Source organism: Providencia sp. NPDC089933, assembly GCF_049545585.1.
Taxonomy (GTDB): domain Bacteria; phylum Pseudomonadota; class Gammaproteobacteria; order Enterobacterales; family Enterobacteriaceae; genus Providencia; species Providencia huashanensis.
Genome location: NZ_JBMWDT010000006.1, coordinates 218,088 through 263,514, shown reverse-complemented (window position 1 = coordinate 263,514; position 45,427 = coordinate 218,088). Strand labels below are relative to the sequence as shown.

Here is a 45,427-nt window from a genome sequence, read left to right as displayed (position 1 = left end):
TAGCCCTTATTACGACAGTACGTGCATCAGAATATCAATTAACAAATATGTTGATATTAAATTCGAGGTAAAGCAATGAATAAATACACCGAACTATCTGACTTCGAGATTAACAGGCTAATAGCAGAAATGGATGCTAAGAATAGGTATGTTTATTTCGAAAAAGAACAAACTATTTTTAGAAAGTTTAATAATGGACAAACGCAAAAGTTTAATCCGTGTAATTATCCAGCCGATGCAATGCCGATTATTATTGAGAATAATATTTCAATAACTTTGAGCGATGACAAAGGCGAAGGGAGGTGGATGGCGTTTGATGGTGATTGGTATGATGAATACTCCCTATCTCGAACATCAGTATCATATGGTGATAATTATTATCGAATTGCCATGATTTGTTTTCTATTAATGAAGGATGCGGAGAATAATCAATGAAACAAGTTCAAGCAATGACGACGTTAGTATTAATTGATGGTGTTACTTATCAAATAGCATTACCAAAACAATATGTTTTACTGCAAACAAAGCAAGCATTGATGTTTGCTCAAGAGTTCGGTGGTTTAATTATTCCATGTGAATTTACTAGTATAAAGCCAATGGAAGCGGATGGATTACCTTTTAATATAAGTGATAGCAAGGATGAAAGCTGACTACGGAGGTAGCCACACACCAAAGGAATTGCGTGATAGATGGCAAACTCCCCTACCTTTATTTACAGCATTGGACGCTGAATTCGGTTTCTATTTAGATGCCGCAGCCGATAAAAATAACCATCTTTGTGCTCATTACCTCACTGAAAATGACGACTCGCTAAATTGCGATTGGGAAAGTTACGGAGCCATATTCTGCAATCCCCCGTACAGTGAAATTCAGCCATGGATTAATAAAGCCGCCGAACAATGTAAAAAGCAATTACAGCCTGTCGTGATGTTAATTCCGTCTGATACTTCTGTCGGTTGGTTTAATTCTGCACTGGAAACAGTTGATGAGGTTAGATTAATTACAGGAGGAAGAATTTCATTTATTAACGCTGGAACAAATAAGCCAGTTAACGGAAATAATAAAGGCTCAATGCTTTTAATATGGCGTCCGTATGTCAAACCACGAAAGATAATTAGCACTGTCGATAGAGATGAATTAATGAATATCGGCAATCAAATATTAAATGAATGGAAAATAGCATAGGTGGTATATGACACCGCAGGAAATGGAGAATGGACGCAGAAAGATCGCTAAGGATTGCTTAAAAGAGCTACATGACTTGAGCGAGAAAACAGACCCAAACATAACTACCGTACTAGATAAATACACGCCACAGTTCAGTCCGCTTAATGATAAAAAACACTTCCCACCAAAGATGGTATTAGGTCATTTAGTTCGTCAAATAGAAAAGGAAATGAATTATGGTTAGACACTTTACTGTAAGAGAGTTCGCCAGCAAACATCGAAGAAGTGACGAAACAGTTAGGCGTTGGATAAGCGCAGGGAAAATATATCCAGCACCAACATTTGACGGGTATCAATATTTAATACACCCATCCGCACAAAAGATAACAAATTACGAAAAATTAAATTCAACCACTTCATTAAATAATAACTGCAAACTGTTAAAAAGGATTGAAACAGATGGCAAGAAACAGAAATCCCAAAAACGCACATTTACCACCTAATCTATATTGCCGTAAAGGTTACTATAGTTACAGAAATCCTGAGACTGGCATTGAATATGGCGTAGGCAGAAATAAAACCGAAGCAATAAACGAAGCCATCTCTGCTAATTTATTCATATATGGTAAAAAGGAAACATTAAAAGATAAAATATCTAGCGATATCGCAGTTAAATTTCATGATTGGATTGATAGGTTTAATAAAATAATTATTAATCGAGACTTAAAAAAGCGAACAATTGATGATTATCAAGGAAGATTGAAAAGAATAAAAAGCAGTTTTAACAATATTCCACTACATGAAATAAAAACAAAAGATATTGCCGATTACATAAATAATATTGTATCAGATGGAAATATAACCACAGCAAGATTAATGCGAAGCATTTTAAAGGATATGTTTAATGAGGCTATGTCTGATGGCGTTGTTGATTTTAATCCCGTAATAGCAACCAGAGTTCCACGGAATAAAATAGCCAGAACAAGATTATCAGAAAGTGATTACCTGCAAATATATCAATCAGCAATAGAACATTGCCAGCCTTGGGTTAGTATGAGTATGGACTTAGCCATTTTAACAGGTCAACGCTCAGGAGATATTAGGAAATTAAAATGGAATGATGTTCATGATGGTTTTTTATGGGTCGAGCAAGAGAAAACAGGAACCAAAATAGCCATACCACTTATCATTTCAAATAATATCGCCAATAAAACTTTGCAATCAGTGCTAGATAGATGCAAGCATGAATTGAACGGAAAGGAATCCGTGCTGGTTTCACAGAAGGGTGATATGCTGGCAGATAAAACTATTGGTAAGGCTTTTTCCTTAGCTAGGAGTAAAAGCGGTTTATCATGGGAAGGTTCTCCACCAACGTTCCACGAAATAAGAAGCCTTGCATCAAGAGTGTACGGCAACGAGAAATCAAATGAATTAGCAAACCAGCTTTTAGGTCATAAATCTATGGATATGACCCTAATGTATCAAGATGATAGAGGACTTGGTTGGAAAAAAATTGAAATTTGATATTGAATTTATTTCGAGTTATTTTGGAGGGCTAGTTGTAATATGCTGATTTATAAGGATAGAAAATGATTACTCATATCAGTCCATTAGGATCTATGGATCTACTATCTCAACTTGAAGTTGATATGCTAAAACGTACGGCCAGTAGCGATTTGTACCAATTATTTAGAAATTGCTCTTTAGCCGTTCTACACTCAGGCAGCCTTACTGATAGCAGTAAAGAGCTATTAGAAAAAAGCAAAGATTTTGATATCAATGTATTACGTCGTGAGCGCGGTGTTAAACTAGAACTTATAGACCCGCCAGAAAAAGCCTTTGTTGACGGTAAAATCATCCGTACATTGCAAGCAAACCTATTCTCAGTATTACGTGATATCCTGTTCGTTCATGCACAAATTACCTACGCAAAAGAACAATTCCATTTAGACCTTGAAAATGGAGCTCATATTACTAATATGATTTTCTCCATTTTGCGTAATGCCCGCGCATTACATATTGATGAAGACCCAAGCATGATTGTGTGCTGGGGCGGTCACTCCATTAATGAAATCGAATACCAGTATGGTCGTAAAGTTGGTAACGAACTTGGCTTACGTGAGCTCAATATTTGTACTGGCTGTGGGCCAGGAGCAATGGAAGCACCAATGAAAGGTGCTGCTGTAGGGCATGCTCAACAACAGTATAAAAATAGCCGTTTTATTGGTTTAACAGAGCCATCAATTATTGCCGCAGAGCCACCTAACCCACTGGTAAATGAGCTGATTATTATGCCTGACATTGAAAAACGCTTAGAAGCGTTTGTTCGATTAGGCCACGGCATTATTATTTTCCCTGGGGGAGTAGGAACTGCTGAAGAGCTACTTTACTTACTGGGTATCTTAATGGACCCAGCCAACAGCGAACAAGTTCTGCCGCTTATATTAACGGGTCCAAAAGAAAGTGCTGAATATTTTACCGTTTTAGATGATTTTATCCGTCATACCTTAGGTGAAGATGCCAGTAAGCATTACCAAATCATTATTGACGATGCCCAAGAAGTCGCCCGAGTAATGAAGCAAAGCATGCCAAAAGTTAAAGAGAACCGCCGTAGCACCGGTGATGCCTATAGCTTCAACTGGTCAATTAAAATTGCTCAAGATTTACAACACCCATTCGAACCAACGCATGAAAATATGGCTTCATTGAACCTTCATCCTGGTCAAGAACCTGAAAAACTGGCCTCTGATTTACGCCGCGCTTTCTCTGGGATTGTTGCTGGTAACGTAAAAGAGTTTGGTATGAAGGCAATAGAAAAGCACGGGCCATTTAAAATCCACGGTGATACCGAACTCATGAAACGAATGGATATTTTACTGCAAGGCTTCGTAGAACAGCACCGCATGAAGCTACCAGGTGGTACAGCTTATGAGCCTTGCTACGAAATTGTAAAATAAGTATGGTCTACAAGTAAGGATAAACATTTTAGGTATGGCGTATTTATGATCCATTTATTAATTATTGATGCACTAAACTTAATACGCCGCATCCATGCGGTGCAAGGAAGCCCGTGTGGTGAAACCTGCTTATCTGCCATATCCCAATTATTAAATCATACCGCTGCAACTCATATTGTGGCGGTATTTGATGAGGAAGGGCGGCATCAAAGTTGGCGTCATGAAAAACTACCCGATTACAAAGCGGGTCGACAGCCTATGCCTGAGGATTTACAAGCTGAACTACCAACTCTCATTGCTCTTTTCCAAGAAAAGGGGATACATTGCTGGCAATCTGAAGGAGATGAAGCAGATGATTTAGCGGCGACCTTAGCAACACGCATTGCTGGGTCGGGGCATACAGTTACCATCGTATCCACAGACAAAGGTTATTGCCAATTATTATCTCCGAATATTCGAATTCGTGATTATTTTCAAAAACGCTGGCTCGATGTTCCGTTTATTGAAAAGGAATTTGGTGTTACACCTGAGCAACTCCCTGATTACTGGGGGCTTGCCGGTATTAGCAGTAGTAAAGTGCCTGGGGTTGCAGGGATTGGCCCTAAAAGTGCAACGCAGCTTTTACAACAATATCATTCAATTGAAAATTTATTTGCTCATTTATCGGAACTAGAAGAAAAATGGCAAAAAAAGTTAGTCGATCAGCAGCAAATTGCATTGATTTGCCGTGATATTGCAACATTAAAAACAGATATAGCTTTGCAAGGTAATTTAAATCAACTACGTTACTACACTAAATAAACACACAAAAAAGGCCACACTTGGCGGCCTTTAGAATGGCAGTACACTAACTAGTAATATTCACGCGCCATTGGGTTGGCAGACCAAATTCTCATCACATGTACAGTGACTTCTTCTCGGTCATGATAAAGTTGCTTAGCTTGAATTAACACATTCACACCTTGCTCTTTTAGCTGTGTTTTCATCTTTTCCAGAATATGTGAAACTTCTTCATAACGCTTTTTCATTGGCAACTTGAGATTGAAAATAGCTTCCCGACACCAACCTTGTGCTAGCCAATCAGTCATCAGTGCAGCCACCTTCGCCGGTTTTTCAACCATATCACATACTAACCAAGTAATGTTTTGTGAACTTGGCTGAAACTTAAAACCATCAGCTCGGTGGTGTTTAACTTGCCCAGTATCCATTAAGCTTTCTGCCATTGGGCCATTATCTACGGCATGAACCATCATACTGCGCTTCACTAATTGGTATGTCCAACCTCCCGGACATGCCCCTAAATCAACTGCGTTCATACCGCTTGCTAACCGCTCTTCCCACTCTTCATACGGAATAAATACATGAAAAGCTTCTTCGAGTTTTAATGTTGAGCGACTTGGCGCATCTGATGGAAATTTTAATCGCGGGATACCCATATAAAAATTCGAACTGTTATTGGTATAGGAATACCCTGTATAACAGCAACCCGGAGCAATAAAAAATACATGGATCACTGGGCGCTTAAAATTTTCAAGAGGAAGTAAAATTTTCTCTTTACGTAATGCATTACGTAAAGGCACCGTAAACTTACGGCAGAACTTCATTAACTCTTTAGATTCATTCGTGTCTGCCACTTCAACACGAATATCACCCGCTCGAGCAACTTGCTGGCTCAGCGCGTTTATAATCGGGGTAATACGATCCTCTGGCGGCAGATCTTTTAGTAAATCCCCCACCACAATCATTTGGCGAGCAAAAATTAACTCTCGAAAAGGCAACGTCCGCGCGAGTGTATCTGCATCTTCTGCTTGGTAACACTCAAAAATAACATAACCACTATTTTCTTTTACCCGAGCAAAACCATAAATTTCTTTTTGCCCGGCTTTGTCTGTAATCTCTGCTGCACACTCTTTCTCAAAGCCTGGACGGCAATATAGTGCAATTTTATTACTCATTACGTGACGCCGATTTCCTTAGACGCATAGCGCCAATTACTACTAACAGCCAGCCAATCAGGAAACATACTCCCCCTATTGGCGTAAAATAAGAAAAGTATTTTACCTGCAATAGGGCCATACAATAAAGACTACCGCTAAAAAGAAGTATGCCAACTGAAAAAAATACCCCTGACCAGTAAAACCATAGAACCACTTTACGCAATAAAACTGCACCTAACACCATAAGCGCAACAGTATGTAACATCTGATAACGTAAGCCTGTTTCAATCCAGTCCATTTGGTGGACACTCATGATTGACGACAACGCATGAGAGCCTATAGCCCCAAAAGCAACAGTAAAGAAGCCACTAATCCCAGCAAAAATTAACATCAAACGACTATTCACAGTAACACCTTTTTATTTAACTACTTGATTACTGAATAAGCGCCACATCTTGGTCACCCGTAATAAAGCCTAATTTTTCTTGTTCACTCGCTGCTTGCCCTAAGATCCACTGGCGAAATGCCGCTATTTTGCCCAAATCTGCTTGGCTTTCTTGGCAGACTAAATAAAATGCATTTTTACTCACCAATACTTCACTGAAGGGGCAAACTAAACGCCCTGCATCAATTTCATTTTTGGCCATCACATTATTTGTTAATGCAATACCTTGCCCATGTACAGCAGCTTGGATAACCATAGCACTATGACTAAAAATAGGCCCTTGCTGTACATTGACCACATTCTGTAACTCTAGTTGTTTAACATACGCTTGCCAGTCTCTTCGAGAAGAATCGTGAAGTAACGTATGTTTTGCTAAATCTTCGGGATTTTTAAGTTGGTTATCACCTGTTAATAACGATGGTGAACATACTGGCATTAGATATTCAGCATACAGCCGATCCGTTCTTAACCCTGACCAATTTCCTCTACCGTAGAAAATAGCGACATCAACATCATCTGCCAATTTATCTTCTTCTCTATCCACAGCCTGTATTCTTACATCAATACCAGGATAAGCTTGGTTAAAGCCTGAAAGCCTTGGTACAAGCCATTGGATAGCAAAGCTTGGTGACAAACTTACTGTTAGAGCCCCTTTCGCGCTTCGCGCTTGAAGCTTGCGTGTCGCCTCATTTAAAGAAGAGAAAATTTCTTTAATATCAAGATAATAGCTCTGACCTTCTTCCGTTAATAATAATGAACGATTACGTCGGCGAAACAGCTTGAGCCCAAGAAAATCCTCCAAACTTTTCATTTGGTGACTAACAGCAGCTTGCGTTACAAATAATTCTTCTGCAGCCTTAGTAAAACTTAAATGACGAGCTGCTGCATCAAAGACTCTCAGTGCATTCAGGGGCGGTAATCTTTTAGACATAATCACTTCTACTTGGCATATTGTTATTCATTAGTTTTTTTCATCCGAAGCATTATAATTTGTCCCTTGAGGATACGCCAGTAAATACCTATAGTATGCACACTTCCTAAGCCGGAACGAAAAGTTACAGAGTTTAGTTACTTTGGAACTTTTGGCTTTGTGGTTGTGATGTTGTGTTTGCAAGTTGTCTGGTTCAGCCAGACTTTGTAGCTTTGCTACTGTTTTTTCACTTCCTGTACATTTACCCTGTCTGTCCATAGTGATTTTTATAGTGCACCGCCAACGCGCGGTGCTTTTTTTTGCTATTTATTTAAACCACTAACAATAAATACCTAAGCAATTTAACGTAATAAATACAATAATCTATAGATAACTACTAGTGTACCGAAAAAACTTTCAGTTAGATATTTAAGATAATTCTTGAAATATGTTCGTAAAGGATATCAATAAAATAATTTCTGAATAAAAAGGATTGCATTGTAATGCAAAACGCTAAATCATTTTAAAAAACACATTCTAGATAATTGATAACAATTAATACCAAACGTAACAAAATATTTCAATGCTTAGGTTGAAAATGATATGTTTAAATTAATCAAAAAAATAACTATAAATGTACTAATAAATGTACAATCAAATTACACCACACTCAGCAATAGCCAATAACAGATAAATTTTGACTAAAAGAAAGAACTCATGGACCATTTTAGCGCCGCTTCATTTCGTCTCGCATTTCCTGCTTTAGACTCATCGACTCTATTTTTTGATAGCGCAGCTACCGCATTAAAACCCATAGCCATGATCGATGCTTCAAATAATTATTACCGTTTATCAGGTAGTTCTGTTTATCGGGGCCAATCCCCTGACGCCTTAAAATTAACTCGTGACTATGAACAAGGCCGTGTCCGCACTGCCAAATTGATTAATGCCCCCAGCGAAAAAAATATTATCTGGACGCGTGGAACTACTGAATCAATCAATTTAATTGCTCAGTGTTATTTTCGCTCAAGATTACAACCCGGTGATGAAATTATTGTAAGTGAAATCGAACATCACTCAAATTTATTACCTTGGATTATGCTAGCTCAACAAACTGGCGCTAAAATAATTAAATGGCCTGTTGAAAAAGACTTAACATTAAGCCTTGATGTGCTCAAATCAAAGCTCTCCACAAAAAGCAAACTTGTTGCTATCACACAAATGTCCAATGTAACGGGATATCAAACTGATTTACATGCTATAACTCAGTTGGCTCACCAAGTTGGGGCACTTGTTCTGGTTGATGGAGCACAAGGTGTAGTACATAGCCCAATAAATGTAAAAAAGCTGAATATTGATTTTTACGCATTTTCAGCCCACAAATTGTATGGCCCTACAGGGCTTGGGGTTTGTTATGCGAAAACTGAGCTATTAGAACAAATGAGCCCTTGGCACGGAGGAGGTAAAATGCTGACTGATGTCACATTTGACCATTTTACCCCTGCGCCTATCCCACAGCGTTTTGAGGCTGGAACACCAAATATTGCTGGCGTCATTGCCTTTTCTGCTGTCCTTAAGTGGCTAGAAGGTGTCGATTTAACTTCTGCTGAAGCTTATGCATGTTCCTTGGTGGAATACGCCTACGAGAAGCTGTCATTACTCCCCAACTTTATGAGTTATCACCCTTCTCACTCCCCTTTATTATCATTTAATTTTAAAGATATTCATCATAGCGATTTAGGTACCCTCTTGACCGAGCAAAATATTGCATTACGCTATGGTCAGCATTGTGCCCAACCCTTAATGGATGCATTGAATATTAGTGGGTGTTTGCGCATTTCAGTAATGCCTTATAACAACCAGCAAGACATCAATAAGTTTATCGATGCAGTCACACTCTCACTTTCTATACTAAATGATTAAATGAAGACTAAAGATACAGAAGGAAGCCTAATGACTTCGACTAAACATGATTTTGCTCCGCACCCTTTTGGTACAGAGATTGGAATTCAAGAAATAGTTGAACAATTTTCAACGTACAAAGCATGGGAAGATAAGTATCGTTTGCTCATCCAGCTTGCTAAAAAGTTACCACCATTAACTGACGATGAAAAGCAACAAACTCAAGAGGTTAAAGGCTGTGAAAACCGCGTCTGGATAGGTGCACTGCTCAATGATAATAATACGTTCCACTTTTATGGTGATAGTGAGGGGCGTGTAGTAAAAGGTTTATTTACCATTTTACTCGCGGCGGTAGAACAAAAAACAGCGCAGGAAATCATAGATATTAATTTTAATGATTTACTCACCCAAACTGGCTTACCGGCACAGCTAAGTGAATCCCGCCAAAATGGCATTCAATCACTCATTAGTGCAATTCAAAATATTGCCAGTGAAATGACGCCAGCATAATCAATGCTAGAAAGAGGCTATTTTATGGCCTCTTCCTATTCTTACTCACTTTGACTTGCCTGCCTTTGCGCTTTTGCAACCATTTTTTTGAGTGCATGAGAAACTGCGATAAAGCCAAAGCTCGCAGTTACCATGGTTACTGCGCCAAAACCTGCTGCGCAATCCATACGCTTAGAACCCTCGGCGGTGCTTTTAGCGGCACACACCGTCCCATCACTTTGCGGGTAAACTAATTGCTCAGTTGAGAAAACGCAATCAATACCAAGCTTGCCTTTGCCATTTTTCACGACATTAAAATCAGATTTCAAACGTTCACGTAGTTTGGCAGCTAATGGGTCCTGTATAGTTTTTGCGAGATCTGAAACTTGGATTTGCGTGGGGTCAATCTGCCCCCCGGCTCCCCCGGTCGTTACCACAGGGACTTTAAAGCGCCTGCAATACGCTAGCAGTGCAGCTTTTGGCCTAACACTATCAATCGCATCAATAACATAGTCGAACCCCGTACTAAGGTATTGAGCAGCATTATCAACAGTGATGAAATCATCAATCACATTCACTACACATTCAGGGTTTATTTCCAAAATGCGATTTTTCATGACTTCAACTTTGGGTAAGCCCACTGTCGATTTTATTGCATGTAATTGGCGGTTTGTATTGGTTACACAAATATCATCCATATCAATCAAAGTAATATAACCAATACCTGAACGAGCTAGCGCCTCAGCTGCCCATACACCAACCCCACCGACACCAATAACACAAATGTGAGATCGTGCAAAAAGATGAAGGGCTTGTTGCCCATATAAACGCCCGATCCCAGCAAAACGCTGCATCCAAGCATCTGAAAGCTTAGCTTGCATAATAACAAACAACCTTAGTTAAAACGTTAACTACATTGTACCAAAAAGCGGTTGGCTTTTTTTCAACACCCAAACTCGCCCATAATGATTATAAAAACCTGCCATTTTCCCAGCTTCATGGCCCGTTCCATGGTAAATATCAAAATGATGTCCTTTAATTGCCCCTCCGACATCTAAGGCAACCATCATACGCATTTCATACTGCCCCGTAAATTTACCATTACCGTCTAATACGGGGATTTCTGCAAGTAATGCGGTCCCAGGCGGAATTAATGTTTTATCTGATGCCACTGAAGCTTTAGCAATTAAAGGTACTGCACTCGCCCCCCTAACAGGGACAAATGATTGAGGCTTAAAGAAAACAAACGATGGGTTTTCTTCTAATAATTGGCGAACTTCTTGCTCACTGTGGTTATTTGTCCAATCATGGATAGCTTGCAAAGACATTTGGTTTAATGGTACTTCTCCACGATCAACAAGCACTTTACCGATACTTTTGTATGCATGACCGTTTTTACCTGCGTAACCAAAGAAATTCAGTGGGCTGCCATCACCAAAGTCAACATAACCACTTCCTTGTACCTCCATCATAAAATTATCAACGACAGAGTTACTATAAGCTAAAATTAAATTATCACTCAATGCACCATTGTAAATAGCTGCTCGGCTAGGTAAGCGGGATTTTCTTTTCGGTGGCATACCATATAGAGGGTAACGAAATTCACCTTGTGGGACGCGTCTAGCCTCGATAACAGGCGTGTAATAACCAGTAAATTGCACATTCCCATAATTATCAGCTCCTTCCATTTGAAAAGCTGTTAAATTGAAATTAGCTAATTTCGCAGGTTCTCCCCCCGCCATTAACCAATTCTCGATAGCATGGTAGGTATCGCTGTTATTTTGAAATAAACGGGGTGATGCATTTTTGATCTCAACAACTTGTTGATTAAAATCAGGTGCATTAATAGGCCGACCTTGAACATTCACTTGGTTAACTTTTTGCAGGTCTTGTACTAAACGCCCATCTTTATATTGTTGGCCTTTATCCGTTGGATGAGTTTGGCATCCTGCCAATAAAGAAAAAAACACACTGATTACCAACCCATTTTTTACTGCTCGCTTATTTACAATTTTTGTCAGTCCTAAATTCATTCTCCACCACCCAAGCGCATCCAACAATCCAATATGAAACGCACAATAGCAAACCCAAATTGGGAATGAAACGAGTAAACATATTTAGTTCAGTTATTTTTCTCAACACTCCCACTAAAGATTAAAAAATAGACATTCAGTGCGGATTTTGTTCTGTAGATGCTGAAATTTGAAAAAAAAACACGAAAAAACTTGCATCAGATCTCATCCCGAGTATAGTGCCCGAATCGGACGCGGGGTGGAGCAGCTTGGTAGCTCGTCGGGCTCATAACCCGAAGGTCGTTGGTTCAAATCCAGCCCCCGCAACCAATTACTGATTTTATCAGTAAAGTATTAAAAGTAGTCAGCAGTATAAAGATGTAAAAATTCAGTCGCGGGATGGAGCAGCATGGTAGCTCGTCGGGCTCATAACCCGAAGGTCGTTGGTTCAAATCCAGCTCCCGCAACCAATTTTTTACTTCTTCAGTCGCGGGGTGGAGCAGCATGGTAGCTCGTCGGGCTCATAACCCGAAGGTCGTTGGTTCAAATCCAGCCCCCGCAACCAATTCTTTCTTAATTTCCTTCCTTGAATAGCAAATCACCTTTAGTCTTTATCCTGTATAAACCCTTATTTTTTTATTTATGCAAATAAAAAAGGCGACTCACAAATTAGTTCATCACCTTTATATCAACATATACCTAATAGCTCACTCGATTAGTTACGAATAGCTAGCTCTCCACCATTGCGGAAATAGGCTTTAACCCCTTCAAAAATAGATTCAGCCATTTGTTGCTGGAACTTAGCTGTTTTAAGCTTTCGCTCTTCTTCTAAATTACTAATGAATGCGGTTTCAACTAGAATTGATGGTATTTCAGGCGCTTTAAGTACCGCAAACCCAGCTTGGTCAACTTTGTTCTTATGCAATTTATTGACTTTACCCATGAGTTTTAATACTTCATCACCAAACTTCAAACTATCATTGATCGTTGCCGTTTGGACCAAGTCAAGCATTGTATGGTCAAGATATACATCTCCACTCTTACTTACCCCACCAATTAAGTCAGCTTCATTCTGAGTTTGCGCAAGATAACGAGCCGTATTACTGGTAGCCCCTTTCGTTGATAAAGCAAAGACAGAGGAACCGCGTGCTGAACGATTAGTAAATGCATCAGCATGAATAGAAACAAATAAATCTGCTTGCATCTTTCTTGCTTTCGCAACACGAACCTTCAACGGAATAAAAACGTCTTCATTTCGTGTCATATAAGCCCGCATTTTAGGGTCTTTATCAATTAATGCTTTTAAACGACGTGCGATTTGCAGGACGACATCTTTTTCTCGCGTTTTATATTTCCCTATCGCACCTGGGTCTTCACCACCGTGTCCCGGGTCTATCATAATAATAATCGGGCGATCCCTTCCCGCCTTCCCTGGTTTTTTAGCTTGAGCTGGCATGTTTTCTTCGAGATCACCTTTATTGTAATCCTCAAGTAGCGCCAACAGTGGGTCATCATTGGTATCGACACCTTTGCCCGGATAAAAATCAAGCACTAAACGATGTTTAAATTCACCAACAGGCGTTATCGTAAAGAACTGAGGGCTAACTCTATTTTTTACTTCAAAAACTAAACGAACCGTTTGAGGATCAAACTGCCCTACCCGAACCAACTTCAAATACGGGTCACGAGTTTGGATCTGAGTCCCCATCTGTTTAAGCACATTATTTAACTGCACCCCTTCAAGATCGACAACAATGCGCTCAGGGTTATTAAGCACAAACTGGCGATACTTTAACGGGACGCTGGATTCTAGCGTAACTCGGGTATAGCTTGATGCAGGCCAAATACGCACAGCGATGACGCTGCTATTTGCAGAAAAACCGAATGGGCTGACGCTCAGTAACATAACTGCAGCTGCGCCCTGTATAAAACGGCGCTTCGATGGGCTGTGATCTTGATGACTCATCAATAATTCCGAACCTAGAACTGAGAAATAAAGTGATTTAAGAATAACTGCCAATAGCTTGACCAGAAATAAGCACTCTAACTAATCATTTGTGCTCTGTCATTAAGAATATACAAGACATCTATAGACTTACCACTATAAGCATAACTTAATCATACCTAGATAAAATGTTTTTGAGTGACTTTCTGTGTCAATTTTAAGCAATTTAATTTCCGTAGAGTATATATAGTTAAATTTAGAGATATGTAAACGTCAAAAATAAAATTGTTACTTTTTTTATACCATCTTTTACTTGATATTCTGCGCCAAAAAGAATAAAAATACATTATTAGCGAATAAAAATTCATTTAAGAGGGTCGTTATGAAAGAGCGCAGTACCGAATTGGTTGATGAGTTTCGCCATTCGGTCCCTTATATAAACGCCCACCGCGGCAAAACTTTTATTATTATGCTTGGTGGTGAAGCAATTGCCCATGAAAATTTCCCTAGTATTGTCAATGATATAGGGTTATTACATAGTTTAGGCATAAGGATTATCGTCGTTTATGGCGCTCGGCCTCAAATCGAAGATATCCTAGCAGAGCATAACTATGACGCTGTTTATCACAAACATACTCGCGTAACTGATGCCAATACACTTGAATATGTCAAACAAGCCTCAGGTGCTTTACAATTAGATATTACAGCTCGGTTATCCATGAGCTTAGGTAACACTCCGTTACAAGGCGCGCATATTAATGTAGTTAGTGGTAATTTTGTTATTGCTCAACCATTAGGTGTCGATGACGGTATTGATTATTGCCATAGTGGTAGGATACGCCGTATTAATGAAGAAGCGATTAATAACCAACTCGATAACGGTTCCATTGTACTCATTGGCCCTGTTGCCGTTTCTGTTACTGGGGAAAGCTTTAATCTCACCTCTGAAGAGATAGCCACCCAACTCGCTGTAAAAATGAAGGCTGAGAAACTTATCGGTTTTTGCTCTTCGCAAGGGGTTGCTGATAAGAACGGTAATATCCTGTCTGAGTTATTCCCAAATGAAGCGGAAAACCTCATTCAACAGCTAGAATCTGAAGGGGATTATTACTCAGGAACTGTACGCTTTTTACGCGGTGCAGCAAAAGCTTGCCGTCGTGGTGTTCGCCGTAGCCACTTATTGAGCTACCAAGAAAATGGGTCTTTAATCCAAGAGCTGTTCTCCCGCGATGGTATTGGTACCCAAATAGTAATGGAAAGTGCAGAGCAAATCCGCCGCGCAAATATTAACGATATTGGGGGCATTTTAGAACTTATTCGCCCACTCGAGCAGCAAGGCATTTTAGTACGGCGTTCACGTGAGCAGCTTGAAATGGAAATCGACAAATTTACCATTATTGAACGTGATAGCTTGGTCATTGCTTGTGCGGCTCTCTATCCATACCCAGAAGAAAAACTTGGAGAAATGGCATGTGTTGCAGTTCACCCTGACTACCGCAGCTCTGCCAGAGGGGAAGAACTACTTAATCGAGTGGCAGCTCAAGCAAAACAATTTGGCTTAGACAGATTGTTTGTATTAACAACACGCAGCATTCATTGGTTCCAAGAACGTGGCTTTACCCCTGCTGAAATTGAAATGCTACCATTGAAGAAACAAGCATTATATAACTACCAGCGGCGTTCTAAGATTTTAATATTAGATTTAAAAACCCAATCAGATAAATAACTATTTCGACACTATTTGAAACCATAGCTGGTTAATTATCCTCGCCCACCCAAATCATATGGATGTATAATTTGGGTGGGCACTTTTACAACTTTAACTCTAGCTAGGAATAAATTACACAGTTAAGCTATTTGTACAACCCTTGCCTTTTGGCATAATGGGATTGTATCTAAATGGGGTTTTAATGCAGCTTCCATTTCAGCAAAAGAAGTGCCGTAAAAGTAAAATGCTGTTTCTGTTGGCCCATCCCAAACACCATGGATACTACCAATATCTTCAACTGCTTCATCAAGTATGTCAAAGACCTCATTGATATCTCCGTTTTCATAAACCTCATCGGCTAATTCTGTTCCATTAAAATAAATTGCCAGCCCTTCATCTGTACCAAAATCAATCCGGACATCTTCACCATGAATAAATAAACGAGAGCCCTTCGGCGCTAACATTGAAGTAAATAGCTGGATAATTAAGCTGATATTTTCGTCACTAGCATCCGCAATAGCGATTTCTATATCGCATTCTTGTGCCTCACCATTATCATCAAGTGACGTACCACCACCAGTAACATGGATATCTTTCCCCATGCTTTTCATGACTTCATCAAATGCATCTTCTAAATCTGCACGCCTAATCGGCTCAAGCCTTGCATTTAATGTTAGGGTTATTGCGGTCATTTCTTGCTGGTTATCCATCTTATTACCTTTAATCTATGGTTATAAATTATTTAAATATAACTGTCACTTAAGTATATCTTAGTCACATTAATTGTATCGCCAAACCACTGCGCCGTTTTGTCGGCGTTTCAATTGCTCGACGTAATACTTTTGGGCTCCCATAAAGGGACAATTCTTTTTTTGCTCGGGTTATTGCGGTATAGACGAGTTCACGTGTAATAACAGGTGAATATACCTGCGGTAACACTAATGCGGTATGAGCAAACTCCGAACCTTGTGATTTATGAACCGTCATCACATAAGCGGTTTCATGCTGTGGTAGGCGGTTCGGTTGTATTCCACGAATAGTGCCATCTGGAAATTGAAAGTAAGCTCTCAGGCTATTATTTTCATCAGGTAATATGACCCCAATATCCCCATTGAATAACCCTAGTGGACTATCGTTGCGGCTAATCATGATTGGCCGGCCAGCATAGTGTTTATTTAATAAATTATAGGGACGGTTTATTAACCCTTGCCGATGTAATAATTTTTCTAATTTATCATTCAGGCCTACTACCCCAAAAGGGCCTTCCCGTAAAGCGGTTAATAAACGATATTGATTAAACTTTTTTAAAACCTGAGCCGGCGTTTCCTTTGATTTTACAGCCAATAAATAATCTTTATAATTTTCAGAGGCATTTAATAAAATTTGTGCATAATCATCTGCCGTTTCTTGCACATAATTATGCACATCAAAACAGCCTTGCTTTAATAACTTTTGAACACCAAGTACATTTCCCGCATTTACAGCAAAAGCAAGTTTCCCAATTCCTGAATCAGCAGAAAAACGGTAGCTTTTGCGCAATAAACACAAACTATCGCGAATTATCGGACCTGTTGTCGAAGAGTATTGTTCGATAGAATAACCCGATATTTCAGAAAGCTGAGCCGCTCGTTCAAGGCTGTAGCCATTATCTGCAAACTGGCAAATATCCCCAAGTACAGCCCCTGCTTCAACAGATGCAAGTTGGTCCTTATCACCAAGAAAAATAAGTTTTGCATTTTCAGGCAGCGACTCAAGTAATTTACCCATCATCGGTAAATCGACCATTGATGCCTCATCAACAATTAAAATATCTAGCGATAATCGGTTATCTCGGTTATAGCGAAATTTTTGGCTTTCAGGCTGAGCACCAAGTAAACGATGAAGTGTTTTCGCTTGATGTGGTAATAACGCCCTCTCATCATCGGTTAAAGGCATATGTTTCATTGCCTCTCCTAAAGATTCGGTTAGCCTTGCAGCCGCTTTACCTGTAGGCGCCGCAAGCTCAATTCTGACCCTATACTCATGCTTAGTTTCCAGTTTAATTAATGCAGCGAGGATACGCGCGACCGTTGTTGTTTTCCCTGTTCCCGGCCCCCCAGAAATTATGGAGACTTTACTCGTCACGGCAACAGCAGCTGCAATTTTCTGCCAATCAATCTCATCTGAGATCGGAAATAAATTATCTAAAACCACCTTGATTTGTTGGTTATTTTTATCATCTATTGGGGTGTTAGAAAAATAATGCGCAACATACTGCTCATATTGCCACATTCGTTGAAAATATAAGTAATCTCCCGACAGAACCAACGGGGACGTTTTATTTTCATTTCCTAACGAAACTGCATTTGCTTGCAGCAAAGTTTGATAAACCGTTTGCTCATCTGGCTGCCCCATTTTGTGCCAAAACTCCGCGGCCAGTTCAGGATGCCGACCTGCAAATAACTTTTCAGGCATGATGTCAGATAACGCTAAGCAAACATGCCCTGCCATCGTTTCCGCACTAAGAATAGCAGTAACCATCAGTAGTATTGGGTTTTCATCCTCTGATAGGCTATAGGCAAATTGCACATCAAGTGGAGTAAAAATACGTTCTTCAATTCCCCGATTAAATAGTGCTTTCATTCAGCACCTCCCCTTGTTGCCTACCTTGAAAAAGGAGATCCAATTCCCCAATAAAAGCTTCTAAAGGCCGATAAAAAAAGACCCCATTATGCGAATTTACCTTATCAATCCCTCTTAAGAATAAGTAATACACACCACCAAAATGCGTTTCGTAATCATAATCAGGTAACCTTTGTTTTAAATAGCGGTGTAGTGCCAAGGAATATAATTGATATTGTAAATCATATCGGTGATCGATCATGGCTTCGGCCATTGCTTCTTGAGTATAAAAGCTAGCATCCTCACCCAGGTAATTTGATTTATAATCAAGAAGATAAAATTTGCCACCCCAAAAAAAAGTCAAATCAATAAACCCTTTTAAAATCCCTTGTACCTTTTCAAAATTCAACGGAGGGCAACGCTGAGATAGCGGGTCATATTGATGGGCAATTTTATCTAAATGATTAGCCGTGAGTTCCGATTCTATAGGGATATAAAATTGCATTTCATCTAACTGATCTTGTGGCTGTAATGCAGATAAACATAAGCCATCATCTGCTAACGGAGCCTGAACAATCGCATTTAACCACTCTTGCAACATAGGTGCCCATTGAATACCAAACCCTGCCGCTTCTAATTTTTCAGTTAACCATTCAACCGAAATTGCTTCAGAGAAATCAATCTCTTCCATCAGAGTATGTAAAAAGGTCCCCGGCAATGCCCCTCTAGGGAATTGATGGGGCGTTAAAAATTCAGCCGAATTTTCACCTTCTTGTTGCTCAACATCAACGCTGACTTCAGTATCCATATTTGGTGCTAGTGAATTTGCAAATTGTAGAGCAGATACGGCTTGCCCGTCTTCTGAATGGTTAGAACCATAACTTAGCCCCGAATAGCTGGTAACACGCCAGTGGTCATCAAAATAGCGAGTGACTTCCCTTGCCGCTAAGTTTTCATCATGATTTGACTCAAGAGTTAAACGTTCAAATTCAGGTACATCAATGACAGTAACATTAATTACATCGTTACTGAGTTCATCGAGCATCTCATTTAACAGTTGGCTATCTCCTGCCTGCCCTTTTTGTATGACGTATCCAAGCGCAGATAAATGTAAGTCCGTTTCACCACTTTTCTTTCTATTCCCTTTGATCAGCGGCGCAACCCCCACACTACAGTGATAGATAGCCCGAGTTAAGGCTACGTATAATAAACGCAAATCTTCAGCTAATCGCTCTTCATCAGCCAAGGCCACGGTATCTTCACCATCAGACAAGTCTAGCCTTGTACCGAAATCTGTTCTGTCGTGATATAACCCTTTGGACTGAGGTAAAAAATTACTGGCAAAAGGTAACCAAACAATTTTGTATTCAAGACCTTTAGATTTATGAATTGTACTAATTTGAACCAGATGTTTATCACTTTCAAGGCGCATTTGTTGCGCATCTGATTGATGGTCTGGGTGTGCAATCTGCTGCGCTAACCATCGAGTAAGTGTGTGCTCACCTTCAAGTTGTAGTGACATTTCTTGCAACAGTTCACCAATATGCATTACATCCATCAATCGGCGTTCGCCATCAATTCCAGATAATAATGTTTCAGCGATATGCCTCTGAGCCATCACCATGCGAAGCATTGGGAGTACACCACGTTTTTGCCACACTTGTGCATAACGAGCGAATTCATCTACTAATTGTTCCCACGCTTTCTCATCGTGATTAAGGTCATCTATTTGCTTTGCTGATAAACCTAATATCCCTGTGGCTAATGCACTACGCAAAACACGTTCTTTTTCAGGGGATAATACCGCCTGCAATAACCACAACAGATCCCTAGCTTCGGGGGTGGAAAATACGCTTTCCCTATTGGATTGAAAAACAGAAGCTATATTCAGTTGATTTAAAGCATCGCGAATTAATACGGCCTCTCGCCGGCTACGTACCAAGACGGTAATATCTGAAGCTGCAACAGGAGTACACTTACCTTTATTATCAAAATAAGTATCCCCTCGCAGCCCACCTAGTAAATACTGAGCTATTTGTGCCGCACATTGTGACGCTATTGCTTGCTCATATTCCGCGACAGAAACCCCCTCTGCACCCAATTGCCAAAAAGTGAGAGCGTTAACTTCATCACCATTATGGACCAATTTTTTCCCACTATTTTGTGGGGCAAAGTTAACTGGTTGAAAAGGTATTTGATCAAATATGAACGGAGACTCGCAATGACTAAAGATATGGTTAACGGCCTCAACCATACTTTGAGATGAACGGTAATTAGTCTCTAATGTGTAGTGAGCACTAACTTCTTTTTTGGCTTCAATATAAGTAAAAATATCTGCACCACGAAAGGCATAAATAGCCTGTTTAGGGTCACCGATAAAAAGTAAGGCGCTGTTTTCAACACCTTGGTAAATCCGTTGAAAAATACGGTATTGTTGTGCATCTGTATCTTGAAACTCATCAATCATTGCCACAGGAAAACGCTGGCTAATAGCATGAGCTAAAAATTTCCCACTCTCTTGGCTAAGAGCACTATCTAAACGAGTTAATAGGTCATCAAACCCCATTTCTCCCCGATTGTGTTTTTCTCGAGTAATAGTTTGCCTAACTTCAGAAATCGCGAGTGGAATAATAAGGTCTTTAAGTGTTAATGATTGAGAAAGTAGGTTGTCTATATGTTGAAAAACAATATGTTCTGGCCCAGAACCGCTTTTAGATTTTTCATGCAATGTAGTTTGTGAAAAACGAACGAGATCCTTTGGTAACTGATAATCCTCAGTAGGCTCTTGCGCCCACTGAGCTATTTTTGTCAACCAAGAAGGTAAGAAACGGGAACTATAACTTCGTTTATCAACATCAGAATCTGTAATCAGCTTTTCGAAATCAGCGGAATGTTCTAGCCAAGATGCTTTAACTGAATCAATTAATGAGATTAACCGCTGGTGTCGTTCCTCTAGTGTTTCTATTTGTTGAGGCTGATTAATAATAACTGGAATATCACCTTGCAAAAAAGGTTTTATCTCTGTTAACAATGACTCAGGGCTGTTCCACAATGACTGAATGACTTTCGTCATCGAATAATTTAACGGATAAAAATGACGACGCCAGAAATCTGCACAAGCTTGCTTTTGAATTGGAAATTCGTCTTGAACCATTGTTTGCTCAAATAACACACCTGATTCAAATGCATTATGAACCAACATTCTTTGGCAAAAACCATGAATAGTGTAGATAGCAGCTTCATCCATTTGCCTTTCTGCCGCCAATAGCCATTCTTGGGCAAATTCCCTTTGTAAACCCTCGGGAAGTTCGCTTAATAGTTCAAGATATTCTGGCTGTGATTCAAAACCAACGCCATTTCTTAAACACACTAAGCGCATTTCATGTATCCGCTGACGAATACGACCGCGTAGCTCATTCGTTGCTGCTTCAGTAAAGGTTACAACTAAAATTTCCTCAACACTCAAAGGCCTAGAGAAAGCATTCGCCCCCCCTAAACCTAATAAAAGACGCAGATAAAGTATACCTATTGTGTATGTTTTACCGGTTCCTGCCGATGCTTCAATTAAACGCTGCCCTTGCAACGGTAATGAAAAAACATTCAGTAATTGGGACCCTATCTGCGCGTTATTCACTCAGCATCTTCCTTTATTGGTAAACTCTTTTGTAATTCTGAAGCTGTTGGGTACAGCCGCCAATTTTTCAATTTAGCGTACCCTGCTTTTCCATCAACACCATGCCCTATAACCTGAGAGCTAAGTGCTAACCCTTTGTGTTTGATAACTGCATCTTCATAGTATTTGATTACCTGTTGTTTAGTCGCAGAACCAAGCGTAGCTATTACTTTTTCTCGAGTATCAAAGCTGAAAATATTACGTGAGAAATCGGAAGAATAGCGTCCAACCTCCTCATAGAACGTTTGTGGTGGTTGTTTCATTTCAGTAATCATCGATTGTTTATACTGATTAAACTCATCTGTTGGTAATTTTTTCAACCTTTCCAAGGCATTGGTATAAAATTCCTGATAACGAGTATTCAGGTAGTTCGGCGTTTTAGCATTACTTTGCAATAAAAAGCCAATTCCCCACTGATCGCCCAGGCCCGCTTTAAAAGCAAACACGGCATAACCAAGCTGTTCGTTTGTCCTCAGTTGGTCATAAAACCAAGGTTGGATCACCTTCGCGAGAATGCCACCAAAAACAGCGCCATCAATGCGATTATAACCATCTGGAATAAAGATCTCCGCTAATGCATTATCGGAGCTATTCCCTTGTTTATGAAAATCAGCTAAATAGCTTTTATCAATAACAATGATATCCCCACGCCACCAGTTTGTTCCTTCGCTTTTGAGTAGCTGTTGAGCATCTTTAATGGTCTCAATACTTTTTTCTTCCGTGATATTACCGAAAACAAGTGCTTGTAATGCAGCACTCTTAACCAGCATCTCACGATAATCAGTAATTTCTTTAAGCGTAATTTTATCTAATTCAGCAAGACGCTGTTCTTGCTCAAAATATGGTACGCTATTGATGCGCTGCAGGGGCTGCATTGCCAGTTCATAAGCTTTAGCATTGTTAGCAACCGCAATTTGCTCTTTGTACCAAGATTTTGCTTGAGCTAATTCCTGCTCAGTCGGTTCAAAGCTAAGATACAGCTTAGTCATCGACAAAAAGAGCTCAGGTAAGTGTTGCGTATAGCCACTCGCATTTAACTGCAATCCAACGCCCTGAGAAACAGAGACAGACATACCTGCAACAGACGCCTGATATTGCAGTTCATCCATTTTTAATGATGAAATATATTGCAACAAGGCCCCTGTAACTTGTTCTTTAGCATCCTTGTCACCTTGGTTTGAGCGTAATGATAAGGTAATGCTCGCTTTGGGTTCATCTGCAAAATATTGACTTGGCATATATAAAACACGCGTATTCCCATCCTGATAAATAAACTCAGGGTGTTTATAGACTTTATCTGTTTTTATTAGCGTCAATTTATCCGCAATATATGGGTTTAAAACCGGTAATTTAAAACCCATTTTAGATTCTAAATTAGACCAATGATTAAATTGTTTTTGTGTGATTTTATCAACTTGATAAGGCGCATCAACAAAGTAAGCCTTTTTGTTACTAGGCTCATCCGGGCCAATAAACCAAACTCGTGCATTTTGTGCAGTTAACTCCGATAAGCGTTGTTTAATCGCTTCTGGATCATATTTGTCTGCAATATAGTCTGAATCAAGAACATGTTTAACTGGAACATCAATCATCTGGTCAGAGAGCCATTCAATATAATTCATATCCCTTACAATCGACCCATACTTAAATGACAAATTGAGCACGTTTGCTATTTCGTCAAAGTAATTTTTATTGACCCCCTCTTTCTTGATCAGATCAAGATAGGCAAAAATAGCGGCAATAATTTCGTCTCTGTTCTCTAAGCCTTTATCAGTCAATGTGACATATATGGAAAAAGAACCATAATTTCTATCTGCATTTGGTGAGGCTGATGCACTAATACCCTCAGCAAAGCCTTGTGATATCAACCAGTCCGCTAATGTCCCAGGGCTTCTATTCCCGATCAAGTAACTAATATAGCTATCACTTTTGCTACGAAAGTCTGCCATATTATTTTTGATGCTAAATTCAATTTGTAGCGCTTTTTGTGGTTGTGCGGGGACATAATGAATAATGATGCCCTTTTCTTTATCTGTTACTGCTGGAATATCAAGAACCGGTACGCTCGCATTAAAATTAGGGATACGACCAAATGTGTCTTGGGCAATTTTAGCTAATGATTCAATAGATTGATCACCGTAAAGAACACCATTCATTAAATTTGCAGAATAATAGTGCTTATAAAAGCCCACTAATTCGTCTTGTAATTTACTATTCGCTTTATCTTTTAATGTATCAAGATTCCCCCCAGAAAAGCGTGAATTTGGGTGTTGGGGATTTAATGTTTCCGAGCGCACTTGCCATAGACGCATGCCATCACGAGAACGCGCCATTGTAAGCTCTGCATTGACCGCATTACGTTCTCTATCGGCATTTATAGGGTCTAAAAGTGGTTCTGCTAAAGCATCAGCTAGTCTATCTGTCGCTTCCTGCAATGCCCCATTTTCAACTTCAAAATAATACGCAGTACGGTGAGGTGCGGTACTCGCATTGTGGCTGCCACCATGCTTTTGTAAAAATTCCGAGAAACTACTTGGCTCTGGGTATTTTTTAGACCCCATTAAGACCATGTGCTCTAAATAATGAGCTAGCCCTAACTGGCTATCTGGGTTTTCAATACTACCAACAGGTATCGATACAGCAGCTAGCGATTTCGTTGCTTTGGCATCTGAAACCAACAAGACAGTCATGTCATTGCTTAGTTTTATTGCTTTATATTCCCTAGGATCACTTTCACTCTTATTAATCGTTTCTGGTAGTAATTCCCAGAGTGGTTGCGCTGCTAATGCACTACCACACACCAAGATGGTGAATAATAAGAACAAATGAGCGATTTTTTTGGATAAATGTTGCATCCTATGGTGCTCTCCCGTTATTTCAAGTATTTTGTCATCGGCAATAAGAACCGCTGAGTGTTTAATAAAAGCGATTGGATCATAGCGCTATCAATATTTCTGCATGCTCGCAACACATAATCATCTTCCATCTCACCTTTTTTCATTTGGCTTCCTTGCAAACTTTGAAGCAAAGCCGACAGTGCTTTTTGTTGTGTTTCTTCATTTGAAAAATCATACTGCTTTGTCTTTTTATCAAAACAAGCCGTTATCCAATTCCAACCACTTTGATTTAGAAGGATGAGGGGCGAATCAAAACCCTCACAGTACCCTGTTATTAAGTCTTGTAGATACCCCAAAGCATCTTCTTTGCTAATAGATGAAAATTGCCAAATACTATTATCCCTACCTAGTGATAGGCTGTCCCCTTCACCAATTTGCGAGTTAAATAATAAATGCTCAATCCATAACTGGACGCCATCATTAGCGGTTAAGTAAGCTGGTCGATAGCGTAATAAACCTGCCTCGTGAACATTTTTAAGTACCCCAGTAATTTTTACCCTATTTATTTCAAAATCAATAGGGTAGTCAAAAAGTTGCCTGTCATATTCTTTAACCTTTTCAGCTAATGGTAAAATCTCAGTTAACTGCTGCTCCCAAAAAAGCTGGCCAAATTGCTTAGCCGGTAACTGACCTGAAGCTTTCAAAGCGAAATAAAATGGATCTGGGCTTTCATCTTTGACAAGCAAATCTAAAATTTGATCATTAATTTTATAACGTTGTAACCGACCAAGGGTAAATGGCTCTTCTTCTGGCAACTCTGTTTCTTCAATTGAAAAATGCACTTTTAACCGTTGTTGGAAAAACGCCCGAATTGGGTGACGATAAAATCGTAATAATTGTTCGAGAGAAATATCCGTAATAGGTTCTCGAGTTTCAAGTACAGAGCAAAATGGTTCATCAACTCTATTGGCTGTTTTTGCTGCGAGTAACCACTCACTAGCAAAGCTTTGGTAAGGTGTTTTAGGGAGGAAATTTTCTTTTGCGAATGGTACTCTATTATGTTGAATAACTAACCTTTGATTTAAACGCTTAGCACTTTCATCGATGGTAAGCGACTCATCGCCTACCAAACAAAAACTTTGGCAAATATAATCAAGCAATTCCGTCACTAATACTGATGGATTACAAGGTTGATTATCACGAATAGATAGCCCTATATAACTAATATAGAGTTGTTTAGCTGCTGAGTTCAATGCCTCTAAAAATAGATAACGGTCATCGTCCCTCCGTTTTCTATCCCCTCGGACTGATTTTTCAGCCATTAAATCAAAGCCTAGCGGTGGAATATTTCTAGGATAAGCACCATCATTCATGCCTAATAAGCAAACAACTTTAAATGGGACTGAGCGCATTGGCATCAAAGTACAAAAGTTAACCGAACCTGCTAAAAAACGCTGGCTTATCTTCTCGTCATCAAAACGCACTGAGAGTTCATCACGGATTAAACGAAGTGGAATGAGCTTGTCGTATCCTGATGTTATCGCATTATCAATAATTTGATGCCATTGTTCTGTTAATAACGTTAATACCAACTCAGTTTCGCTATCAACCATAAAACAGCTATCCAGTAATGGCTGACAAAGCTCCTTCCATTCACTCAGTGAACGTTCTTGCTCTAATAAGGTTCGCCATTCCCTTAATGTATTTATTAATAATGCGAGTTTGCCAGCAAGTTGCGCGGCTAACCCACTACATTCATCATATGGTAAAATACCATTCCAAGGACCATTTCGGCTATCCATTGCATAACCAAGCAACATCCTGCTTAAGCCAAATTCCCAAGTATTCTGGCCAATAACAGGGAGAGCAAAAGAGCGTACATTATCATCATCAAGCCCCCAGCGGATCCCCGATTCATTAACCCATCGACGCAATAAACTTAACTCGCTTTCATCGATCCCAAATCGGCGGGAAAAAGAGGAGACTTCAAGCAAAGAAAGCACCTGTTCCGTCGAAAAACGGCTTTGAGGTAAATCGAGTAGCGTAATAAATGCTTGTAAGATTGGGTGAGCTTGTAGTGCTTTTCTATCTGAAATTGAAAATGGAATATAGCGAGAAGATGCCGTATTACCAAAAACAGCCTGAATATAAGGTGCGTAGCTATCGATATCCGCAACCATCACAATAATATCACGCGGAGTTAATGTCGGGTCTTGCTCAAAAAGTGCTAATAACCGGTCTTGTAATACTTCAACTTCCCGCTGCGCACTATGGCACGAATGAAATGTTATAGATTCATCCAGCTCACTTATTGGACGTTTGCCTGAACTCGTTTCATAACTTTCTAATGTCGTTCCTAGCTGTGCATGATTTTCCAGATCTAAGATATCTTGCTGTATATTTTCTAATAAATTTGCACGCTTTGTATCTACATACGCAGAAATTTCATTGGCGTTATCAAGTTGGGCAATAAAATATAAATTGTCTCTACCAAGTTTCCCCCACGATGCTAACAATGGGTTAGCAATATTTTGCTCACCATTTTCATTAAATAAGGTCGGGCTATGTTCTTCGGCCTTAAACCGAGAAATTTCATGTTTATCAAGATAATGACGTAGCTTACGCTGTTGTAACTTAGCTAAAAATGATGCACTTTGAATATCCCCCCAATAATAGCGGCAGGGGTTATTAAACATTAAATGAACGTCCGTATGTTCTGCAATAGCATTAAGAGCCTGCAAATACGTAGGTGGAAGTGATGAAATGCCACAAATAAAAATACGTTTTGGTAGCATTTTTCCTAAATCAGGCACTTCTAACAGCTTATTAATGAAGCTTTGGTATAAATTTGCCCTGTGCCAAGGCGGTTGTTTTAATTCGTTTGAATAATCAACAAGGCATTGCCACAAGCGCTTTTGCCATAATTGATTCGAGCTTAACCCTTCAATCTCTTCATTTTGCTGCCATTTTTCAATCCATTGAGGACGATAAACTAAATACTGGTCAAATAAATCAGCAATTCTCCCTGCAAGCTGATGCAGCTTGCGTTTGTCTGTATCTTGCTGAAGATAATGCCTTAAAGGTTCAAACTCTTCTTCATCAATCACGGTTGGCAATATTGTCATCAATTTCCATGTCATTGCTTGTTTCGTATATGCACTTTCTTTAGGAATATCAGGGAGTACCCGCCTAAACATGTCCCAAATAAATGTTGCTGGCAATGGATAATTAATATTTGCAGCAATGCCAAATTGCTTTGCTAACTCGATTTGTAGCCACTGAGACATACCAGGGCTTTGCACCAAAATAATTTCTTGCTCAAAAGGGTGAGGAAGTGGTTCATTTTTCATTAAATGAGCAATTAACTCTTTTAATAAATCTAATTGATTAGAATGATAAACCTGAAACATGATGCTCTCCTATTGAGCAGTACCAGCGGCTTAACGAAAATCGCTGCCTTGAAATTAGTAGTGAAGCCATCGACTCTGTACAATATTTAACAGGGTGCGTAAGAGTTTGCTCTATTTTCCATTCAGGGTAACGTAAAACCGCCCCAATGGAAGAGATTTCCTCAGAATAGGTTTCATCACCGACTGCCCCCTGCTTTTCTAATCGACTATGCAAGACCCTTACCGCCGTTGAATCTTTATACAATTGATTAAAATTCAATACGATATATTGCGTATAGTTTAGCAAAGCTATTAATAAGATAGCAAAAACTGCGGTTGCAATGATTGATTGTATTAATGCAAAGCCTTGCTGTTCTATTTTCACTGGCAAAACCCTTTTTTTGTCACAGGGCAATAGTCTAACCAGCCCTTCGAACGCGGTATAACTTGCTGCTTATTAACATCCAATATAACCCAACGATAAACTTTTATTTCTAAACCAAACTGATAATCACTTTGCCCCGATAAAATAAAATTTGAACCTTTGTAATGTTTTAGGCAACTTTTCCATTTCCGGTTTGTATTTTGCTGGCAAAACCAAGTTTTATAGTTACGTGAATGGATATCCCACAATAGTGTAGCCCCCCAAGCAAGTGCCGATTCTGCTCGATTAAACCCGCTAAAATACCGAACTTCTTTGCGCCATTCTTCGAAAGCTCGCTCTTGGTAAAAATGCAGTGATTTAATGAGTATCAACCCCATGGTCATTAGCACAACCACCATCACTAAAGCGACACTCCCATTTTGCTGCTTTATTAGCCCCATTATAGATTCCTAAGAAATACAGCAAACTGGTAATTAAATACTTGATTAGGTAACAACCGAGTTTCTACTGCTAAAAACACTTCTAATATTCGCTTGTTTTTCAACAAATTGAACGATAGCCGTTTGACCTTAACAACATTAGGGTCGAACAATGATTGCCAACGAGTTCCATCACAGTTTCTAACGTTTCGGTTAGATTCTAATTTCTCACCATTAAAACGATAGCTAAAATAATCAGTCTCTGTCTTTTTTGATTTAATATTTTCCCACTGCCCAGACAGGTCTTGGTCATAAGCAAAAATTATGCACGAGTTATTAATTTTACTCAGGAACTTAGCACTAATTTTTATTGGCTCACCAGTACAATGAGCACTGCTACAGTAACCAATACGCCTGAAGTCTTTTTCCATATTCAGCAAGACCTGCCTAACTTCTCTATCAAGTTGATATTGGAAATAAGCGCGATAGGTTTGCTTAAAAATGGCGGGGATACTATTCATAGCAGCAACACATACAAAGCTACTTATTACTATTGCTATTAACATTTCAATTAATGTAAAACCACCTTGGTTTTTATCTGGTGTTTTATTTCCATCAATGCTAGCCCTGTTTAACATTTGGGTAACCCAACAATATTTTTCTTACTGCAAGCCCTAATCCGCCCTAAGGCCGAAATATAAATAGAAATATCAGTATCTTTATTTCTTAATTCGAAGCTAAACGCGCGGCTTGTACCTTGCTTGCCATATAAATCGACTGAGTGACGACTAGCCCTAATAAGTTCAATTCCTTGATACTTATCCGCTGTTATTTTCCCTATTTCTTGGCGGGTATTCGCATCCTTTACAGATATCCCCCAGCCCTCCTTACCAATCTTGATTGATAACAACTGATGCCTATTTAAGTAAACACCTTCCATCATATGACTATAAATAAACTCAGATAGTTGCCTTGCAGCATCAATTAACCGTTGCTTTTCTAGATGCTGTTTCCACTGATGCATACCAGATAAAGTTGTTAAAGAACAAATAAATAACACTGAGAGGATTTCAATTAAAGTGAACCCATGTTGGGTATGACTTTGCTTCTGTTTCATCGCCTTTTCTTCCATGTTTTATACACAAAGTGGATATTGGCGAAAAAAAACTATATAGCGAGTTAGGTTGATCCATCTTGCGTAGAGCTTCGCAACCTCATATGGAATTCACACAATGTTTAGCCATGTTTGCGAAGCTTTTCGCAAAAAAGTAGTCATGTAGAAATAAACACAAGAAAAAATTTTGATAGCCAGACAAGATTGGATTCAACGAAAGGATAGAAACAACCAAAGGAGGGAAATGTGGTATGCACGAATAAAAACACTAAGGTGACTTTTACTTTCAGGCCACCTTAGCTATCAAACAATTTATTTATTACACAGTGAAAGGGTATTTAATTGCTTCATGGCATTGGTACCCTTCCAAAGTAAAATCATTTGTGGTTACCCAAGTTTCAATATCATCCAATGACTTAATTTGAGGGTTAATAACCAATGAAGGAGACGCAAAAGGTTCACGTTTTAGCTGAACATCTCGCATTAAAGGCAACTGATTTTCGTAAATATGTGCGTTTACAATTTTATGGTAAGCCTTACCTGCTTTATGACCAGTAATACGAGCCATTAATGCAAGTAAAACAAAGCATTGAACTTGATTAAAATTAAGACCAAGCGGAACATCACAACTACGTTGATAGGATGTCAAATAAAGGGTGTCACCTAACAGTGAAAACGTATGAGTGTGCATACAAGGACGCAGGCAACCCATTTCAAATTCGCCGGGGTTATAAAAAGTGATGATTTCCGCGCGGTCATCAATGCCATTTTTTAAATTATTAACGACTTTTTTCAGTTGGTCTAAATACGTACCATCGGGACGTTGCCATGAGCGACCTTGAACACCATATACTCGCCCCATGTCATCTTCCCCTTTACGATGGGGGTTATTTAACCATGCTTGGTTTTCATTGGCATTAGCATTCCAAGTATTGCAACCAATTTCGCGGAATTGAGCTGCATTATCATAACCGCGTAGATACCCAAGGAGCTCAGCAATTGCAGCCTTATAAAAGCTTTTACGAGTCGTAATCAAAGGAAACTGGTTATTGCCAACATCGTATTCAAGGTCAGCATTGATAACCGTTAAGCAGCGAACACCTGTCCGCTCGTTTTCAACCCACTGTCCTTTATCAATAATACGTTGGCATAACTCAAGATACGGCTTCATAGTCACTCTCTTATTCAAAATAACTTAAGTGGCTAGCTAGCACCCTACCCTTTTCCTTTAATAAAAGAGTCGTTTTAAGGTGTACAGCTAGCCCTTACAATCGGGTTAATTAACTATTTTTAGGCTCTTTTAATGGCTTGTGTGCTGGGATGTTTTTACCATATTTATAAGCCCATACAATCATCAAAATACCAACAATAATCATTGGGACTGATAGAATTTGCCCCATACTGATCCCACTAAATAACCCTAATTGGGCATCTGGTTGCCTAAAGAACTCAACTATGATCCTAAATGCACCATAACCAATTAAAAATAGCCCGGAAACACTCCCCATTGGGCGAGGTTTACGAACAAATAAATTAAGAATAAGGAATAGGACAATACCTTCTAAGAACATCTCATAGAGCTGAGACGGGTGCCTTGGTAGCACACCATACTGTTCAAGAATAGGTAATAATGACGGGTCTTGGGCTGCAAGTTGAATATCTTCACTGCGCGAATGAGGGAATAAAAATGCCCATGGCGTATCCAGTGTCACTCGTCCCCATAGCTCCCCATTAATAAAGTTACCTATACGGCCCATACCTAAACCAAATGGGATCAATGGAGCAACAAAGTCTGAAACTTGTAAAAAACGGCGGCGTGTACGGTGGGCAAACCACATCATGGCGCATATTACACCAATTAAACCGCCATGGAATGACATCCCGCCATCCCAAACTTTAAACAGATAAAGGGGATCATCAAGAAAAACAGGAAGATTATAAAAGAAAACGTAACCAAGTCGGCCACCGACGAATACACCTACGAACCCAACATAGAGTAAATTTTCAACCTCATTTTTTGTCCATCCACTATTAGGCTTTGCGGCACGTCGCCCAGCCAACCATAGTGCAAAAACAAAACCCACAAGGTACATAAAACCATACCAGTGCAGCGATACTGGCCCAATTGAGAACATAACAGGATCAATTTCCGGAAATGCTAAGTAGCTGTTACTCATCGTTCCCCACTTTTAATAATTAAGCCAATCAGTCATCGGCTATAAAATATTCAATAGACTTCAATTTATTCGAAGCACACGAAAGCATACAATAAAAAGTATAGTAATTTATACTCAAAATTATTTGCTCCCACCTAATTTAAACACTTAATTAAAATAGCGCTCCCTTGGCTTCATAAGCGCCAATAGCAGAGAGACACTCATCATTGACGTTAGTCCAGACATGATGACTGAATTAAATTCCACCACGTACAAAGCCACCTAAACGATGTTTCTCCATAAACTCACTTGCCTCCTGTCTGATGCTATCACAGGTTTCTGCGGCCAATAGTTTTGGCACTAGCTCAGACATCAAGGCTGGGTCTAGCTGACGGATTAAGTATTTCATACGAGGAACGCTACGCCCGCTCATACTTAAAGAACGATACCCCAACGCAATCAATATCATGGCACTAAGTGGCTGCCCCGCCATTTCACCGCAAACACTTACAGGCAGCTGAATACGTTGACATTCTTCACTCACTTTCGCTAAAAAACGCACAACCGCGGGATGAAGATTATCATATAGTGCCGCCACATGTGTGTTGTTGCGGTCAACAGCAAGTAAATATTGTGTAAAGTCATTGGTACCAATCGAAATAAAATCAACCCGCTTTTTTATTTCTGGTAGTAAAAATAATAGGGAGGGAACTTCCAGCATTACCCCTATTTGCGGCATATTGATAGGTGTTCCTAGCAACAGGCTCACTTCTTCTTTTGCTCTTTTGATCAAGACAATAGCTTCATCAATTTCATTTATACTGGTTACCATCGGCAATAAAATACGCAAATTGCCTGAAAGCGCGTTAGCTCGCAGCATCGCCCTTAATTGGATCAAAAATATTTCTGGCTGGTCTAGCATGATCCGGATCCCTCGCCAACCTAAGCTCGGGTTCTCTTCACTAATTGGCATATAAGGTAACTGTTTATCTGCACCAATATCCAAAGTTCTTAATACCACAGGCTTTGAGGGAAACAGTTGTAGTACTTCCTTATACAGCTGTTTTTGTTCATCTTCTGAAGGAAACCCATTATGTAGCATAAAAGGAAGTTCAGTACGATATAAGCCAATACCATCAACACCAGTATTAATTTGTTGCTCATAACGGGGGCTTAAACCTGCATTGAGATAAATACAGACCTGTTCACCATCTTTCAGTGTTGCATCTTGCTCAAGGGTGCCTTCCGCCAATCGGCTAATAACATTTTCTTCCTCAATGATTTGCTGATATTCCTGAATAATCAGGTTTTCCGGCTCAATGAAGACTTCACCACGATAACCATCTAAAATTAAATGGCGATTGTGCAATAACGAAGGCTCAATATCTGCCCCCATAATCGCAGGTATCCCCATTGCGCGGATCAAAATAGCAGAGTGTGAGTGTGTTGCCCCATCACGCACTATTACACCCATTAGTTGCTCAATCGGTAATTCAGCAAGTACGCTAGCACTGAGTTCATCCGCAACTAAAATAAAACGTTCTGGCCACTGTTCGTTCAGTGTTAATGAGTCATCAAGGTGGAATAATAAACGCTGGCCTAACGCTTTCAGGTCTGCGCCTCGCTCTCTTAAGTACAGATCACGTAAGCGAGAAAATTGCTCGACATAATTTTCAATGACTGTTTTTACGGCCCATTCTGCGGTTGCTTTATCTTCAATAGCTGCAAAGAGATGTTTTTTAAGTTGAGGATCACTTAACAAGTGATTATAAAGATCAAATATTGCAGCGCTTTCTTTTGCAGAGCTAGCCATAAAACGTTTACTAATACGACGGCATTCCGCAGTTGCACTTTCTAAGGCAGTAATAAGGCGCTGTTTTTCCCCTTCAATATCAATAGCACTAGCTTGACTGATACTTTCAAAAGATGGCTGAGAGTTATCTTGCCAACCATAAGCCATTGAAATCCCCTGTGAGACGGGTATGGCTTTAATTCTATTTTGTCGATATTGCCCAAAAACACCTTTTGTTTGAGCTTGCGATAGGATCACCGCGAGTTGCATCGACAACGTCACCATGAAAGATTCTTCAGTTTCGTTAAATAGCCTTTTCTCTCTCTGTTGCACGACAAGAACGCCTAATAGCTGACGCCGATAGACCACAGGTACACCTAAAAAAGCTTTGAGCTGTTCTTCTTTGAGTTGAGGAAGGAATTTATATTGGGGGTGCTCGCGGATATCAGCCAAATTGAGCATTTCAGATTGACGCCCGACAGCGCCAACCACGCCTTCATCAAAACCAAGGCGTATAGCAATCCCGCTAGGTTTTTTTAACCCGCGGGTTGCCATTAAGTAATAACATTGGCGAGGGTGATCAGCTAAGTAAATTGAACAAACATCCGTCCGCATCGCTTTGCAAGTTTCATTCACCAATATTTCTAGTGCATCTGCCAAACTAGTTGCCATAGCAACTTTTTCGACAATGTCACGTAAACGCATCAACATCGGCTACTTTGCCCCACGCCTACGATTATTAAAAACAGGCCGTTGCGGTAATTTTTGTTCCTGTAGAGGCATAACAACTGGCGCAAACTCTTTCATCACACGGCGATAAACTTCCCGCTTGAAAGAAACTACCTGCCTGACAGGATACCAATAACTGACCCATCGCCAGCCATCAAATTCTGGCGATTTACTGCGCTGCACGTTTATATCTGCATCATTGCATTGAAGTTGAAGTAAAAACCAACGCTGTTTCTGCCCGATACAAACAGGTTTTGTATCCCAACGCACCAAACGCTTGGGTAATTTGTAACGTAACCAATTACGGGTAGATGCCAATAACCTGACATCTTTACGCTGTAGCCCGACTTCTTCGTATAACTCACGATACATCGCCTGTTCTGGCGATTCCCCTGGATTGATGCCTCCTTGAGGAAACTGCCAGGAATGCTGACCATAGCGGCGGGCCCATAGAACTTGCCCTTGCCGATTACAAATTACAATTCCTACATTCGGGCGGTAGCCATCATCATCAATCACAGACTACCTCAATAACCAAATTTGAAAGATGCCTAATTGTTTCACACATACCCAAACTGGTAAACCTATATCAATACAGTTTGCAGATATGTCTGAAGTCTCTACAATAGTGAACGTCTCAACGGGGTGCCAAATATGTTTAGGCTGAGAAATAACCCGTAGAACCTGATCCGGTTAATACCGGCGTAGGGATTTGAGCTACCGATATGCATCGGTTTCCCCTCAAATCCTGTGTCACTATTTTTTTAGCGCAGGAAAAAGCATGTTAAAAAACAAAATTATAGCATCAGTTTTTACGCTTAGTGCACTTAGTTTTAGCCAACTCGCTTGGGCCGAAAAACCCATACTCACTGTCTATACCTATGATTCCTTTGCTGCGCAGTGGGGGCCGGGCCCACAGATTAAGAAGAATTTTGAAGCACAGTGTGACTGTGATTTAAAAATAGTCGCATTGGGTGATGGTGTTGCTTTACTCAATCGCCTAAGAATGGAAGGCAAAAAAAGTAAAGCTGACGTCATTTTAGGCTTAGATAACAACTTGTTAGATTCTGCGGAAAAAACAGGTTTATTCGCACCCGCTGACATCAATACCAACGCCTTAAAACTGCCTATTGAATGGGATAGCTCAACCTTTATTCCTTATGATTATGGCTATTTCGCATTCATATACGACACAAATAAAATAAAACAACCACCAACCAGTATGGATGATCTGCTAACTAGCGATAATAATTGGAAAATTATTTACCAAGACCCACGCACCAGTACGCCAGGGCTTGGGTTAATGCTATGGATAGAAAAATTATATGGTGATAAATCTGCCGATGCATGGCAAAAAATGGCGGCTAAAACGTTAACGGTCACTAAAGGCTGGAGTGAAGCTTACGGTTTGTTTTTAAAAGGGGAAGGTGACTTTGTCCTAAGTTATACTTCATCTCCCGGTTATCAAATGCTAAATGATAAAAAAGACAATTATGCAGCGGCATTATTTAGCGAAGGCCACTATATGCAAGTTGAGGTGGCAGCAAGGCTTAAAAACAGCCCTCAACCTGAACTAGCTAAGCAATTCTTACAGTTTATTTTAACACCTGAATTCCAAGATACATTACCAACCACAAACTGGATGTATCCGGTTATTGATACCCCATTACCTGAAGTGTATAACCAATTACCACTCCCTAATAAGGCGCTGCAATTTAGTTCACAAGAAGTTGCCAAACAACGTCAGACATGGACTCGTTTATGGCAAGCCGCCGTCAGTCGTTAATGAATCGGTCCTTACTGCCGGGGGCACTCGCCTCCGGCTTATTAATCACTGTTGCACTTCTTAGTCTTGGTGCACTTTGGTTTTTCGCGCCTGAAGTATCGATTAATGAAATTATTAGCGATAGCTATTTATGGCATGTGATTGGCTTCACCTTCTGGCAGGCTTTTTTATCTGCCGTTCTTTCGGTGACCCCTGCTATTTTTTTGGCTAGAGCCCTTTATCGCCGCCGCTTTGTAGGAAGAACTTTATTCCTACGTTTGTGTGCGATGACTTTAGTATTACCAGTTTTAGTTGCAGTATTTGGTATTTTATCGGTCTATGGGCAAACTGGTTGGTTAGGAAAATTAGCCCAATTATTTGGTATCAACTACCAATTCTCCCCTTATGGCTTAAAAGGCATCCTGTTGGCTCACATATTCTTTAATATGCCCCTAGCTACTCGTATGCTATTACAATCATTAGAAAATATAGCTATTGAGCAGCGGCAAATTGCTGCACAACTTAGGTTTAATGAATGGCAGCAATTTACGATTTTAGAATGGCCTTATTTGCGTCGGCAAATTCTGCCTACTGCAGCCTTAATTTTTATGTTGTGCTTTGCCAGTTTTGCTACAGTTCTTGCCCTCGGCGGTGGCCCCGCTGCCACAACCATTGAACTCGCGATTTACCAAGCACTCAACTACGATTTTGACTTAGGAAGAGCTGCTATTTTAGCGCTTATCCAGCTTTTTTTCTGTGTCGGCCTGATGTTTATTTGCCAAAAAATTAATGGTTTATTTTCAGTTGGTTTTAGTCAACAAGCTCAATGGGTTGACCCAACAGATAATTGGTTTCGCCGTATTCGTGATGCATTGTTTATCATTGCGGCCATGTTATTGCTACTCCCCCCGCTTTTAGCCGTTATTTTAGATGGCTTAAATGGGCAACTTTGGTCTGTTTTACAACAATCAGCGCTTTGGCAAGCCACCAGCACTTCCTTATTCATCGCACTATGTGCCGGCTTTGTTTGCGTTATATTGACCTTAATGCTGCTATGGAGCAGCCGTGAATTGCGTTTACGTCAAGCCTTACGCCTTGGTCAAGCTATCGAACTGAGTGGGCTAATTATTCTGGCTATGCCAGGGATCGTATTAGCAACAGGCTTCTTCATTTTTTTCAATGAAACGATTGGGTTACCAGAAACACCCTACCCTTTAGTTATTATGACAAATGCCTTACTCGCTATTCCTTACGCATTAAAGGTTCTCGAAAACCCTATGCGGGATATGGCAGAACGTTATAATCCTTTATGCCAGTCATTGGGTATTTCAGGCATCAACCGCTTTAAAATCATTGAATTAAAAGCATTACGCAAACCTATTGCACAAGCTCTCGCATTCGCTTGTGTTATTTCCATCGGTGATTTCGGTGTTGTCGCCTTATTTGGTAATGAAAACTTCCTTACCCTGCCTTATTACCTGTATCAACAAATTGGTGCTTATCGAACAAATGATGGTGCAGTCACTGCGATGTTACTATTATTGCTCTGTTTTTGCTTATTTAGCTTGCTAGAACGCATTTCAGGAAAACATTATGATTAAACTGACCCAACTGAACTACCAATACGATAACCTAACTATGCTATTTGATTTTTCAGTAAAATCAGGGGAATGCGTCGCTATTATGGGGCCCAGTGGTGCAGGGAAAAGTACGTTATTAAGTTTAATCAGTGGGTTTCAATTTGCAAAAACTGGGGCTATTGAATTAAATGGCGAAAACCATACCTTTACCCCCCCTGCAAAACGCCCTGTTTCCATGTTATTTCAAGAAAATAATTTATTTGCACATTTAACCGTTAGGCAAAATATTGGTTTGGGGCTACACCCTAGCTTGCGGCTTACTCAAGCACAAATGCAACAAGTAGAGCTGATGGCGGATCATGTTAGCCTGCGCGATTGTTTAGATAGATTACCAGCACAGCTTTCCGGAGGGCAGCGTCAGCGTGCTGCCCTTGCCCGTTGCCTTATCCGCAATCAACCAATCTTACTGCTTGATGAGCCCTTTTCTGCTTTAGACCCTGCCCTACGCAGTGAAATGCTCTTGTTGCTTAAATCAGTTTGTGAAGAAAAATCAATCACCTTATTAATGGTTTCACATAATATTGATGATGCGCTACAAATAGCACCACGCTCATTGGTCATTGCTGATGGTGTGATTGCCTACGATGGTACGACTCAACAGTTATTGCAGGGTAAAAGTCCTGCCTCAACCTTACTTAACATCTCGACACGAACTCACAATTAATACTGTATAAATTCACACTATTCGCGTATATTTATAGGATATTTTGTCACGCGAGTAGCTAAATGTCTCAACTTATGACCTCCGCAGAAAAAGGCTTTATTCTTAGCCGCCACTGGCGAGACACCCGTCAAGGTGTCGAGGTCACTTATTGGTTGCTTACCGACACACGCCCTCAAAAAATTACTATTCCTTATCAAAAAGCGATTGGTTTTTTACCCGAATCTAAACTTTCTATTGTAAAGCCTTTGCTAGATAGCCAACCTAATGTCACCTATCGGCGGGTTGAATTGGCCGATTTTCAACGGGAAAAAGTGTATGCCATTTATTGTCATCAATACCGCCAATTACAAAATCTCAGCAAAAATTGCAGTAAATTAGGAGTCGAATTATTAGAAACAGACATTCGCCCTTGTGAACGCTACTTAATGGAGCGCTTTATTACTGCGCCAGTCTGGTTTTCTCAGACTCAACAAGGTGAGTATCAACTTAAACCCTGTGAAGGTTATCGTCCCGCTATCAAAGCAGTATCTCTTGATATAGAAACGAGCCAACATGGTGAGCTATATTCAATCGGCTTATCAGGGTGCAATGACAACGTCGTGTTTATGTTAGGCCCAGTTCAAGGGCCAGCGCGAGGGGGGGATCACCGCCTAGTCTATGTGAATAGCCGGCCTCAATTAATTGAGAAACTTAATGAATGGCTGAAACAATACGACCCTGATGCCATCATCGGTTGGAACTTAATCCAATTCGACCTACAAGTTTTACAAAAACATGCTGAGCGTTATGGCATTCCACTATTACTTGGCCGGCAAGGTAAAAAACTCGAATGGCGGGAACATGGTTTTAAACAAGGGGTATTTTTCGCTTCCGCTGAAGGCCGGTTAATTATTGATGGCATTGATGCCTTAAAAGCAGCCACTTGGAGCTTTTCGTCATTTAGCTTAGAATTTGTTGCCCAAGAATTGCTTGGTGAAGGTAAAGCGATTGATACTCCATACGACAGAATGGATGAAATTAACCGCCGCTTCGCCCATGATAAACCCGCTTTGGCTCACTACAATATTCAAGACTGCATTTTAGTGCATCGCATCTTTGCAAAAACAGATTTAATGGCATTCTTGCAAGAACGCTCAACTGTAACAGGCCTTGCCGTGGATAAAATGGGCGGTTCAGTGGCTGCATTCTCTCACCTGTATATTCCACGTTTACACCGCCTTGGTTTTGTTGCTCCAAATTTGATGGAACAAAAATCCCAGCTAAACCCTGGGGGCTTTGTCATGGATTCTCAACCTGGGTTATATGACTCCGTATTAGTTTTGGATTTTAAAAGCCTATACCCTTCAATTATTAGGACTTTTTTAATTGACCCCGCAGGGATGATCGAAGGGTTAGCACACCCAGACCCACAACATTCGGTTCCGGGTTTCCGCCAAGCATGGTTTTCCCGTAAAACACATTGTTTGCCTGATATTGTTAGCCATATTTGGCAAGAACGCGATAAAGCCAAACAAGAACATAACGCTCCGTTATCTCAAGCGCTTAAAATTATTATGAATGCCTTTGCTGGGGTATTGGGCGCAGAAGGTTGCCGTTTCTTCGACCCAAGGCTAACAGCGTCGATTACCATGCGTGGGCATGAAATTATGCGTACCACAAAACGCCTGATTGAGTCCCAAGGTTATCAAGTTATTTATGGTGATACCGACTCCACATTTGTCTGGCTACGTGAGGCTCACAATGAAGAACAAGCGCAAAAAATAGGGTTTGCCTTACGTGATTACGTGAATAACTGGTGGAAAAACCATTTAAGGGATGAGTTGCAATTAAATGGTGTTTTAGAACTGGAATATGAAACCCACTATCGCCGATTCTTAATGCCAACTGTACGTGGTGCGGAAATGGGCAGTAAAAAACGCTATGCGGGGTTGAGTAAAGACACTATGGTATTTAGGGGGCTGGAAACTATCCGCTCTGACTGGACGCCATTAGCCCAGATATTCCAAAAAGAGCTGTACACCCTCATTTTCCATCGTCAGCCATACCATGAGTATATTCGCGAATATATAAAAAACATTCGAACAGGGAAGTATGACGAGCGGTTAATTTACCGTAAACGCCTACGGCGCAAACTAACCGATTACCAAAAAAATGTGCCCCCCCATGTTCGAGCAGCCCGCGCTGCGGATGACTATAATTTAAAATTGCAACGCCCTTTACAGTACCAAAATGGTGGCTGGATCAGCTATATCATTACCCAAGCAGGGCCAGAACCCCTCGAAAAAATCACTGCAAAGCCAGATTACGAACACTATATTTTGAAACAAATTAAGCCAATAGCTGATGCCATTCTCCCCTTCTTACAAGATGACTTTGATGCCTTACTCACTGGGCAAATTACACTTTTGTTTTAAAATTTAATATCGCTTTGGTGTTTTTTTAACAGGTGACGATAAGCTCTGGTTGAATTAATATATCGCCCCTTTGATGTATCGCACATCTGACTGCACAAATAATGCGCGATAATCAACGATACTCGTTATAATTCAAATGGTATGCCTTGTGATAAACCCACAACAGCCTTTCCACTTAACGATATGGGTCTATTCACTCACATTGCTGCAATTTGAATTATTAAATGTGTATAATTAATCATCAGGTACTGACTTTTTTTAAAAATAACTCGAACTCTTCCTTGTGTGACTCATAACGGGTTATACCAATAATGAGCGAAGATACCGATAAAAATTGTCTTAAAAAATCTAAAAATAAACTCTCAATTTTATGGAATTAAATTAAATCTATGCCATTTACTCTTGGTCAACGCTGGATCAGCGATACAGAAAGCGAACTTGGATTAGGTGCCGTTGTGGCGATTGATGCCCGTATGGTCACGTTACTTTTCCCTGCAAGTGGAGAAAACCGCCTCTACTCACGCAGCGATGCCCCTATTACCCGAGTAATGTTTAATGAAGGTGATACCATAACTAGCCATGAAGGCTGGCAGCTTCAAGTTGAAAGCATTGAAGAAGACAAGGGATTATTAACTTACATCGGCACTCGCTTAGATACACAAGAAAAAGATGTAAGTCTTAGGGAAGTGTTTCTTGACAGTAAGCTCACGTTTAATAAACCGCAAGACCGCTTATTCGCTGGCCAAATTGACCGTATGGATCGCTTTGCCTTGCGTTATCGTGCGCGTAAATTCCAAAGTGAGCAAGTTAAGCACCAAGCGACAGGGTTACGTGGCATTCGAGCCAGTTTGATCCCACACCAATTACATATCGCAAATGAAGTGGGTAAACGCCACCACCCTCGTGTGTTATTAGCCGATGAAGTTGGCTTAGGAAAAACCATCGAAGCAGGGATGATTATCCACCAGCAATTAATCGCTGGGCGTGCTGAGCGTGTATTAATTATTGTACCAGATAGCTTACAGCACCAATGGTTAGTCGAAATGCTACGCCGCTTTAACCTACGTTTTTCTTTATTTGATGATAGCCGTTATAGCGAAGCACAACACGATAGTGATAACCCATTTGAAACTGAACAACTGGTGCTTTGTTCACTCGATTTCGTGCGTCGCAGTAAGCAACGCTTTGACCAACTCGTTGAAGCTGGCTGGGATATGATGGTTGTTGATGAAGCACACCACTTACAGTGGAGTGAATCAGCCCCTAGTCGTGAATATCAGGTTATTGAAACATTAGCTGAAAATGTTCCTTCTATTCTGCTACTTACCGCCACACCTGAACAACTAGGCCAAGAAAGCCACTTTGCGCGTTTACGTTTGCTGGACCCTAGCCGTTTCCATGACTATCAAGAATTTATTGCAGAACAAGAAAATTATCGCCCTGTTGCCGATGCCGTTTCATTACTGCTCTCTGGTGAAAAACTGACAAACGACCAGCAAAACTTGCTCAATGAATTAATTAAAGAACAAGACATCGAACCGCTATTAAAAGCAGCAAATGTTGAGAGTGAAGATGGTACGGCTGCGCGCCAAGAGCTAATTAACATGTTAATGGACCGTCATGGGACTAGCCGGCTGCTATTTCGCAATACGCGTAACGGAGTAAAAGGCTTTCCTCGCCGCGAATTGCATTCTTTAAAAATGCCATTGCCAACCCAATACCAAACAGCGATTAAAGTTGCAGGTATTATGGGAGCAAAAAAAGACACCGAAACACGCGCCAAAGAAATGCTTTATCCAGAGCAAATCTACCAAGAATTTGAAGGTGAAAATGCAACTTGGTGGAACTTCGATCCACGCGTTGAATGGTTGATGGGCTTTTTAACCGCTAACCGCCATGAAAAAGTATTAGTAATCTGCGCGAAAGCTGCAACCGCACTTCAATTAGAACAAGTCTTACGCGAACGCGAAGGTATCCGTGCAGCCGTATTCCATGAAGGGTTATCACTATTAGAGCGCGACCGTGCGGCAGCTTACTTTGCTTCCGAAGAAGAAGGCGCACAAGTGTTACTCTGCTCTGAAATTGGTTCTGAAGGCCGCAATTTCCAATTTGCAAACCAATTAGTGATGTTTGATTTACCCTTCAACCCGGACCTATTAGAACAGCGTATCGGCCGCTTAGATAGGATTGGCCAAAACCGTGATATCACCATCAACGTCCCGTATTTAGAAAATACGGCACAATCCGTTCTACTGCGCTGGTATCACGAGGGTTTAGATGCCTTTGAGCATACCTGCCCAACGGGTCGAGCAATTTACGATAAGTACTATCAGCCATTATTACAATTTATGGCCGACCCAACGGTAACCGACGGTTTCGATGAGTTTATCAAAACCTGTCGTGAAGAACATGACAGCTTAAAATTACAATTGGAACAAGGGCGCGACCGTTTACTGGAAATGCATTCTAACGGCGGGGAGTCTGGTAACCAATTGGCTCAAGAAATTGGTGAAGGTGATAATGACACTGAATTAGTCAATTTCTCACTAAACTTATTTGATATCGTTGGAATTAACCAAGAAGATAAGAGTGATAACTTAATTATTCTGACGCCTTCTGACCATATGTTAGTCCCTGATTTCCCTGGCCTACCTCAAGATGGCTGTACCATTACTTTTGATAGGGAACAGGCACTTTCACGCGAAGATACGCAATTTATCAGTTGGGAGCACCCAATTATCCGTAACGGCTTGGATTTAGTGTTATCCAGCGATACAGGTAGCTGCGCGGTTTCTTTATTAAAAAATAAAGCTCTCCCCGTAGGTACTTTGCTGACAGAGTTAATTTACGTTGTGGAAGCTCAAGCGCCTAAGCACCTGCAAATTAGCCGTTTCTTACCCGCTACGCCTGTGCGTTTATTAATTGACCTAAAAGGCAATAACTTATCGTCTCAAGTTGAGTTTGAAAGTTTTAACCGTCAATTAAATGCGATTAACCGCCATATGGCGAGCAAATTGGTCAATGCGGTGCAAAATGAAGTGCATTCTGTACTGCGTTTATCTGAACCTATGGTGGAAACAGAAGCCAAAGCCTTGATAGAGAGCGCTAAAGAAGCCGCCGACAAAGCACTAACGTTGGAGTTTTCTCGTTTAGAAGCCCTTAAAGCGGTTAACCCTAATATTCGTGATGAAGAACTGGATATTATCGAGGAAGAGCGCCAACAACTGATCACTAATATTGACCAAGCAACATGGCGTTTAGATGCTATTCGCTTAGTTGTGGTGACGCATCAGTAAGATGTATACACGGCAGCCCATTCATATCGATTATTATTAACGGTTTGAATTATAGCTAACCTAATTTAAAATCATGACTGACTTCTCCCTCATCTGAGGGAGAATTTTTTAAGAGCTTTGGGAGCTACATATTTTATGATGGAACCCTATCATCCCGCCATTGAACCTTGGCTATTTGTGTTATACCAAGATGACCACATTATTGTGGTGAATAAGCCAAGCGGGCTACTCTCTGTGCCGGGAAAAGCGCCAGAGCACCATGACAGCATTATGAGTCGTATTCAGCGTGATTTTCCTACGGCAGAATCTGTCCACCGTCTGGATATGGCGACGAGTGGCGTAATGGTTGTTGCCCTGCATAAAGCCGCAGAACGGGAGCTTAAACGCCAATTTAGGGAACGGGAGCCGAAAAAAGTCTATATTGCTCGAGTATGGGGCCATTTAGAAAAAGAAGAAGGCTTAATTGATTTACCACTAATTTGTGATTGGCCAAACCGCCCTAAGCAAAAGGTGTGTTTTGAAACGGGGAAATCAGCTCAAACGCAATACCAAGTTTTGCAATATGAAGAGCAAGAAACTCGCGTTAAGCTTTCACCAATTACAGGCCGCTCCCATCAATTACGGGTACATATGTTGGCTTTAGGGCACCCTATCCTTGGTGATCGCTTCTATGCTCACGATGAGGCAAAATCCCTAGCACCACGCTTACAGTTACATGCTCAGGAGTTATATATCACTCATCCTGAATATGGCACACCAATGCATTTTACCTGCCAACCCGATTTTTAACGCTAAATTTATTTGATCGTTTGATTAATCCCCCCTCTGCCATACCCTAAATAGTTCATGTTACAGCTAGGTGGCAAGAGAGAAATCCCTAGAGCGTAGATAACTACGTGACTAGGGGTTCATGGATGAAGACAACAAAACGAGGTTTTTTAGTTTTTCTTCGTTAACTTAATTTCCCTTACATAGTTCGTGTTGCAGCTAGGCGGCAAGAGAGCAAATCCCTAGAGCGTAGATACTACGTGACGAGGGGTTCGTGGATGAAGACAACAAAGCGAGGTTTTTTGGCTTTTCT

At 40.4% G+C, this 45,427-nt stretch carries 36 protein-coding genes, 3 tRNA genes and 1 riboswitch; of the genes, 20 read left to right on the top strand and 19 right to left on the bottom strand.

All coding sequences use genetic code 11. The annotated features are described in order from the left end of the window. Window positions 1-75 precede the first annotated feature (75 nt). The 8 genes from ACPEH5_RS11165 to xni all read left to right on the top strand — a co-directional run bounded on the left by ACPEH5_RS11165 (window position 76) and on the right by xni (window position 4,925). Window positions 76-435, top strand: a complete 360-nt coding sequence (locus ACPEH5_RS11165) for a phage protein NinX family protein (RefSeq protein WP_281110784.1) — start codon at window positions 76-78, stop codon at window positions 433-435. Beyond that, window positions 432-650 (top strand): hypothetical protein, encoded by a 219-nt coding sequence (locus tag ACPEH5_RS11160; protein ID WP_048606402.1) that lies wholly within the window; start codon window positions 432-434, stop codon window positions 648-650. The genes ACPEH5_RS11165 and ACPEH5_RS11160 overlap by 4 nt, the downstream gene beginning before the upstream one ends. Further along, the gene (locus ACPEH5_RS11155; RefSeq protein ID WP_281110783.1) at window positions 640-1,185 is read left to right on the top strand and encodes a phage N-6-adenine-methyltransferase; all 546 of its coding nucleotides are present in this window, start codon (window positions 640-642) and stop codon (window positions 1,183-1,185) included. Before ACPEH5_RS11160 ends, ACPEH5_RS11155 begins: the two co-directional genes overlap by 11 nt. A gap of 7 nt (window positions 1,186-1,192) precedes the next feature. Continuing rightward, the gene (locus ACPEH5_RS11150; protein ID WP_144139786.1) at window positions 1,193-1,411 is read left to right on the top strand and encodes a hypothetical protein; all 219 of its coding nucleotides are present in this window, start codon (window positions 1,193-1,195) and stop codon (window positions 1,409-1,411) included. Further along, window positions 1,404-1,670: an excisionase gene (locus ACPEH5_RS11145; protein WP_281110782.1), complete on the top strand. Its 267-nt coding sequence runs from the start codon at window positions 1,404-1,406 to the stop codon at window positions 1,668-1,670. The genes ACPEH5_RS11150 and ACPEH5_RS11145 overlap by 8 nt, the downstream gene beginning before the upstream one ends. Beyond that, window positions 1,627-2,691 carry a site-specific integrase gene (locus tag ACPEH5_RS11140; RefSeq protein WP_281110781.1) on the top strand — a complete coding sequence of 355 codons (1,065 nt, stop codon included), beginning with the start codon at window positions 1,627-1,629 and terminating at the stop codon, window positions 2,689-2,691. The genes ACPEH5_RS11145 and ACPEH5_RS11140 overlap by 44 nt, the downstream gene beginning before the upstream one ends. 65 nt (window positions 2,692-2,756) lie before the next feature. Further along, complete coding sequence (ppnN, locus tag ACPEH5_RS11135) at window positions 2,757-4,124, top strand: nucleotide 5'-monophosphate nucleosidase PpnN (RefSeq protein ID WP_042848998.1); 1,368 nt, start codon at window positions 2,757-2,759, stop codon at window positions 4,122-4,124. A 45-nt stretch (window positions 4,125-4,169) separates the two neighbouring features. Further along, complete coding sequence (xni, locus tag ACPEH5_RS11130; protein ID WP_042848999.1) at window positions 4,170-4,925, top strand: flap endonuclease Xni; 756 nt, start codon at window positions 4,170-4,172, stop codon at window positions 4,923-4,925. A gap of 50 nt (window positions 4,926-4,975) precedes the next feature. Here the strand turns inward: xni and rlmM are convergent, their stop codons facing one another. The 3 genes from rlmM to ACPEH5_RS11115 are packed head-to-tail and all read right to left on the bottom strand — an operon-like array spanning window position 4,976 to window position 7,437. Further along, on the bottom strand, window positions 4,976-6,079 hold the full coding sequence (rlmM, locus tag ACPEH5_RS11125) for a 23S rRNA (cytidine(2498)-2'-O)-methyltransferase RlmM (protein ID WP_129466378.1): 1,104 nt from the start codon (window positions 6,077-6,079) through the stop codon (window positions 4,976-4,978). Next, entirely contained in the window at window positions 6,072-6,467 is a 396-nt protein-coding gene (locus ACPEH5_RS11120; RefSeq protein WP_042849001.1) for a DUF423 domain-containing protein, read from the bottom strand. Before ACPEH5_RS11120 ends, rlmM begins: the two co-directional genes overlap by 8 nt. A gap of 28 nt (window positions 6,468-6,495) precedes the next feature. Further along, the gene (locus tag ACPEH5_RS11115) at window positions 6,496-7,437 is read right to left on the bottom strand and encodes a transcriptional regulator GcvA (protein ID WP_042849002.1); all 942 of its coding nucleotides are present in this window, start codon (window positions 7,435-7,437) and stop codon (window positions 6,496-6,498) included. A 696-nt stretch (window positions 7,438-8,133) separates the two neighbouring features. Between ACPEH5_RS11115 and csdA the strand changes: the two genes are divergently transcribed. Both csdA and csdE read left to right on the top strand, forming a co-directional pair. Further along, complete coding sequence (gene csdA, locus ACPEH5_RS11110) at window positions 8,134-9,339, top strand: cysteine desulfurase CsdA (protein ID WP_042849003.1); 1,206 nt, start codon at window positions 8,134-8,136, stop codon at window positions 9,337-9,339. Window positions 9,340-9,369: 30 nt separating this feature from the next. Beyond that, window positions 9,370-9,828, top strand: coding sequence for a cysteine desulfurase sulfur acceptor subunit CsdE (gene csdE, locus ACPEH5_RS11105; RefSeq protein ID WP_048606312.1), 459 nt, complete (start codon window positions 9,370-9,372; stop codon window positions 9,826-9,828). A gap of 41 nt (window positions 9,829-9,869) precedes the next feature. Here csdE and tcdA read toward each other — a convergent pair whose 3' ends face one another. Together tcdA and mltA are read right to left on the bottom strand one after the other, a co-directional pair. Then, complete coding sequence (tcdA, locus tag ACPEH5_RS11100; protein WP_042849006.1) at window positions 9,870-10,688, bottom strand: tRNA cyclic N6-threonylcarbamoyladenosine(37) synthase TcdA; 819 nt, start codon at window positions 10,686-10,688, stop codon at window positions 9,870-9,872. A 30-nt stretch (window positions 10,689-10,718) separates the two neighbouring features. Further along, entirely contained in the window at window positions 10,719-11,840 is a 1,122-nt protein-coding gene (gene mltA, locus ACPEH5_RS11095; protein WP_048606311.1) for a murein transglycosylase A, read from the bottom strand. 232 nt (window positions 11,841-12,072) lie between these two features. On the opposite strand from mltA, the gene ACPEH5_RS11090 reads away from it, so the two are divergent. From ACPEH5_RS11090 to ACPEH5_RS11080, 3 genes are all read left to right on the top strand, one after another. Next, window positions 12,073-12,149: transfer RNA gene (locus ACPEH5_RS11090), tRNA-Met, on the top strand. Between the two features lie 63 nt (window positions 12,150-12,212). Continuing rightward, window positions 12,213-12,289, top strand: a tRNA-Met gene (locus tag ACPEH5_RS11085). Between the two features lie 18 nt (window positions 12,290-12,307). Further along, window positions 12,308-12,384, top strand: a tRNA-Met gene (locus ACPEH5_RS11080). 150 nt (window positions 12,385-12,534) lie between these two features. Here ACPEH5_RS11080 and amiC read toward each other — a convergent pair. Next, a complete protein-coding gene (gene amiC / locus ACPEH5_RS11075) occupies window positions 12,535-13,785 on the bottom strand; it encodes an N-acetylmuramoyl-L-alanine amidase AmiC (protein ID WP_042845973.1) in 1,251 nt (416 codons plus the stop codon). A 361-nt stretch (window positions 13,786-14,146) separates the two neighbouring features. Here amiC and argA point away from each other — a divergent pair, with 361 nt between their 5' ends. Continuing rightward, window positions 14,147-15,490 (top strand): amino-acid N-acetyltransferase, encoded by a 1,344-nt coding sequence (argA, locus tag ACPEH5_RS11070; protein ID WP_042845975.1) that lies wholly within the window; start codon window positions 14,147-14,149, stop codon window positions 15,488-15,490. A gap of 122 nt (window positions 15,491-15,612) precedes the next feature. Here the strand turns inward: argA and ACPEH5_RS11065 are convergent, their stop codons facing one another. From ACPEH5_RS11065 to rppH, 13 genes are all read right to left on the bottom strand, one after another. Next, window positions 15,613-16,182, bottom strand: coding sequence for a hypothetical protein (locus tag ACPEH5_RS11065; protein ID WP_042845977.1), 570 nt, complete (start codon window positions 16,180-16,182; stop codon window positions 15,613-15,615). Between the two features lie 64 nt (window positions 16,183-16,246). Next, window positions 16,247-18,094, bottom strand: a complete 1,848-nt coding sequence (gene recD, locus ACPEH5_RS11060; protein ID WP_129466379.1) for an exodeoxyribonuclease V subunit alpha — start codon at window positions 18,092-18,094, stop codon at window positions 16,247-16,249. Beyond that, entirely contained in the window at window positions 18,078-21,707 is a 3,630-nt protein-coding gene (gene recB / locus ACPEH5_RS11055; protein ID WP_166687069.1) for an exodeoxyribonuclease V subunit beta, read from the bottom strand. The genes recD and recB overlap by 17 nt, the downstream gene beginning before the upstream one ends. Further along, the gene (ptrA, locus tag ACPEH5_RS11050) at window positions 21,704-24,601 is read right to left on the bottom strand and encodes a pitrilysin (RefSeq protein ID WP_166687068.1); all 2,898 of its coding nucleotides are present in this window, start codon (window positions 24,599-24,601) and stop codon (window positions 21,704-21,706) included. Before ptrA ends, recB begins: the two co-directional genes overlap by 4 nt. Window positions 24,602-24,618: 17 nt before the next feature. Further along, window positions 24,619-27,993 (bottom strand): exodeoxyribonuclease V subunit gamma, encoded by a 3,375-nt coding sequence (gene recC, locus ACPEH5_RS11045; RefSeq protein ID WP_166687067.1) that lies wholly within the window; start codon window positions 27,991-27,993, stop codon window positions 24,619-24,621. Further along, window positions 27,971-28,357, bottom strand: a complete 387-nt coding sequence (locus ACPEH5_RS11040) for a type IV pilus modification PilV family protein (RefSeq protein WP_129466383.1) — start codon at window positions 28,355-28,357, stop codon at window positions 27,971-27,973. The genes recC and ACPEH5_RS11040 overlap by 23 nt, the downstream gene beginning before the upstream one ends. After that, window positions 28,354-28,797 carry a DUF2509 family protein gene (locus ACPEH5_RS11035; protein WP_129466384.1) on the bottom strand — a complete coding sequence of 148 codons (444 nt, stop codon included), beginning with the start codon at window positions 28,795-28,797 and terminating at the stop codon, window positions 28,354-28,356. The genes ACPEH5_RS11040 and ACPEH5_RS11035 overlap by 4 nt, the downstream gene beginning before the upstream one ends. Continuing rightward, window positions 28,797-29,414 (bottom strand): prepilin peptidase-dependent protein, encoded by a 618-nt coding sequence (locus ACPEH5_RS11030; protein ID WP_048606299.1) that lies wholly within the window; start codon window positions 29,412-29,414, stop codon window positions 28,797-28,799. The genes ACPEH5_RS11035 and ACPEH5_RS11030 overlap by 1 nt, the downstream gene beginning before the upstream one ends. Then, complete coding sequence (locus ACPEH5_RS11025) at window positions 29,408-29,893, bottom strand: prepilin-type N-terminal cleavage/methylation domain-containing protein (protein WP_225833046.1); 486 nt, start codon at window positions 29,891-29,893, stop codon at window positions 29,408-29,410. The genes ACPEH5_RS11030 and ACPEH5_RS11025 overlap by 7 nt, the downstream gene beginning before the upstream one ends. A gap of 316 nt (window positions 29,894-30,209) precedes the next feature. Next, window positions 30,210-31,061, bottom strand: a complete 852-nt coding sequence (locus tag ACPEH5_RS11020; protein ID WP_042845989.1) for a thymidylate synthase — start codon at window positions 31,059-31,061, stop codon at window positions 30,210-30,212. Window positions 31,062-31,170: 109 nt separating this feature from the next. Continuing rightward, the gene (gene lgt, locus ACPEH5_RS11015; protein ID WP_042845990.1) at window positions 31,171-32,067 is read right to left on the bottom strand and encodes a prolipoprotein diacylglyceryl transferase; all 897 of its coding nucleotides are present in this window, start codon (window positions 32,065-32,067) and stop codon (window positions 31,171-31,173) included. 235 nt (window positions 32,068-32,302) lie between these two features. Beyond that, window positions 32,303-34,549 (bottom strand): phosphoenolpyruvate--protein phosphotransferase, encoded by a 2,247-nt coding sequence (gene ptsP, locus ACPEH5_RS11010; protein ID WP_048606297.1) that lies wholly within the window; start codon window positions 34,547-34,549, stop codon window positions 32,303-32,305. Window positions 34,550-34,552: 3 nt separating this feature from the next. Further along, entirely contained in the window at window positions 34,553-35,086 is a 534-nt protein-coding gene (rppH, locus tag ACPEH5_RS11005) for an RNA pyrophosphohydrolase (RefSeq protein ID WP_042845994.1), read from the bottom strand. 112 nt (window positions 35,087-35,198) lie between these two features. Then, window positions 35,199-35,296, top strand: a riboswitch (TPP riboswitch). A gap of 52 nt (window positions 35,297-35,348) precedes the next feature. On the opposite strand from rppH, the gene thiB reads away from it, so the two are divergent. The 6 genes from thiB to rluA all read left to right on the top strand — a co-directional run bounded on the left by thiB (window position 35,349) and on the right by rluA (window position 45,135). Continuing rightward, the gene (gene thiB / locus ACPEH5_RS11000) at window positions 35,349-36,353 is read left to right on the top strand and encodes a thiamine ABC transporter substrate binding subunit (RefSeq protein ID WP_166696545.1); all 1,005 of its coding nucleotides are present in this window, start codon (window positions 35,349-35,351) and stop codon (window positions 36,351-36,353) included. Further along, a complete protein-coding gene (gene thiP / locus ACPEH5_RS10995; protein WP_166696544.1) occupies window positions 36,329-37,933 on the top strand; it encodes a thiamine/thiamine pyrophosphate ABC transporter permease ThiP in 1,605 nt (534 codons plus the stop codon). Before thiB ends, thiP begins: the two co-directional genes overlap by 25 nt. After that, complete coding sequence (gene thiQ / locus ACPEH5_RS10990) at window positions 37,926-38,636, top strand: thiamine ABC transporter ATP-binding protein ThiQ (protein ID WP_042845998.1); 711 nt, start codon at window positions 37,926-37,928, stop codon at window positions 38,634-38,636. The genes thiP and thiQ overlap by 8 nt, the downstream gene beginning before the upstream one ends. Window positions 38,637-38,698: 62 nt before the next feature. Beyond that, entirely contained in the window at window positions 38,699-41,050 is a 2,352-nt protein-coding gene (locus ACPEH5_RS10985) for a DNA polymerase II (protein WP_206226763.1), read from the top strand. A 389-nt stretch (window positions 41,051-41,439) separates the two neighbouring features. After that, the gene (gene rapA / locus ACPEH5_RS10980) at window positions 41,440-44,346 is read left to right on the top strand and encodes an RNA polymerase-associated protein RapA (RefSeq protein ID WP_042846001.1); all 2,907 of its coding nucleotides are present in this window, start codon (window positions 41,440-41,442) and stop codon (window positions 44,344-44,346) included. 135 nt (window positions 44,347-44,481) lie between these two features. Beyond that, on the top strand, window positions 44,482-45,135 hold the full coding sequence (rluA, locus tag ACPEH5_RS10975) for a bifunctional tRNA pseudouridine(32) synthase/23S rRNA pseudouridine(746) synthase RluA (protein WP_281110779.1): 654 nt from the start codon (window positions 44,482-44,484) through the stop codon (window positions 45,133-45,135). Window positions 45,136-45,427 lie beyond the last annotated feature (292 nt).

Bases quoted from the DNA above. Each gene is read 5' to 3' on its own strand.
- rapA (WP_042846001.1), top strand. From the start codon at position 41,440: ATGCCATTTACTCTTGGTCAACGCTGGATCAGCGATACAGAAAGCGAA.
- csdE (WP_048606312.1), top strand. From the start codon at position 9,370: ATGACTTCGACTAAACATGATTTTGCTCCGCACCCTTTTGGTACAGAG.
- argA (WP_042845975.1), top strand. From the start codon at position 14,147: ATGAAAGAGCGCAGTACCGAATTGGTTGATGAGTTTCGCCATTCGGTC.
- ACPEH5_RS11065 (WP_042845977.1), bottom strand. From the start codon at position 16,182: ATGGATAACCAGCAAGAAATGACCGCAATAACCCTAACATTAAATGCA.
- thiQ (WP_042845998.1), top strand. From the start codon at position 37,926: ATGATTAAACTGACCCAACTGAACTACCAATACGATAACCTAACTATG.
- ACPEH5_RS10985 (WP_206226763.1), top strand. From the start codon at position 38,699: ATGTCTCAACTTATGACCTCCGCAGAAAAAGGCTTTATTCTTAGCCGC.
- ptsP (WP_048606297.1), bottom strand. From the start codon at position 34,549: ATGTTGATGCGTTTACGTGACATTGTCGAAAAAGTTGCTATGGCAACT.
- tcdA (WP_042849006.1), bottom strand. From the start codon at position 10,688: ATGCAAGCTAAGCTTTCAGATGCTTGGATGCAGCGTTTTGCTGGGATC.
- ACPEH5_RS11115 (WP_042849002.1), bottom strand. From the start codon at position 7,437: ATGTCTAAAAGATTACCGCCCCTGAATGCACTGAGAGTCTTTGATGCA.
- recD (WP_129466379.1), bottom strand. From the start codon at position 18,094: ATGAAAGCACTATTTAATCGGGGAATTGAAGAACGTATTTTTACTCCA.
- rluA (WP_281110779.1), top strand. From the start codon at position 44,482: ATGATGGAACCCTATCATCCCGCCATTGAACCTTGGCTATTTGTGTTA.
- ACPEH5_RS11165 (WP_281110784.1), top strand. From the start codon at position 76: ATGAATAAATACACCGAACTATCTGACTTCGAGATTAACAGGCTAATA.
- ACPEH5_RS11155 (WP_281110783.1), top strand. From the start codon at position 640: ATGAAAGCTGACTACGGAGGTAGCCACACACCAAAGGAATTGCGTGAT.
- lgt (WP_042845990.1), bottom strand. From the start codon at position 32,067: ATGAGTAACAGCTACTTAGCATTTCCGGAAATTGATCCTGTTATGTTC.
- recC (WP_166687067.1), bottom strand. From the start codon at position 27,993: ATGTTTCAGGTTTATCATTCTAATCAATTAGATTTATTAAAAGAGTTA.
- ACPEH5_RS11150 (WP_144139786.1), top strand. From the start codon at position 1,193: ATGACACCGCAGGAAATGGAGAATGGACGCAGAAAGATCGCTAAGGAT.
- ACPEH5_RS11160 (WP_048606402.1), top strand. From the start codon at position 432: ATGAAACAAGTTCAAGCAATGACGACGTTAGTATTAATTGATGGTGTT.
- ACPEH5_RS11145 (WP_281110782.1), top strand. From the start codon at position 1,404: ATGGTTAGACACTTTACTGTAAGAGAGTTCGCCAGCAAACATCGAAGA.
- ppnN (WP_042848998.1), top strand. From the start codon at position 2,757: ATGATTACTCATATCAGTCCATTAGGATCTATGGATCTACTATCTCAA.
- mltA (WP_048606311.1), bottom strand. From the start codon at position 11,840: ATGAATTTAGGACTGACAAAAATTGTAAATAAGCGAGCAGTAAAAAAT.
- ACPEH5_RS11140 (WP_281110781.1), top strand. From the start codon at position 1,627: ATGGCAAGAAACAGAAATCCCAAAAACGCACATTTACCACCTAATCTA.
- rlmM (WP_129466378.1), bottom strand. From the start codon at position 6,079: ATGAGTAATAAAATTGCACTATATTGCCGTCCAGGCTTTGAGAAAGAG.
- ACPEH5_RS11035 (WP_129466384.1), bottom strand. From the start codon at position 28,797: ATGGGGCTAATAAAGCAGCAAAATGGGAGTGTCGCTTTAGTGATGGTG.
- ACPEH5_RS11020 (WP_042845989.1), bottom strand. From the start codon at position 31,061: ATGAAGCCGTATCTTGAGTTATGCCAACGTATTATTGATAAAGGACAG.
- xni (WP_042848999.1), top strand. From the start codon at position 4,170: ATGATCCATTTATTAATTATTGATGCACTAAACTTAATACGCCGCATC.
- amiC (WP_042845973.1), bottom strand. From the start codon at position 13,785: ATGAGTCATCAAGATCACAGCCCATCGAAGCGCCGTTTTATACAGGGC.
- csdA (WP_042849003.1), top strand. From the start codon at position 8,134: ATGGACCATTTTAGCGCCGCTTCATTTCGTCTCGCATTTCCTGCTTTA.
- ACPEH5_RS11025 (WP_225833046.1), bottom strand. From the start codon at position 29,893: ATGAAACAGAAGCAAAGTCATACCCAACATGGGTTCACTTTAATTGAA.
- thiP (WP_166696544.1), top strand. From the start codon at position 36,329: ATGGCAAGCCGCCGTCAGTCGTTAATGAATCGGTCCTTACTGCCGGGG.
- thiB (WP_166696545.1), top strand. From the start codon at position 35,349: ATGTTAAAAAACAAAATTATAGCATCAGTTTTTACGCTTAGTGCACTT.
- ptrA (WP_166687068.1), bottom strand. From the start codon at position 24,601: ATGCAACATTTATCCAAAAAAATCGCTCATTTGTTCTTATTATTCACC.
- ACPEH5_RS11030 (WP_048606299.1), bottom strand. From the start codon at position 29,414: ATGTTAAACAGGGCTAGCATTGATGGAAATAAAACACCAGATAAAAAC.